The sequence below is a fragment of the Synechococcus sp. MIT S9451 genome (assembly GCF_047304725.1).
In the GTDB taxonomy this organism is placed as follows: Bacteria; Cyanobacteriota; Cyanobacteriia; order PCC-6307; family Cyanobiaceae; genus Synechococcus_C.
The window spans coordinates 2,410,579-2,466,977 of sequence record NZ_CP138971.1 but is presented as its reverse complement, the minus strand read 5'-3'; the positions used below and the strand labels follow the sequence as shown (position 1 = coordinate 2,466,977).

The window sequence follows — 56,399 nt, the reverse complement described above, 5'->3', positions numbered from 1 at the left end:
CGTTGATCGACGGCCACGGCAACTTTGGTTCGGTTGATAACGACCCGCCTGCGGCGATGCGGTACACCGAATCGCGTCTGCGGGCTCTCACCACCGACAGCCTTCTCGAAGATATCGAGGCTGAGACCGTTGATTTCGCTGACAACTTCGATGGGTCTCAACAGGAGCCCACGGTGCTGCCTGCACGGATCCCCCAGCTGCTTCTGAATGGATCGGCGGGGATTGCCGTCGGCATGGCGACCAATATCCCTCCCCACAACCTCACTGAGCTGATTGATGGCCTTCTCGCTCTGATCGAGGACTCTGAAATCGATGACAGCGCCTTGATGCGCATCATCCCTGGCCCCGACTTCCCCACTGGAGGCCAGATTCTCGGCCGCACCGGCATCCGTGAGACCTATCTCAGTGGCCGCGGCTCGGTGACGATGCGAGGCGTGGCTGAAATCGAGACCATCGAAGCCCCCGGCCGGCCAGACCGCGATGCCGTGATCATCACGGAGCTTCCCTATCAGACCAACAAGGCGGCTCTGATCGAGCGCATCGCCGAAATGGTCAACGACAAGAAGCTGGAGGGCATTTCCGATATTCGCGACGAAAGTGATCGCGACGGCATGCGCATCGTGGTGGAGCTGCGCCGCGACGCTTATCCGCAGGTTGTGCTCAACAACCTGTTCAAGCTCACACCGCTGCAGAGCAATTTCAGCGCCCATATGTTGGCGCTGGTGAACGGTGAACCGATCCTGCTCACCCTGCGCAAAATGCTGCAGGTGTTTCTCGACTTCCGCGTCGAGACGATCGAGCGACGGACTCGCTACTTGCTGCGGAAAGCAGAGGAACGTGACCACATCCTCCTCGGTTTGTTGCTGGCACTCGACCAGCTCGATCCGATCATTGCCCTGATCCGGGCAGCGTCCGACACGGCCACGGCCCGTCAGCAGCTGCAGGAACGTCATGGCCTCACCGATGTGCAGGCGGACGCGATTCTGCAAATGCAACTGCGTCGCCTCACAGCTCTGGAAGCCGACAAGATCCGGCTTGAGCATGAAGATCTTGTGACCAAGATCGCTGATTACAAAGACATTCTTGGTCGCCGCGAGAGGGTTTTCGGGATCATTCAGGACGAGCTCAGGCAGCTGCGTGAGCGCCACCAAGTGGAGCGCCGCACTGAAATTCTCGATGTGGCCGGTGGCTTGGACGACATCGATCTGATCGCTAACGAGCGCTCAGTGGTGCTTGTGACGGAAACGGGCTACCTCAAACGGATGCCGGTGAGCGAGTTCGAGGCCACCAGCCGAGGCACGCGGGGCAGAGCCGGAACCCGCAGTCAGGGTGAAGAGGCGGTGAAGCTATTCATCAGCTGCAACGACCACGACACTCTGCTGCTCTTCAGTGACCGGGGTGTGTCGTATGCCCTGCCGGCCTATCGCGTGCCTCAGTGCAGCCGCACCGCCAAGGGCACTCCCGTGGTGCAGTTGCTGCCGATCCCGAGAGAAGAAGCGATCACCTCGCTATTGGCCGTGTCGGAGTTCAACGACGACACCGATCTGCTGATGCTCACCCAGGGGGGCTTTATCAAGCGCACCCGCCTGTCGGCTTTCAGCAACATCCGTTCCAATGGATTGATTGCCATTGGCCTGGAGGAAGGGGATGCCCTCACCTGGGTGCGACTTGCGGTGCCCGGAGACAGCGTTTTGATCGGCTCTCAGGCCGGGATGACCATCCACTTCCGCCTCAGCGATGAGGAGTTGCGGCCGCTGGGCCGCACGGCACGGGGGGTGCGCTCCATGAATCTGCGCGACGGAGATGCGCTGGTCAGCATGGATGTGCTGCCTGTTGAGCTTGCCGATCAGGTGGCTGAGAGTCATGAGGATGGCGCAGATGAGGACGAGGGATCCACTGCTTCGGATGGCCCCTGGGTGCTGGTGGCCTCGGCCGGTGGTCTTGGTAAGCGGGTGCCAGTGACGCAGTTCCGACTCCAGAAACGGGCCGGTATGGGCCTTCGCGGTATGAAATTCCGCAAGGAAGGTGATGCGCTGGTCGCCCTGCGGGTGCTAGGTGCCGGAGAAGAGCTGCTGCTGGTGAGTGAAAAAGGTGTGATCGTGCGAACCAGTGCGGATGCCATTCCCCAGCAGTCCCGAGCTGCCACTGGAGTGCGACTCCAGAAGCTGGATAAAGGTGATCATCTGCTCAAGGTGGTGCTGGTCCCACCGGAGGCGGAATCCGATGCTGATGAGTCCAGCGATGAGACTTCCGACCGTCCTGATGGGGCTGAGGCAGATGCAGTCGATGCTGAAGCAAGCCAGGCAGATGCAAGCCGTGCAGATGCGGCCAAGGCCGAGCCCCCTGAACCTTCCTCTGATCAGGACAGCTGACCTTGGCTGAAGGCCCGGATGTTCTGGTGCTGGGCGGTGGACCCGCCGCCCTTTGCATCGCCTCTGAATTGGTGCTTCGTGGAGTGCACGTCGAGGGGATCAGCCCTGAGTCAGTGCAGGAACCATGGCCAAACACCTACGGCATCTGGGCGAATGAACTCAAGCAGCTGGGGTTGGAACACCTGCTTGAGCATCGCTGGAGTGACACCGTCAGCTTTTTTGGCATGGGCGGTTCGCCGGATCAGGATCAGCCCATGGCTCATGGCATCGATTACGGCCTCTTTGATCGAGCCTGCTTGCAACAGCATTGGCTCACGCGTTGCGGAGCGATGCGCTGGCATCAAGACACGGCCGAGCGGGTGGAGGCCGGGCATCAGTGCACCACAGTGACGTGCGGATCCGGCCAGATCTTGCAGGCTCGATTGGTGATCGATGCCACCGGGTCGCGCACGCCACACATCAAACGGCCGGATCATGGCCCGGTGGCGGGGCAAGCCGCCTACGGCCTGGTTGGGCGCTTCTCGAAGGATCCGACCCCTTCGGGGCGGTTTGTGCTGATGGATTACCGCTGCGATCACCTCAGCGCTGAACAACGCACACAACCGCCGACCTTTCTCTACGCGATGGATCTGGGTGACGGTGTGTTTTTTGTGGAGGAAACCTCCTTGGCCCTTGCACCGGCCGTTCCCTTCGACGTGTTGAAACTGAGGCTTCAGCAGCGCCTGGATCAGTGCGGTGTTCAGATCAAGGAGGTGCTGCACGAGGAGTTGTGCCTGTTCCCGATGAACCTCCCGTTGCCAGATCTGCTTCAGCCAGTGCTCGCATTCGGAGGGGCGGCAAGCATGGTGCACCCCGCTTCCGGGTACATGGTGGGCTCGTTGCTGCGCCGTGCCCCCGCTCTGGCCCAGGCTGTGGCCGATGCGCTGACAGAGCATCCCGGGCTGGGTTCGGCGTCTTTGGCGCGTCGAGGATGGCAAGCACTTTGGCCCCTGCAATTGGTGTTGCGCCATCGCCTCTATCAGTTCGGGCTAGGCCGTTTGATGGGCTTCAACGAAGTGTTGCTGCGCCGTCATTTCGCCACCTTTTTCTCACTGCCACGAGACGAGTGGTTTGGCTTTTTGACCAATACCCTGCCGCTACCGCGGCTGATGGTAGTGATGTTGCGCCTGTTCGCGCTCTCCCCTTGGCAGCTGCGAAGGGGTTTGGTGCTGGGGGCAGATCCAAGCCAGCGTCCGAGCTGGGGAGCAGCGGATTCAATGGCTCCTCGGCAGAACTAAGCGGTTCCCCGCATCGAGCTCAGGCATTCGCAGGAAGCTGCCGCCAATCCGCCGGTTGGATCAATGGGAAGAGGGCGTCTTCTGCTTCCACCTCCTCCAGCCAGTGTTCGGGAAGCTCCTGGCGTCTCTCGATTGCCGCCATCAGTTGCCAGAAGCGATACAGATGGCGTTCCACGCGCTCCCTTGCCAGGTCGGTGGTGGTGCCCGAGCGCAGGATGAAACTCCAGTCAGATGACTGGGCTAGCAGGAGTTCCCGGCCTGCTTGGTGGAGCAGGCGCAGGTCGGCTTCGCTGCCAACGCCTCGGCTGCTGCGCTCCACCATTGCCTGGCCGGCTTTGCTCCACTCGGGCACGATCCAGGCGTTGGTGTCGTTCAGCCAGTAGTCGTGAAAGCCTCCACGCCCCCAGCTGGAGGGGCATGGATCGCAGATCTGCAGGTTGGGAGTGTCGCTGAGGGTCGCTCGCAAGCTGGTGAAGCCCACACCTTCTGATGGACCTTGCCGAAACAGTTCACGCAGGAAATTGGGCCCTTCAAACCACCAGTGGCCGAACAGTTCTGCGTCAAATGGGGCCACCAGCAACGGTGGAATCCCCATGCCGGTTTCTAGCCTTTCCAGTTGATGGCGCCGACCTTGTAGGAAGTGGCGGGCATGTTGCTGGGTTTTGGCTAGGGCTTCTTGAGGTTGATAGGGCTGTTTGGCATCAAGCGGAGCATTTTGGTCGCTGACCCGATGCAGCTTCAGGCCCAAGGGCCGCTGCCCCGGCAGGCCATGGGCAGCAATCCTTTCCGGCGGTAGGTCCCAGCCGAGATCGCGATGGAACTCCCGATAAGCAGGGTCACCGGGGTAGCCGTCTCTGGCCGACCACACCGGCAGGGTGGCGTCGCTGTCACGCCCGAAGAAGGCCACACCCTGGCGGCTGCAGATCGGTGCATAAACGCCATAGCGAGGTCGGGGTTTGGCATGCAGGAGCCCATGGCCGTCGAGCACGGCGTAACGCAGCCCGGCATCGCGCATCCAACGATCGAGCCCTTCGTAGTACGCGCATTCCGGAAGCCAGATGCCCAGAGGACGCTCCCCGATCAGGCGGTGGTGTTCGCGAACTGCTGTACGCAGCTGGGCGCGTACAGCTTCCGGATGCTCCCGCAATAGCGGTAGATAGCCGTGGGTAGCGCCGCAGGTCAGTAGGTCCAGCACCCCCTGCTGCTGCAGAGCGGCGAAGCGCGCGATCAGATCTCCACTGCAGTCCTGCCAGCGTCCTCGGTGACGGGTGATGGTGGCTTCCAGATGCTCAGCGGCTTCTCGACGATCGGCTGGAGCCTCCTTGAGCAGGCCAAGACGGGCATCAATCCAGGCGGGGAAGCGCTGTCGCAGCGTGGCGTCCGCCAGCAGCGACAGCAGGGTGGGAGACACCCCCATGGTCAGTTGCGGATGCTGGAGCGGATCAGCTGCCGCAGCCTCAAGCGTTTCCAGCAGCGGTAAGTAACACTCGATCAGAGCCTGAAAGAACCAGTCCTCTTCCAGGGAGTTGGGCTCGGAACCCCGCACATAGGGGAGATGGGCGTGGAGAACTAGAGCCAGTGCTCCGTGAGCCACGTTCCAGTCCCAGTAATCGAATGAATGTACCGGTAATTGCTGCAGTCTCTGCGGGATTTGACACGTCCACTCGCCTAGACTGAGCTAACTCATAGTCATTCCGACTAGCACTGCTCTCGAGGCTGTTGCCATGGCCAAGGATCCCGGCCGCGTTCTGATCTTCGACACCACCCTTAGGGATGGTGAGCAATCGCCTGGTGCCAGCCTCAACCTTGAGGAGAAGCTTGCGATCGCTCAGCAGTTGGCACGCCTTGGCGTGGATGTGATCGAGGCTGGGTTTCCCTTTGCTAGCCCAGGAGATTTCGCTGCTGTGCAGCGCATCGCCCAGCAGGTGGGTGGTGAACAGGGGCCGATCATCTGCGGCTTAGCCCGTGCCTCCCGTGGCGATATCAAGGCCTGTGCAGAGGCGGTGGCGCCCGCACCGAAGCGGCGGATTCATACCTTTATCGCCACCAGTGATATCCACCTCGAGCACAAGCTGCGCAAAAGCCGCAAGGAGGTCTTGGCGATCGTGCCTGAGATGGTGGCCTACGCCCGCTCCTTAGTTGAGGATGTGGAGTTCTCTTGTGAAGACGCTGGCCGCAGTGATCCGGAGTTCCTCTATGAGGTGATCGAAGCGGCGATTGCTGCCGGGGCGAGCACGATCAATATTCCCGACACCGTGGGCTACACCACCCCTTCCGAATTCGGTGCCTTGATTGCCGGTATCGATCAACAGGTTCCCAACATTGATGAGGCTGTGCTGTCCGTGCATGGCCATAACGACCTTGGTCTGGCGGTGGCCAACTTCCTTGAAGCGGTGCGCTATGGCGCTCGACAGTTGGAATGCACGATCAATGGAATCGGCGAGAGAGCTGGCAACGCCGCCCTGGAGGAGCTCGTGATGGCGCTGCATGTGCGTCGTCGCTTCTACAACCCCTTTTTCGGACGTCCTGAGGATTCACCGACACCACTGACAGCGGTGCGCACCGAAGAGATCACGAAGACCTCCCGGCTGGTGTCGAACCTCACCGGCATGGTTGTGCAACCCAACAAGGCGATTGTGGGAGCGAATGCCTTTGCTCATGAGTCGGGCATTCACCAAGATGGTGTGCTCAAGAACAGGCTCACCTACGAGATCGTTGACGCCCGCACGGTCGGACTCACCGACAACCGTATTTCCCTTGGCAAACTCAGCGGCCGCAGTGCTGTGCGTGCTCGCCTGGAGGAGCTCGGTTATGACCTCAGTCGCGAGGATCTGGATGAAGCCTTCTCACGCTTCAAAGATCTGGCCGATCGCAAGCGAGAGATCACCGATCGTGATCTTGAGGCGATCGTCAGTGAGCAAGTGCAGCAGCCTGAGGCCCGCTACCAGCTCAAGCTGGTGCAGGTGAGCTGCGGCAGCAGCCTTCAGCCCACCGCCACGGTCACCCTTGCGAATGAGGACGGCCAGGAGCAAACCTCCGCTGCAATCGGCACCGGTCCGGTGGATGCGGTGTGTCGTGCCCTTAATGCTCTGGCGGGCGAACCGAATGAACTGGTTGAGTTCTCGGTGAAGTCGGTCACCGAAGGCATTGATGCCATGGGAGAGGTGACCATCCGCTTGCGTCGCGAGGGGCAGCTGTTTTCTGGACACTCCGCCGATACCGATGTGGTGGTCGCGGCTGCCCAGGCGTTTGTGAATGCCCTCAATCGCCTCGTGGCCGGCAGCCTTCATCAACCGATCCATCCCCAGCGGGATGCTGCTGAAGTGGCGTCACGTCCCAGTCTGTGAGGCGTCATGGCCACCTCAGCAAAGACTCGCGCCGGAGCCCTGTTGCAGCTACTGCTGCTGATCCTGTTGGCCCTGGTGGTGCTCGTTCCCTTGCTCTGGTTAGTGAGCACCTCCCTGAAGGGACCAGCCGAAGACATCTTCAGTTCACCACCGGCACTGTTGCCGGCCCAACCCAGCCTCGCGGCCTATGGCCGCCTATTCCGGGATAACCCCCTCGGCCTCTATCTGCTCAACAGCACGATCGTGAGTGTGCTGGCCGTCGTCGCCAACTTGCTGTTCTGTTCCCTCGCGGCTTATCCACTGGCGCGGATGCGTTTCGCTGGTCGGGGATTTGTGCTGGCCCTCGTTGTGGCCACGATCCTGATCCCCTTCCAGGTGGTGATGATTCCGCTCTACCTGTTGATGGTGCAACTGGGCTTGAGGAACACCCTGATGGCACTGGTGATCCCCCAGGCTGCCACTGCCTTCGGTCTCTACTTGTTGCGTCAGAGCTTTCTGGCGGTGCCAGTCGAGCTTGAGGAGGCGGCCCGAATCGATGGCTGCAGCAAGCTTGGCGAATGGTGGAACGTGATGATCCCAGCCGCCCGTGCCGATCTGATCACCCTGGGCATGTTCGTGTTCATCGGCACCTGGAGCGATTTTCTGTGGCCGCTGGTGATCCTTGATGACCCTGGGTTGTACACCCTTCCACTTGGTCTCCAACAGCTGGCCAGCAGTTTCTCCCTGGATTGGCGCATCGTCGCCGCTGGTTCTGTGGTTTCGATCCTGCCGGTGCTGATCTTGTTTGTCTTGCTCCAGCGTTTCATTCTGCCTAGCGCGAGCAGCGACGCGGTCAAAGGTTGATCAGCGGCTTGGTTCAAGTCTGAAGGACTGGAAGGGATCAAAGTCCTCTGCAGGTCTGGCTTGCTGGCGCAGCGATTGGTTCCGTTCGATCCGTTCAGCCTGCTGTTGAGCCATCCGGCCGATGCGATCGTCCAAGTCCCGCTGATTGGCTTGGAGCTGCTGGAGCTGTTGCTCCAGCAGCTGGCTGCTCACTGCGGGGTTCTCCTCCAGACGTTGCTCCAGATCGGCGATCCGTTGTTGGATCCGGTTGATGGTGGTGGTGTGCTGTCCGAGGGCCTGCCAGAGCACCATGAACAGCACCGCGAGCATGCTCATCCCCGCAATCGGGATCAGCATCCAGACCATTTGTCTCCCTTGCATCTGCGCCGATTGCGCCTCTTGAGACAGTGCTAGCAGTCCTGACGTCAGGATGGGTTTGCGGTTGGAATGTGTTGATGGCTTTGAACGATCTGGATCAGTTGCTGGCGTTGCGCAGTGAGGACCCTTCGCTTGCCGAGCGGATGGCAGGCCCCCTCGATCTCGAGGCCTTGATTGCGCTGGCGGCCGAGCACGGACTCACCGTTACAGAAGCCGATGTTTTCGCTGCCCAGCAACGGGAGAATTCAGATCGGTCCTCCGCTCAGCTTCAGCAGGAGGCTGCCCAGGAGTCCCGGCGTCTCCGCCATTTCATTCAGGGTTAGCGAGGGCTGGTGTTGCAGGACACCGCATGCTCAGGCCCTTTTGCGGAATCTTGGGGAGGACGATTCCTTCGCTTTGACGTGGATTCCAGCAATCGGTCCATTGAGCGCATCGGCTCTGAAGGCTCTCGAGCTGTCTGTGACCATGCAGACCTTCTGCTGCTGCGTTGTGACGACAGCCAGGATCTGATCGATCAGGATCATTTCCTGGCCTGGGATGAACTGTTGGGCTTGCGCTGAGCTCCCAGCATTGAGCTGTCAGCGCAGCATCACCACGTCTGGGGTCACCCCAAGAATCTGGCCGATCCAGAGCGCATGGGTGACAGCTCCTTCATGGGTGTGAAACGCCCAGGCATTGTCTGGGGAACTGACGTTCTCAATGTGTTCATCGTGGGCGTTCACCCTCAGGTAGGTCCCAGCGCGGGGGCAGCGGAGCACGAAGCGCTCGATCGAGAAGTCCGTCATCTTCATCAACGATCTCGTTGAGACTCAATATTTCGATAGCGATGGCGGCCCCTTTGAAGGCCCCGATCCTTTGTTTTCTTGCGGTTTTCATCAACGGTTTGTGACAGCTCTGTTGACGCTGGCCTATCCCTCTTCGCTTGATTGCTCCTTTGGCATCGGGGAGCTACGGAGCCAATGCAGTCCTTTCGGCGCAGTGAACAGGCTCTGATGACCGCCGTCGCGAAACCAAGTCTGGTCTTGGGGTTGAAGTGCCGGCAGGGCAAGGTCCCATTGCTGCTCGAAGTAGGTGGCCGCTTCCTGCTCAGGGGCTGGGTCGGGCTGTTCCCAGTGCACCAGCGCGAGTTTGACGGGGTGGATCGACAGCACAGCCAGTCGCTCGCCTTCGTCTGGGGCCGGCACGATTCGTTCCTCGATCGATTCTTGGCTCACGAACAGGCGAAGGCTGCCGTTGCAGTCGCGTCCGTCCAGTGGGTATTTGCACAAGTACAGCGCCCTTGCCTTCTTAAACAGGGGTGAAGGCGCTCGCTGCATCAGGGATTCGTAAGCCTGCTGGAGCCTTGCGTTCGGCATCGGAGCGTGATGTTTGAACTTTCCGGCCTCGCAGTGGCGCCAACACCGACACCGAGGCGAGACTGGTGACAGTTTGCAGTCTGGACCAGTGGGAGAGCGTTGCCGGCCGCAGTACCGACTCGTTGCTCTTGATGGCAGTCCGCATCCGGTTCTTGATGCCCCGTACGACTCCATGGAGGCGGCTGAGGCTGCTGCTCAGCGATGGTGCACTGGTCAGGGTCGCGCCTTTGCGATGGGGCAGAGCGGGATTGGCGTCGAAGTTCAGACCAGTTGTGGGGAGTGGCGCACCGTTGGCTATCCGCTCAGTTGCCTGCGCTCTCGCTAGACCGGGGTGAGGTGATCTTCTGCTGTGATGTGGGTCAGTGTGGACCTCTGTGTTGTGCCTCTCGGTGTCGGGGTCTCCTTGGCGCCTTATGTCGCCGCCTGCCAGCGGGTGATTGAGCAAGCGGGGCTCGACCACGAGCTAGGTCCGAATGGAACTGCGATTGAAGGTGAGTGGGACGCGGTTTTTGCTTGCGTGAGGGACTGTCATGACGCCGTGCACGCTTTGGGTGCTCCTCGCGTTTACACCACCTTGAAGGTCAATACCCGCACGGATCGGCAGCAGAGCTTTCGCGACAAGGTCGCCAGTGTCCAGGCGTCGACGGGCGACGGTGCCTGAGGGCTGAAAACCGGAGAACTTCTGTGCAAAACAACAACGCTTGGGAAGTCCTGAGTCCAATGAGACCAGGGATGCGATTGGCTTGTTTTGCGGATGCGTGCTCTGGGCTGTGCTCTTCTGTTCGGCTTGGCGATCGGTGCAGGTTCCGGTCTGTCGGCCCGGGCTGAAACCTGGGACAGGATTGGTCGTTTTGCTGCGACGCTCCGTAAAGCGGGTACGTCCACGCTGGTGGCCAGAGATTGTCCGAACACCTTGCTCGGTGCTTTCCATTCCCAACGCAATGCCCTGCTGATCTGTGCCAATAACCTGCCCAACGATCCCGCGGAGATCTGGGAGGTCTTGGCCCATGAGGCGGCTCATGTGATGCAGCATTGCCGCGGTGGCCCGCTGCTGGTGGAGGGTCAGATGGACGATGCGATTGCCCGGGTGCGCTCCCGTTCCCCGCGTCTGTTTAAGGAGCTGAGTCTCTATCACAGCAGTCAGCACCGTGACGAGGTCGAAGCTCGGCTGGTGCAGACGCTGCCCCCCGATCAGGTGGAAGCCTTGTTTCAGAGGTTCTGCGCGATGCGACTGACTGGAACGAGCTCGGAATCGTGATTGTTCGGGAGGTGAGTGCCATGGATGAGCAGCAGCCGATCACGCCACTCACCGGCCCAGTGTTCGATGACGAGGGCCGACTCACGTACATGGGGGTGGATGGACGCCGTTATGTCGTGGTCGATGGCGTCGATTTTGATGAGCAGGATGCCGCCAAGGTGATGAAGGTCCTGCAGTTGGCAGGCGGCGTGTTTGAAGAGATCGAGCAGCATTGCCACCATTGGTTGCAAATGGTGGAGGACTCGCCCCTGAGCGAGGAAGAGGCCTTGTCGTTGTTGCTGGCCACTCTTGAAACCGTGTTGGAACGAAAGCACGATGACCAGCAGGACCCTGGACAAGGGAGCTGAGGGTGCGCCCGTACGGTGTGACTGTTAACGCAATCGGCCGGCGATGAATTCCAGCGTGCGGGGCTATTGGCTGATGACCTGGCTGGGGTTGGTGGGCAATGTGATCGCCTTGCCGCTGATCGGTTGGATCGCTTTTCAGGCCCCCACGCTGCGGGTAACCCATATCAGCCTCGCCTTTGGCCTTGCTTGGCCGGCTGCGGTTGTTGGCATCGTGGCCTGTGGCGGCCTGCTGGCAGAACGGCGTTGGGGGGGGATTGTGGCGATCGTGGCCTTGTCGATGGCTTTGGCTGCTTCCTTGCCTTACGGCATCGTGCGCTTCGCCCTGCTTCCTCTGGAGCAGTCCCTGAACCTCGGCCTTGTGTCCATGCTTCTGGCTCTGGTGAACTTGTTGGCGCTTCTCTATTGGTGCCAACCTGCGCTTCGCCGCGGTGGTCCGCTCTGAATGCAGGCGATGGCCGATCTGCCGGTCTTGTATCGAGATCGATGGGTTGTGGTGGTGGACAAACCTGCTGGCCTTCTTTGCCAGCCCGGTCTGGGCCCGGCGCAGCTGGATTCTTTGATCAGACGCGTCCAGCGATGTGAACCAGGTTTGGCCCTGGTGCATCGCCTTGATCGCGACACATCCGGCTTGTTGTTGTTGGCTCGCAATCCCGAGGCTTTGGCGGCCTTCAGTGGTTTGTTCGCGCATCGCCGGGTCCGCAAGCTCTATGTCGCGGACATCTGCACGGACCCTCCAGCTTTTGCCGGCCTGATCGATCTTCCCCTCGCCCGTTTGCAGCGTCACCCCCCTCGCTATGGCGAGCATCCTCAAGGACGGGCCAGTCGGACCCGATGGCGAGTTGCTGCATCGGCAGGGTCGCTTCGTCGCTTGTGGTTACAGCCCATCACGGGGCGATCTCATCAGCTCCGCGCCCATCTGGCCGCCCTTGGCTGTCCGATCCAGGGGGATCCGATTTATGCCGCAGATCAAGGCCGGTCGATGACAGGGCGCATGCATCTTCACGCCACCGCCCTCAGCCTTCCCCACCCTTTCATGGGCAAACGCTTGCGCTGCCGCAGTGCCGTGCCCTTTGCTTCTTCGCTGGATTAGGCCGGGAATCCTTTCTTGTAGGCGGGAATCGGATAGGGGATGCGGCGATGGCGCATCCGCCGCCACACGCGGACGAAAGCGCGTATGACAAGTTCCACCTCGGAACGACTGAGGCTGCTCAGCCGCAGTTGGCCATCGCGCTGTCTGGCTTCCACAATCCTTCGCACCGTGAGTTTTGCTTGCGCATCACTGGTGTCGGGTGGGAGGGATCGAAGTGCGGCTTCGCAGCCATCGGCAAGCATCAAAATTGCCGTTTCGCGTGAGCGAGGACGCGGACCCTTGTAGCGGAAGCGGGCTTCCGGGATCGAGGCATCCTGTTCGCGTGCCTTATGCAGGAAGTAGCCCATCTTCAGCGTGCCTTGATGCTCCGGGATGAAGTCGGCCACCGGTCTTGGCAGGCGGTGACGACGCGCCAGTTTCAGACCCTCATCGACGTGGGCCTGCAGAACTCCGGCACTGGCGAGGGGATCATTGAGTCGGTCGTGGGGATTCTCAATGTCTCCGACCTGGTTCTCGATGAACCACTCAGGCGCATGCAATTTGCCAACGTCGTGATAGAGCGAACCGGTACGGATTAGGTCGATATCGGCACCGATGGCCCGGGCGCCTTCCTCGGCAAGCCCGCAGATCATCAGGGTGTGTTCAAAGGTGCCTGGCGCTTCCGATGACAAGCGGCGCAGCAGAGGCCGTTCTTGGTCCGCCAGTTCCATCAGTCTTGCTCGGGTGAGCAATCCAAAGGATCCCTCGAGAATCGGGATCAGCAGGATCGCAACCATCAGCAGGATGCCCATGAGCAGGGCTTCAGAGGCCAGCTCTCCCGCATCAGGGGCCAGCCTGGTCCAGGCGCTGGCTCCGGTATTGATCTGGCTGCGGAGCAGCAGCATCTCCACGAAGAGTGCTGCCAGGGGCAGCAAGACGGTGAGCTGAAGCAGCTGGGCACGGCTGCGTAGACGTCCTGCCTGTAGTGCTGCCACCACGGCAATGGCCGCTGCAATCATCAGTCGCCCCTCTCCCAGTCCATTCACCGGCATGGGCCAAAGCAGGCTGGCGATGGCCAGCCAGGCCAGCCCGCAACTGGTGCCCAGCCCCTGGGCGAGCAGCAGCGTCGGCGGCACCAGCACTGCTAAAGGGCTCACGGCAGCACCAAAATGGAGCTTGCTGTACTGCACGAGTAGGAGGAGGCCCAGGCTCAGAAAGCTATGGGAGGCTTCCAGCTGGGGCCGTTCTCGCCGCATCAGCAACAGCAGCACGGCGCATCCGGCTAGAGCCTCTGTGAAGCGCATCGCCCATTGGCCCCAACGCGGCGTGCGTTTCACCTCGCCGAAATAATCAAGAACGTCATAGGCCTGGGGGCTGATCGGTTCTCCCTTGCGGGTGATCAGGCTGCCCTTCGTGACCTTGATTTCGGGTTTTCCCTGTTTGGTGATTAGTGCCTCGAGCTTGCGCTGGCTCAGCACAGGATCGGTGCGCAGGTTGCTGGACCCTTGAAAACTGGCGGCCAGCAGTTTGCTGCCAATGCTGCGGGCGGGATCACCCTTTGCACCAAGATCTTCCAGCTGAAGAGCTGCAGCCTGGCGGAGCTGATCCACCGCCAGGCTGTTCACCAACCCCTGGCTGAGCATGCGAGAGGCGGCATCCCGCACGGCCTCCCTCCAGAGCTGGGTGGTTTGTGGGGTCTGAGTGGTGAGCCAGAGCTGTTCCTCGGGGCTGAGGTTCACGGGACCTACCCGCTCGGCGGCATCGCTGAGGGCCACCCGCTGCAGTTCCTCCAGCTGCCGCTCTAGCCGTTCGCGCAGGCGTTGACTTTCCTGTCGGTCGATGACCTGCACGTAGGTGCTCGGCCCCAAACTGCTGCGTCGCTGTTCCAGCGCCTCACGGTCCACCACAAGGGCATCTTTGGGCGCGACGGCGTCAAAGGGAGCTGGAACGCCCGGACGCAGATTCGGTTCCCCTAGCGATGGCCAGCTTGAAACAAGTGCCACCAGCAGGCACATCATCAGCAGACCTGCCTGCTGAATCCGCCGCCAGCGCAGGATGGGCCGTCTGGGGGATTCGTTGCGCAGCCAGCTGTGCCAAAGCCGGCGGAGGCGTTGGAATCGAATCACAGCGGACGGCATTGAACACAAACGCTAGCTCCACCGAGCGGGCATGCTGGAGGGAACTACGGCGTCGGCAATGGCCCTGAGGCTGGATGGCAAGCAGCTCGCCTCTGAGCTGGAAACGCGACTGCGCCAGGAGATCGAGTCTGGGATCTCACAGGCGGGCCGTCCGCCAGGCCTCGCTGTCCTGCGGGTGGGCGACGACCCCGCCAGTGGGGTGTACGTGGCCAACAAAGAAAAGGCCTGTGCCCGGATCGGTGTTGCCAGCTATGGATCCCACTTGCCAGCAAGCAGTTCTCAGGCTGAGGTGGCTGCGGCGATTGCAGCCCTCAACGCCGATGATCGGGTCGACGGCATCTTGTTGCAGCTTCCATTGCCGGGAGGGCTGGAAGAGGGACCGCTGTTAGAGCAGATTGATCCTGACAAGGATGCCGACGGTCTCCATACGCTGAATCTCGGCCGTCTGCTCAAAGGACAGACGGGCCCGCGCAGCTGCACACCTGCCGGGGTGATGGCCCTTTTGGCTCGACATCAGTTCTCGTTAGAAGGCAAACGGGCCGTGGTGGTGGGTCGCAGCATCCTGGTGGGTCAGCCCATGGCTCTAATGCTGCAGGCCGCCAATGCCACCGTGAGCGTGGCCCACTCCCGCACCAAGGATTTGGAGGCGATGACCAGGCAGGCCGATGTGCTGGTTGTGGCGGCCGGCAAACCACGCATGATCGGGGCTGAGCATGTGCGTCCAGGCGCGGTGGTGGTGGATGTGGGTATCCATCGCCTGCCAAGGGCGGCTGATGCCCCTGAAGGCACCAAGGCCAAGCTCTGTGGCGATGTGCGTGCTGAGGAACTGGAGGAGATTGCATTGGCGCTCTCGCCGGTGCCTGGAGGTGTCGGCCCGATGACCGTGACCATGCTGCTGGTGAACACGGTGGTGGCTTGGTGCCGTCGTCATGGCCTTGACCACGGCCTGGAGGATCTGGTGGTCTGATCCGATCTGTGTCCAGACCTGGTGAGTTGGCGCTTGGCCTGAGAGAATCCGGCCAGCTTTGTTCTCCCCATGACCGCCGCGGCGACCAGTCCCGAGAGCGCCCGGTCAGGGTCTGATCAGAAGGCTTTTGATTTCAAGGCCTACCTCGCGGCTCAGAAGCAGACGGTGGAGGCTGCCCTTGACGACTCTCTTGGCCCGGAAAAGCCTGAGTCCCTTCGGGAAGCCATGCGCTACTCGCTATTGGCCGGAGGAAAGCGCCTGAGGCCGATTCTCTGCTTGGCGGCATGCGAGCTGGCAGGCGGTGATCCGCAGTTGGCGATGCCAACCGCGGTGGCACTGGAGATGATCCACACCATGTCGTTGATCCATGACGATCTTCCGGCGATGGACAACGATGACCTCCGGCGAGGCCGGCCGACCAATCACAAGGTCTATGGCGATGCTGTGGCGATTCTTGCCGGTGATGCCTTGCTCACCCGCGCTTTCGAGATGGTCTCCCTGCGCAGTCCAGGGGTGCCTTCCGACCGTCTCCTCAAGGTGGTGGGTGAGCTCTCCTTGGTGGCTGGTGCCCCAGGCTTGGTGGGCGGGCAAGTGGTCGATCTGGAATGCGAGGGCAAACAGGTTGACCTTGAAACTCTGGAATACATCCATCTGCATAAGACCGGCGCCTTGCTCAAGGCCTGTGTGATTACCGGTGCACTGATTGGTGGTGCAGATGATGCACAGTTGGATGGCCTGCGGACCTATGCCCGGGGCATCGGCTTGGCTTTCCAGATCGTTGACGACATCCTTGACGTAACGGCCAGCAGCGATGTGCTCGGGAAAACCGCCGGCAAGGACTTGATTGCGGACAAGACCACCTATCCCAAGCTGCTGGGTCTCGAGGAGTCTCGACAGCGTGCCAAGACCCTGATCCAGGAGGCCAAGGGGTCGTTGGCAGCCTTTACGCACTCCGGTGCGGGAGCGGGACAGGAAGCTCCCCTGCTGGCGCTTGCCGATTATGTGATCGGGCGCGACCGTTAACCATGGCAATCCCGCTCTTGGTCACCCTTTCCAGTTCGGCGCAGTTGCTCGATAACGGTGTTTTGGTCTGGGGCCTTGTCGCCTGTGGTCTGGCCCAGCTCTCCAAGCTTCTGATCGAACTTGTCGTGCATCGCCGCTGGCGACCTGCTGTCTTGATCGAAACCGGTGGCATGCCTTCCAGTCACTCCGCTTTAGTCACAGGAACCGCAGCCGGGGTGGGATGGCAGAACGGGTTCAATGACCCTGTGTTTGCCTTGGCTGTCACGGTCGCGTTCGTGGTGATGTACGACGCCAGCGGAATCCGTCGTGCGGCCGGGTTCACAGCGGCACGCGTCAATGCCTTGCCAGACAGCAGCTGGGACACTCTCCCCGAGAAACCCCTCAAGGAGACTCTTGGCCATTCCCGCCTCGAGGTGCTGGTGGGCAGCCTGTTCGGACCGCTCATCGCGCTGCCAGGTCTGGCCTTGGCAGGTTCGCCTCTGGAGTTGGCCCAACGGATCGGCCAGGCGCTCGGGTGAGTGCTCCTCAGGACTTTGCTGGTGATCTGACGGCCGATCAGTGTGAGGCTGCGGCTGCATTCGAGCGATGGCTCAAGCAGTCTGATCACGGTGTTCCCTTCGTGCTCAGTGGTTTCGCCGGTAGCGGCAAGACCTTCCTGTCCATGCGATTGCTGCGCATGGTGGAAGCCACAGGGCTGTGTTGGACGGTCGTGGCCCCGACGCATAAGGCGGTGGGGGTTCTTCGTCAGGCCCTGGCCTTGGAGGGCTTGCAACCCACCTGGTATCCCTCCACGATTCACCGGCTACTGCGACTGAAGCTCAAACGCCAGGGAGATCGGGAGCTGTGCGAATCCACCGAGCAGACCGCTTTTGCCCTGGAGCACCTTGGCCTTGTGCTCATCGATGAAGCTTCGATGATCGACAGCTCACTCTTGTCGATCGCTCTCCAGTGCGCCCATCCCTTTCGCACCCGGCTGGTGTTTGTCGGAGATCCGGCTCAGTTGCCTCCTGTAGGAGAAGCGGAGAGCCCGGTGTTTGGGATCGATCGGGCCGAGAAGGCCTGCCTGACTGAAGTGGTGCGTCATCAGGGACCGGTGCTGCAGCTGGCGAGCTGTCTCCGCGATGGTCGCTTGGCCTGCGAACGGCCGCCGTTCTTCGCCGACGTCAGCTCTGATGTTGGCAGTGTGTCCAGCCTGGATCGGGCTGATTGGTTGGCGCGGGCTCAGGCGGCCCTGAAGCAAGCCTCAGTCTGCGACAACCCCGATGCGGCACGCATCCTCTGCTGGACGAACCGCAGCCTGGAGCAGTTGGTCCCCCATGCCCGCAGGGCGATCCATGGCGCCATGGCAGAACAGATGCCGGTGCTTCCTGGCGAGGTCCTGATCACTCGCACCGCCGTGATGGCGCCGGCCTCCCGGGATGGTGCTGAAACCGGGGAGGAACCTGATCTGGTTTTGGGATCCAACCGCGAGCTGGTGGTTGAGGATGTCACTCCCGACCCTTGTGATCTGAGCGAATTTGGCCTCAGCGATGCCGATCTCAATGCAGGCGGGCAGCTCTCACTCGATGGCCTAGGGACTCCTGTCATCGACACTCTCAATGCCCGTGTGCGTTGCGGTGAGCTCGAGCTCAGCTTGAGGTTGCTGCCGCCGGTGGGTAGTGAGGGCCGCCATCAGTTGGATCGGGTGCTGCAGCGGCTTCGCTCCCAGGCCAGGGATGCCGGCAAACGTGATGGTCGTCTTCTTTGGCGTCGCTTCTTCTTAATTCGAGATGCCTTTGCGTCGCTCGGACCCGCCGCCGTGCTGACCGTTCACCGCAGTCAGGGCAGCAGCTTCGGCAACGTCTTCGTCGCTGATGATGTGTTCTGGCCCAAGGATCTGGCCCTACGCCGCCAACTTGTCTATGTGGCGGTGAGCCGCGCTCGCCATGGGGTCTGGATGGTGGGGCGGAGCAGTTCAGCTCCTGTGGTGGATCGCTGGCAGCAGGCGCTCAGTGCAGCATGAGGCCGCTGAGACCTTGCCAGACCAGATAGCCACCCAGGGCCAGGCTGACGCCACTTACGACGAATTCACCTCGGGCAAACAGCAGCTGTTTGCCCTTCTCGAGAAGGGGCAGCACCTTCTGGCGACTCACCACCACAGCCATCAGCGGCAGCATCAGCATCAGGCTGGCCCCGGTGGTGAATGCAATCAGCCCAATAACCTCTTGCCAGGTGGGTAGTTGCGCCGCAAGCACCACAGCGGCTGATTTGGCAAACAGGAACAGATCATCGGGGCTGGCAACCTCGGTGAGTGCTCCCAGCCCGATCAAGAGGGGCAGGGGCATCGCCACAAAGCGGTCGATGCTGCGTGTCCAGGTGGGTGGATTATCACCATCGGCAAGGCTGCGCAGCAGCTCCTTCACGCCGATGGCGATCAGGGCACCGCCGGCCAGAAGGTCCAGTCCTGTGCGGTGCTGGGATCCTTGCGTCATGTCAAGAACCAGGGTGTGTCCAACTGTGAGCAGAAGGCTCACTGTGGCCAGTGTTGTGACCACCCAGCCGGCGACAAACCATCCGCCTCGCTTTAGCGGGTTCGGTCCCAACAGCAGCAGCAGCAGCACTGACACATGAATGGGTGAGAGGCTGATTCCCGTGCCGTAGGCGAGTAGCTCAGCCCAGAGGGTGGTGTCGCTCATCGCCTGGGAAACGCTCTGATGACGCTGATGCTGACGCATCAGCGTCTTTGAAATCGTTGGTCTGCTCAGAAACAGCCATCAGCGGGGGCATTCCAACGGCTCACGGCTCGGTGATGGTGCTCATACCCCAGCACGCAGATTGAACCGGTGGCGAGGCGGAAGAGCCCACCCCCGCTCGCACCGAGTCCTAACCAGCAGCCTGTTAGGGCCCTGAGCAGATGGCCATGGGCGAAAAGGGCTACATCACCGTCCCCTTTCTCGGCCATCGCTTGGTCAATCACCTGCTCGCATCGTGTTTGCACACCTGCTGCATCCTCTCCGCCTGGGCAGCCATGGCTCCAGATTGACCAATCGGGGACTGACCGCTGGATTTGCGTCGTTGTCAGGCCCTCATAGTCGCCGTAGTTCCACTCAACCAGCCCTTGCAACACTTGCGCTCGGGAGCTCAAGCCAGCGATTTCGCAGGTGCGCTGTGCCCGTTGCAGCGGTGAGGTGAACACCGCCGCGAAGGTCACGTTCGGCAAGACCCTGGCCAGTTTCCTGGCCTCAGCTTCTCCTTCAGGCAACAGCGGTAGATCGGTCTTGCCGGTGTGTCGGCCGTTGAGGGCCCACTCGGTTGCCCCATGACGCAGCAACCAGAGCTGGCGTTCCTGCATGCTGCGTCTCAGTATTTGATCTCGAACCAGTCATCGCCGGTGACGGGCAGCTGGCTTAGGCGCACCATCCGCACCTGAGCGGTGCAAGTGCCGCGCTCACACCAGAGGCGCAGTTCATTCAGTTTGTAGCTGGATCCCTCAGCCTGCACTTCCACTCTGCCGTCATTGAGATTGCGCACCCAACCGCAAAGACTCAGCTCTGTGGCCCGGCGACAACAAGCACTTCGGAAGCCGACGCCCTGGACGTCCCCTTCCACCATTAGTCGCCAGCGTTCTCTGAGCTCCTGCGATCGGGGCTTCTGCCGGGAGATGAAGCGACTTTGCTCCTCGCCGTTGCGGTTTCGACTGCGGCGCGCCATCGGCATGAGATCGTCCAGCATCCGCCCCAGTGGAGGTGTACCCAGCTGGCGTGAAGTCTTGGGTGATTCCATCCCTCTCTCCGTCGAGGCACTTGCCACCCTTCAACCTGCCAAAGGGACTCCAGATTGCCAACAGATCCTGCAGACAGTTTGCTGTCGATGGCATCCGGACTGTCTGCAGTCAGCTTCCAGCGATGGAATTCATGCCCGGTCAGGACATCACCGCGGCGAAGAAGCAATCCATCTTGATCGGCCTGGAGCTTGCGGTATCCCACCTGAAGTTGCCCCTTCTGGGCATGAAAGGGCAGCACTCCTGCCATCGCGTGGGCCTCACCCTCCTCATCAGTCAGGCTCTGTCCCATCAAAAGCATGCCACCGCATTCGGCGTAGATCGGCTTCTGCCCAACCCATTGCCGCAAGCCCTCGAGACTGTGTTTGCACTGGCTCAGATCTCTGGCATGCAGTTCGGGGAATCCTCCAGGCAGGATCAAGCCCTGAGCTTCAGCAGGTGGTGGTTCGTCTGCGAGTGGTTGCCAAGGCAGAACAGGCATTGCTAGGGCATCTAACCAGTCCTGCATCTCCGGGTAGCGGAAATGAAAGGCTTGGTCCATGGCCACAGCCACTGGGATCGGTTCCAGGGCTGCGCTCTGGGGCTGGCGTTCCATCTGCTGGTGCACCGGGTCGGGCCCGAGCACAGGGGCTTGAAGCAGCGGCAGCAGCGCGTTGAGGTCGAGGTGATCCTCTGCCAGCTTTGCCCAGGCGCCTAGCCGTTGCCGGAAGGTTTCGATCTCATGGGCGGGAGCGAGGCCAAGGTGCCGGCTGGGCAGGCTGAGCTCCACAGTGCGTGGCAGGCATCCCAGCAGCGGGACGCCGATGCCATCGAGCACGTCTTGCATCAGCTGCCTGTGCCGGGGGGTGCTCACGCGATTGAGCACCACCCCGGCCAGGTTCAGCTTGGGGTCATGAAGCTGAAAGCCTCGCACCAGTGCCGCTAGGGATTGGGCCTGGCCACCCGCATCCACGACCAGCACCACGGGGAGTTCCAGAAGCCTGGCCACGGCAGCACTGCTGCCCTCACTGGTGGGGCCGATGCCGTCGTAGAGGCCCATCACCCCTTCCACGAGGCAAAGCTCTGCGCGCCCGCCATGACCATGGAAGCTGTCACGGACCCAGGCTTCTCCGCAGAGGGGCAGATCCAGGTTTCGGCAGGGACGTTCAGCTGCCGCCGTCAGCAACTGCGGATCGAGATAGTCGGGGCCAACCTTGAACGGCTGCAGACTTTTGCCGCGACTTCGGGCGTAGGCGATCAGGCTCAGGCTGAGCAGTGTTTTGCCGCTGCCACTGGCTGGAGCAGCGATCAGACAGGCCATGGATGGCAGGGGGCATTGAGCGGCATCCCGCCGAAGGCGGATCAGTGAAGCAGCTTGGCAGCTAGCGGTGCGGCCGCTGCCAGCAATGGGGTGGTGGTGTCATGACCACCCTCGAGAAGCCTGGCGACATCCGCTTCCACAGGGCTGTGCTGAACCGGTACCACCTCCTCAATCAATTCCATGCTGGCCATGCCGCCAGCTTCAAGGCGCATGCATCCTCCGGATTCAGCACAGAGGATCACACAGGCGGCGGGTTGATGATCCGGCTGGCAGATCAGACGCATGCCCACGATCTGACCGGGGTGGATGCTGGGTTGCCCCATGGATACCGGTGCAACCCGCATCTTCACGGATGCACCATCGCTACGGCTAAAGGCGGCGGTAATGACTCCATTGCTTTCAGGCTCGCTACTGCCGAGCTCCCAGCCGAGTCGATCGGCGATCCATGCAGCCAGTAGCAGCCCTTGTACGGGATGCTCTCCTTCCACATCGATGTCGAGCTGCACCACATGGCCGAGGGCATTGCGCCGCTGCGGAGGGTCAAACACCATCGCCAAGGTTTCCCTCCACCCCCGCAGGCGCAGCCAATTGAGGTCATTCACTGATTGCCCAGCCTCGATGCGCTCCCGCAGCAGATTGAGGCAGTGGTGAGGTTGGCCCAGGGCTGAATCAAAAATCAATCTCCGGGGTGCGATGGCGAGACGCTCCAGCAGCTCTGGGGCTTCATCGAGGCTGCCGTTCCACCACACCCAGGAGGGCAGGTCTTCAGGCAGGAGGGGCTGAAGGATCGTGAGCCCTTGGGTGAGAGCGGCGTGGCCACCGCGGAGCACCACAACATCGCCGCAAGCTGCCGTGCCGCCGCCCTCTTCGGGAAGGGGACAGTAGGCGGCGACAAGCGTTTCAAGGGGGTGGCTCTCATCCAGACTTGGCGCCAGGGTGATCAGCCGACGCGGACGCAGGGTGCTGACGGAGGCATCCACATGTTGGCCGCGCAAATCTTCGGCCTGTTCGTCCCCGTTCAGATTGCCAAGGGCTTGCCCCACGCTGGCGGTGAGTGGGGGTGTGGTCAGGGGCAGATCGCTGTCGCTCACCACCTGGCGTGCCGCTGTGATCACCTCGTCGCGTTGCACACCTGTGATCGGACCGTTGATCCGTCCGGTGCGGACCAATTGCTGCTCAACCCAGGCCGGTTGCCATACCAGTAGGCAGAAGGTATGGGCCCCCTGGCTAGTGGGCTGATCCTTTGCCCAGAGCTGCTCGAGGTAGGCGGGAATCTCTGAGGGGGGAAGCTCCAGGGGGGTTTGGAGGGTGAGCTGGGGAGACATGGGAGCCGAAAAGAAGGGGGCGGCGGAAACAGAGACTGGGGTGCTGAGAGTGCGAGGAGTGCCTTAGGGACGTCGCCACAGCAGGCCATCGCGGGCCAGCATTGAATCGGCAGCAGCCGGCCCCCATGTGCGCGATTCATAGGGGTGGATCGGCAGTCGCCAGGGGCTGTCTTCGATCAGTTCCAGGAGAGGGGTGTAGAGGCGCCAGGCGGCTTCTACTTCGTCACTGCGGGTGAACAGAGTGGGATCGCTGAGCATGGCGTCGGCGAGGAGGCGCACATAGCCCTCATCGGAGGGCTCCCCAAACGATTCGTCGTAGGAGAATTCCATCTCCACCGGTCGACTGCGCATCCCAGACCCCGGCGATTTCACCTCGAAGCGAAATTCAGCGCCTTCATCTGGTTGGATGCGCAGGATGAGTTGGTTGGCTGTGGGGCTGCCGCCAGCGGCATCAAAGAGATGCACCGGTGCTTCGCGAAAGGTGAGGACAACCTCGCTTAGACGCTTCGCTAGCCGCTTGCCGGTGCGGACATAGAAGGGAACCCCCTGCCATCGCCAGTTGTCGATGAACAGCTTCATCGCGACGTAGGTCTCGGTGGTGCTGTTTGGATCCACTCCCGGTTCTTGGCGGTAGCCCTTCAGTGGTGCCGACTCACTACCCCCTGGGCCGTACTGGCCGCGGATGCAGCAGTTCCAGGGTTCAAGTTCATCCGCCAGGCGGGCCGCTTGCAGCACCTTGGCCTTTTCGCTGCGGATCGCCTCAGGGTCGAATCGTCCAGGGGTCTCCATCGCGGTGATCGCCAGCATTTGCGTGAGATGGTTTTGCACCATGTCTCTCAGGGCCCCGGAGCTCTCGTAATACCCAGCCCGTTCCTCAACGCCGACCGTTTCTGCTGCGGTGATCTGAACATTTGATATGTAGTTGCGGTTCCAGATCGGTTCAAAGATCGTGTTAGCGAAGCGCAGAACCATGATGTTCTGCACAGTTTCCTTGCCGAGGTAGTGGTCAATCCGGAAGATCTGGTTCTCTTGACCACAGGATTGGACAACTTTGTTGAGTGCTTGGGCACTGCTGTAGTCCCGACCAAAAGGTTTTTCGATCACCACCCTGCTGCGCTCAGGATCGCGGAGTAGGCCGGCATCGGCGAGGGCGCGGCAGCCGCTTCCGTAGAACTTGGGAGAGACGGAAAGATAGAAGGTGCGGTTGTTTCGGGTCGCCCGGAGCCTGTCAATCGTCTCCAGCCGTCCGCCCAGTTTCACCAGGTCCTCTGGCTTTTGAAGGTCGACAGGTTCATAGAACATCCCTGCCGAGAACTGCTCCCAGGCCTTCGGGTTGTCTGTGATCTTGTCCGCCATGGCCTCGGCCATCTTGGAGCGGAATTCCTCGTCACTCCAGGGGCGGCGTGCACAGCCGAGCACGGCGAACTCGCTGGGGAGCCTGCGCTGCATGAACAGTTCAAACAGTGCCGGCACGAGCTTGCGGTGCGTGAGATCTCCGCTTGCTCCAAAGATCACAAGGCATTGGGGTGCGATCACCCGCTCCTGACGCAGTCCGACCCTCAAGGGGTTTGTCGTCATCGTGGTGCTCATGGATCACCAGGCTCTGACGCAGGTTTAACCAGGATTCATCGAATGCACAGCGCCCTGGATCATCCCAGCCACGTTTTGTCGTTGTCTGCACAAAAACGGACAAAAAAAACCCGCCTCTGAGGCGGGTTCGAAGTGGCCGGTCAATCCTGCTCAATCAATAGGTTTCCACGTGCCAGCGATCAGCTTTCTTGAGCTGAGGACGCAATTTGCTCCAGTCGATATCTTTGGCGGACGCCGCAGCAGTCATGGCCTCATCGATCCCTGGCTCCATGCCTCGCAGGCCACACATATAAACGTGTGTCTTGGGATCTTCGATCATCGTGAAGATCTCGTCGGCGTGCTCCAGAACGCGGTCTTGGATATACATCCGTCCACCTTTGGTGTTCTTCTGTTCACGACTGATCGCCTTGGTGTAGCGGAAGTTGTCGGGGAATTGGCTCTGATAATGCTCAAAGTCGGCGTCGTAGAGCAGGTTCGGGGTCTTGGGTGCACCCATGAACAGCCATGCCTTGCCCCGGAAGTTCCAACCGTTCTTTTCTCTCTCAGCTGGTTCGAACATGCGCCGCAGGTAGGTGCGCATCGGGGCGATACCGGTGCCCGTGGCAAACATGATCACGTTGGCGTCTTCCTCTTCAGGAAGGAGCATCTCTTTGCCCACTGGACCGGTGATTTTCACCTTGTCGCCAGGCTTGATATCGCAGAGGAATGTGGAGCAGACACCGTTGATGGTTTCACCGTCTTTCTCGTACTGGAGCTGGCGCACGCAGAGGGAAACGGTATGGCCGGCCATGTTGTCGCCATGGCGTGTGCTCGCAATCGAATAGAGGCGGAGCTTGTGGGCCTTGCCTTTGGCATCTTCGCCATCGGGAATGATGCCGATGGATTGCCCCTCGACGTAGTTGAGATGAGGATCACCACCATTGAGGTCGAAGGTGATGTGATTCACCCGGCCGATGGCGCCTTCGCTGAGAAGGCTGTAATTCTCAGTCACCGTGCCGATGAAAGGCGACCTCGGCTTGTAAAGGTTGACGGGAACGGACTTGTGGTCGGGCTTTTTGGTCACAGGAGCGGATGCCTTGGTCTTGGCAGGGGTCGCCTTAGCAGGAGCTGCCTTCGCTGGAGCGGCCTTGGCGGGAGCGGCCTTAGCGGGAGCTGCCGTTTGGGACACATCAGTGGCGGCGACCACTGCGCTGATCTTGCCCCCCGTGGAGATGATCAGGCGAATCGTGTGTTGAAGTCGTGAATAGGGAACGGTGTAGCGGCGCTCTGCTTTGAGTTGGCGACCTGCTTGAAGTCCATGGACGATCACCGTGAACATCCGTTCGTTGGAATCGGAGGAACCAACAGTGCTGACGCGCATGGGCTTTGCCTAACCACTAAACCGCGCGATCATAGTCGTGAAGCTTCGCCTGCAGCGATTCGTCTGTGCGTTTGCTGCATTGCTTGCTTCGTCTCTGGACCATTTATGTCCGGAGCGAGCTTAAAGTTGTTCGATTCCACTTCTCCGTATTCGCTGCGACCTCCCTTTGCCGTCCTCTGATCCCACTGCTGTCAAACCCCGCACTCTCTTTGCAGGTGTGCCTGGATTTGGTGTGCGTCGTCAGACCATTGAGCAGACCATGGAACGGTTGCCGCATGGGACCCGGCGTCTGGCCGTGCAGCTGCGGACACCCTTAGATCTGGATCTGCTCTGGCAGGTTCTGACCGATTACGACCAGCTGAGCAGCTTTATCCCCAACCTCGCCAGCAGTGCAGTGTTGTCGCGAGAGCACAATTGCATTCATCTTGCCCAAGTTGGCAGTCAGCAGCTTCTCGGCCTCACCTTTACGGCGCAGGTGGAACTGGCCTTGACGGAGTATCGACCTGAGGGGTTGCTCCAGTTCCGGATGATCAAGGGCGATTTTCGTCGGTTCGAGGGCTCTTGGCGGCTTCAGTCGTTGCCTGATGGAACGTCTCTGCTGTACGACCTCACTGTGCAAGGTTGCATGGGAATGCCTGTTGGCTTGATTGAGCAGCGTCTCCGAAGCGACCTCACTGCCAATCTCCTGGCGGTTGAGCAGGAAGCTCTCCGTCGGCAGGCATCACCTGAATTGGCATAGGTCAACAGCTTGCCGCTCAGATCGCGTTTGATGTTGCGCGCGTCGCTCTAGGGATCAAGGGAATGAATGGATTCCCTTAGAAAAGATCAGCATCTCGGTCAGGCATGATTGATGCACTGACGTGAAAATTTCCAGTTATTAGATTTCTTGTTAGTGAATATGATCGACTTCGATGAATTCTTTTGCCTTTGACTTAAGGCGATTTTGATACCCCCAAGGGGATTCGAACCCCTGTCGCCTCCGTGAAAGGGAGGTGTCCTAGGCCTCTAGACGATGGGGGCGAGGCCGTGTTCGGAACGTTGTGTTCCCGAGCACCAAAAGAAATTACGGTTCAGACGGACCCTCCGTCAAGAAACTGGTCGCATCATTCTCTGACTTGGCCTGATCCTGTCCCTGCCAGACCGGAACCGTGAAGAAGAAGCAGGCACCCTCTCCCGGTGCTGAGACCACCCAGATCTTTCCTCCGTGCACTTCAACGATGCGCCTGCAGACCGATAGTCCCACTCCGAAGCCTGAGGTTTCGCTAGAGGTTTGCGGCAGGCGCACACGGTCCAGGAAGATCCGCTGCTGCTCCGCGATCGGAATTCCTGGCCCGCTATCGCACACGCTCACCTGAAGCCACTGACTGGTGCGGTGCAGCATGCTGAGTGACACCTTGCCGCCATCTTGGGTGTATTTCAATGCGTTCTCCAGCAGGTTGAGAAGCACCTGACGCATCCGTCTCTGGTCGGCATAGACCTTGGGAAGATCGGAAGGGATATCGGTGTGGATGCCCACATCACGGCCCAGCCACTGTTTCTCCAGCTCGAGAATGGCCTCGGCTGCAACGCTGGCGAGATCGAGTCGCTGGGGATTAAACATGGCTTCCCAGCGCGTGCTGCCAACCTCGAGCAGATCTTTTGACAGCAGGGCAATTTCCTCAAGTCGTCGTTTCAGGACGTCCTGGAAGCGGTTGTGATCGATCTGGCCGAGTTGCAAGCTCTGGAGCGCCAAGGTGGCTGCGGTGAGGGGTGTTCGCAGTTCATGGGCGACCATTCGTAAGAGGCGTTCCTGCGCCTGAAGTCGGTCGATCAGGGTTTCGTTCTCCTGGCGCAGTACCAGAAGCTGGTCTTCCAGTTGCAGCTCCCGCTGAGTGCGGCTTCCGTCCAGTTCTGTGGGTTGGAGGCTGAGCCCGAGGCCGCTGACCACTTCATCCTGTTGCCAGCGTGGCACCCATCCCCGTAATTGTTGGAAGATGCTGGTTCCGGCAAAGACCTGCTTGGGGGCGGGCTGCAGCTTGATCAGTGCAGGTGTCACCACCAGCCGATGCAATTCCAGGAGTTCAGGGTGGCTGGTTGGATCTGCCACCTGCAGGGTGACTTCAAATCCGCAGTCCTCACTCTCAAGGAACTGAATCAGGGATCGGATGTCTCCGCTGGACAGATGGTGCCTGCTGGCAACCAGCAAGAGCTTCAGAGGCTGACGCGGATTGGGAGCACTCCCATCCACAGGACGGAGATTGTCAAAGATGACGCTTACCTTATGGGTTTTTGCAGCGTCGGAGAGATTCGCTATGATGATCTTGTACAGACTGTTGTCTTGCAGGGCCTGTTATGCCGTTACTCCCTCTCGAGCGACGGGGCGCCCAGACTCCCCCTGATGGCCCACCCCCGAGTGAGCGATTCAATCTGGACAGCAATCTGAGGCGTTGGTTCGCTCGCAACTTGGGGTTGTGGCGTTCAAGGCGGCAATACATTTTTCAGCACGATGAAGTTCTCTATCTCGACATGGTGATCCGCGTCGAGATCTTTGCGGAATCTGCCGTTGGAGTGCCTCGCTACCGCTTCACTTGGTGGCCGGAGAAGGAGACTGAGACCTTCGAACGCAAGCTCCCTTATCGAAAAGAAGGCCAGATGGAGGCCACCCTGCTTGGCCATCAGCTCCAAAGGGATAGGGCCTACTTAGAAGACATGCCCGTTCGCACTCAGATCCGTCAGGTGGATGAGCATGAAGTGGTGTTCGAATCGGATTATGCCGATTGGCACATCCTTGAACACACCCGTCTGATCGACCAGGACCGCTATCGTTCCCGAGCGATTTACAGCTGGCAGAACGGCGAACTGGCGATCGTGGAGCACCACCATGAAACCCGGATGGAGGATGCCACTGAGCCCATCTCGGCCTGATCGCCCAAAAGCTCAGATGGGGGAGTTTTGCCGATTCAATCAGATTTAGTCATCGATTGACTGGTCGATCACCCCTTATATGGGGCACGATGGCTCGGAGATCCGATTCCGTCAGTTGTTTAACTTTTCCCGCAGCATTCGAGTTCTGTTGTCGGCTTCACTGGCCGCAGCACCCCTAAGCCTGGTCAATCCAGCTGCTCATGCCCAGCAGCTTGAAAGCTCCACCCCCGCGGCTCAAGAGGACATTTTCCTCTACCGGGGGATGGGCTCGTCATACGTTTGTAACGCTAGTGCGGCCAAGGTGGAATTCCCTAAGGCGGTGGGCATTGCCTCAGCGACCTATGTGCAGATCCTCAACGGTCGTCATGGCGGCATGGTTGCGTCGGCCGGCAGCAACAAACTCACGAACGAGCAGTTGTTTGCAGGTGCTGAATTCCAGATCATTACCGGTGCCATTCAGTATTGCCCTGATGTTGTTCCTGCCGATGTGAAGGCAAAGGTCCAAGAGGCGATCAAGAAGCAGAGCGCCTCTGCTGGCAACTGATCCAGTTCAGTTCCTTCACGCCTAAATCCAAGCCCACAGTTGCATCGCGATGCAACTGTGGGCTTTTTCGATGGTCTCTTGATCGGTGGTTCCGATTGGCTGAGGCCAACATCCGGCCCAATGCGTGCGCGCTTTTCGCGTCGGTGGTTTTCAGCCCCTGTGAGCGCCTGACGTCACCCAAGGCCAGTGGACACGCCAGGATCAGGTGACTGAGCGATCCCTATGGCCCCAGCTTCCACTGTGCGTCTCCTCGATTATCGGCCGTATCCATTCGCGATCCCTAGCATCAGTCTGGATGTGGTGATTCAGGACAGGCTGGTTCAGGTCACCAGCACGATGGCGGTGGAGCCGCGCGCATCAAGTGCTGACTCAGAAGCGATGCATTTGTGCGGCGTGGAGCTTGAGCTCCTCGAAATCCGCATCAATGATCGGCTGCTCGCTTCCGTCGATTACAGCGTCGAGAGCGGCCGATTGGTGCTGCATCATCCGCCTTCAGAGCCTTTTTCCTTGACCACGGTCTGCCGGATTGATCCGTGCTCGAACGCATCGCTGGAAGGTCTCTATGCCAGTGGGGGCATGCTCACCACCCAGTGCGAGGCAGAAGGGTTCCGCCGCATTGCCTTCCATCCGGATCGTCCGGATGTGCTGAGTCGCTACCGGGTTCGCATTGAAGCGGACCGGCAGATCTATCCAGTGCTCCTTTCCAACGGCAATCTGATTCGTTCCGGGGAGGTGGCCTCGGCCTCCGGTCGTCACGAAGCGATTTGGGACGATCCCTTCCCGAAGCCGTCCTATCTCTTTGCTCTCGTGGCGGGTGATTTGCGCGAGGTTCGCGACAGCTTCAGAACCGCATCTGGCAGGGATGTGGCGCTGCGTTTGCATGTGGAACCCGGTGATGAGCCATTCACGGCGCATGCGATGGCATCGCTGAAGCGTTCGATGGCCTGGGATGAGAAGGTTTATGGCCTCGAATACGACCTTGACGAGTTCAATACTGTTGCCGTGCGCCATTTCAACATGGGCGCGATGGAGAACAAGAGTCTCAATATCTTCAATTCCAAGTTGGTGCTTGCGGATGCGGAAACGGCCACGGATGGCGAATTGGAACGGATCGAGAGCGTTGTTGCCCACGAGTACTTCCATAACTGGTCCGGAAATCGCATTACCTGTCGTGATTGGTTCCAGTTGTCCCTCAAGGAGGGACTCACCGTCTTCCGTGATCAGTGCTTCACGGCTGATCTGCATTCACAGGCCTTGAAGCGCATCGAGGATGCCTCCATGCTGCGCAACACCCAGTTCCGGGAGGATGCTGGCCCTACGGCACACCCTGTGAAGCCAGATGCCTACCAAGCGATCGATAACTTCTATACAACGACGATCTACGAGAAAGGGGCAGAGTTGATTCGCATGCTCCAGACCCTTCTCGGCAAGGAGCGTTTCATGCGGGGGATGGGGCTTTATTTCCGTCGGCATGACGGTGAAGCGGCCACAACCAACGACTTTGTCGCAGCGATCCTGCAGGGAGCGCTCCAGGACGGCGAGCCCTTGGGGTTTGATCCGGAACAATTTGAACGTTGGTACGTCCAGGCCGGCACCCCCGAGGTGCAGATTGCGCGTGGTTGGGATCCACAGCATGGGCGCCTGACTCTCACCATCCGTCAGACCACGGCAGCTACCCCCGGGCAGCCTGATAAGCAGCCGCTGGTCATTCCTCTCCTGTGGTCTCTGGTTGCTGCCGATGGTGAACCAGGGGAGGAGCAGCTGTTGGTGTTGGATCAGCCGGAGCAGACCCTTGTTCTGGAGGGGCTTGCTCCAGCTGAACAACCACCAGCCTTGTCACTGTTTCGCCAGTTCTCCGCACCAGTGCGTTGGCAGGCGGATCAGTCGATGAAGGAGTTGTTCCATCTCTTTGCTTATGACAACGATCCCTTCGCCCGTTGGGATGCAGGCCAACAGCTCTGGCAGCGTTTGCTCTTGGCCCGGGCCGCAGGTGCCGTTGATAGTGCCTTGGAGAAACAGATGCAGGCCTCCTTGGAGGTTCTGCTGGCCGCTGATGGTGAGCAGGATCCCGCTGTTCTCGTCACTCTGCTGAGTTTTCCTGGCGGAGCCGAGCTTGAGGCTCTGCAGGAGGTGGCTGAACCTCTTGACCTTTATCTGGCCGGTTGTGCCTTGCGAGAACAGCTGGGCACAGCCTTGGCCATTCCTTTGCAGGCCCGGTTGGAGAAGATGGGGCCACAGCTCGATCAGGTCTGGCCTGAAGGTCAGGGTGAACGGCAGCTCACTGGTTTGATCTGGAGCTGGCTTGCTGCCGCGGGTGATCAACAGGTGAGGGATCAGGCACTAGATGCGGTCACTGGCCCCTCGATGACCATGGCCCGTTATGGCCTTCGTGTCCTCCAGCCCTTCGATTGTGTTCAGAGAGAGAAGGCTTTGCAGCGTTTTCACGATCGTTGGCAGCAGCGTCCTGTGATCTTCGACACTTGGTTCGCCCTGGAGGCTTCCACTCCACGAGCCGATGGTCTTGAGCGGATTCAGACCTTGCTCGACCATCCTCGTTTCGATCCGATGGCCCCCAATGCTGTGCGGGCGGTTCTTGGAGGCCTGGCTGGAAATCCTGTGGTCTTCCATGCTGCGGACGGCAGCGGCTATCGCTTCATGGCACAGCAGATCATCGAAGTGGATCAGCGCAACGCGATCACGGCATCCCGACTGGCGAAGGTGTTTAGCCGTTGGCGCTTTTACAGCAAGGAGCGTCAGCGTCAGGTGCTTGAGGGGCTGGCCCTGCTGGAGTCAGCAGAGTTGTCCGCCAATACCCGGGAGGTGGTGGACATGATGATGGCCTGATTGTGAGCTCTTCAACCCATCAATGTCGTCGGCCTCTGTTCGAGCCGACTGCTGCCATTGTTTTTTTCCACAAAAAAGCCGGTCAGGAGACCGGCAGGGTGATGGGGTTTCCACAGTTTATCGGCTTTTGGGCTGTTTTGGCGCTTTTTACGCTTGGTTGGACGCAAAAATAGGCCTCTTTTTTCCACAGCTTCTGCTGCTTCGCTGGCTTGCCACGGCCAGGTCTGGCGGCTCTGTTGATGGCGGGGATGCCCAGCGACTGCTGATGGTGGGCGATTCAGGGGCTCAAGCAGGTGGCAAGAGCTTGCTCAAGGCCGAATCGGCCTGTTCCCCTTTGGTTGTTGGTTGCCCTGAGAATCGCAATCGAGACTGTCTGTTGGTAGGAAGAGAAGTTTGATCGATTCACTGATGGGTTGGGCTTTTGTACTCACTCAATTGCTCAATGGTCTTTCATGTTTTGAGACAAGTCTTTCTTGAACGATCTCTGTCTTGCCTGATTAAGTGATGGGTGTGTATGTTTCTAGTAATTCATTTCAATAATGGAAATGCTCACTGGATCTGAACTGCTGGCCAAAGTCAAGGAATTGGGTGATGTCTCCAAAACTGATCTGGCCACGGCCTGTGGGTACGTTTCTGATAAGAAAGACGGTGGTCAACGGGTTAACTTCACCAGCTTCTATGAGGCTCTTCTCAATGCCAAGGGCATTGACCTGGGAAGCGGCACAAAGGGAATCGGCAAGGGTGGCCGCAAGCTCTCTTATGTGGCCACCGTTCAGGGCAATGGCAACCTTCTGATCGGTAAGGCCTATACAGCAATGCTCAATCTTGAGCCTGGCGATGAATTCGAAATTAAGCTTGGGAAGAAGGCGATCCGTCTGATCCCAACAGGTGCAGCAGCCACTCACAGCGACAGCGCAGCCATGGAAGACGGCGAAGACTGAACCTCCGCATTGTTAGGTCGCGTTCCTGCCCCGCCCTAGAGCGGGGCTTTTTGATGGAATTATTTCGATCGCTCGAGGATTGACTCCCCAGGAGTGGTTCCAAGCTGCTGGAAGACTTTGCGCCTGAAGGTCGCCCCTTCACGACCCGAATGTGCACCCCAAAGTCCTTCCCAGTAAAAGAAAATCACTCCGTAGCCTCGTTCATGGCTGAGACGCATTTTTTCCGCAAGAACTGGCATCGGAGTCGTTCGTTTTCCGAAGCCTGCAAGCACTCCGATCTGCACAGGCATTCCCCATTGCCGCGCTTTGCGCAGCGCGGGTTGATCCAGATCTTTCGCGAAACCTTTGAGGGAATAGGCATAGTTCTGCACCACAAGATCTTCGATCAGCTCACCGACTGCCCACAGCTCCCAGTCCTGCAACCAATGGTTGTAGGCAAAACGGAAGGGGCCTGGTGACAGTGAAATACGTTTTGGCAGGGCTTCACGGCCGAGGCGCTCGCGTAACTCCCTGAGCAAGCCTGTGAGCTTGCGACGTCGCCAGGTCATCCAGATGCGGTTGGTGTGATCACGCGGAGGTTCCACACCGGTTTCCTGCCGATAGAGGGCCACGGTGTAGGGGTCGTAGCCCAGTTCCACCGGCCAGGCGAAATGGTCGTCGAGCTGGAGGCCATGCATGCGGCAGCGCTTAAGGACCTCCACCACCAAGCCGATGAAGCGTTCCCGCACCTCTGGGTGGGCGGGATTGAGCCAGACCATCTCCTTGCCGTGCATTCTCATGATCGTGTTGCCATTGGCCTTCGCAAGCACCCATTCGGGATGGTCCTGCACTACCGCCGCTGTGGCGGGCTCCATCAGGCCGTATTCAAACCAGGGGATCACCTTCATTCCCCGTTTGCGGGCTTCTGCACTGAGGGTGCAGATCGGGTCCAGTTCCAGTCCGGCAGCGGCGAGATGTGGTTCTACGGGGACGAATTGACTGCGGTGAAAGGTCGTGCCCCTGCTCCAGACATTCGGATAGATCGCGTTAAAACCGGCCGCCTGGAGCTCCTTCACTGCCTGGCGGATGCGTGCATGGCTGTAATAAACAGGACTCGGACTGTTTGTGATCCACACCCCCAGCGTTCTGGGTGGCGGCCCGTTGATCGGAAGTTGGCTGAGGTTGGCAGTCGAAGCTGGAGGAGGCGCGGCTTCGGCGTTTGCCCGTTGAGCGATCGCCAAACTCAGAATCGCGGCGAGCCCTGCACCGAAAGGAGTGAACAAGCGTCGCCCGGTCTGTGGACCGATCCCGGGCCGCTTGCCCTGAAATGCAAAAGCTTTCACGACTTCAGCGGAACATCGAGCTCACAGAGCTTTCTTCGTGAATGCGCCAGATCGCTTCACCAAGCATGTTGGCTACCGAGAGAACCTTGAGCTGGGGGAATGTTCGGTCGGGTGCAATCGGGATGCTGTTGGTGACCACCACCTGCTCGAACAAACCATCCGCGGAGAGGCGCTCACAGGCTGGCGGGGAGAAGACAGCGTGTGTTGCGCAGGCCAGCACTCGCTGGGCACCCTGCTGGCGAAGCAGACGTGCACCGGAACAGATCGTGCCGCCTGTGTCGATCATGTCGTCGATCAAAATTGCGGTCTTGTCCTTCACATCACCAATCACGGTGAGGCTTTCCGCCTTGTTATGACCAGTTCGGCGTTTGTCGATGATCGCCAGCGGTGCATCGTTCATCTGTTTGGCGAATGCCCTGGCCCGGGCTACACCACCGACATCCGGTGACACCACCACCACCTCGCCAAGCTCCTGGGCGGAGAGGTAGTCAACCAGGACTGGGGAGCCGTAGATGTGATCGCAAGGGATATCGAAATAACCCTGGATCTGAGCAGAGTGAAGATCCATCGCAAGCACTCTGTCCACTCCTGATTTGGCTAGGAGGTTGGCGGTGAGTTTGGCCGTAATTGATTCGCGTCCAGCTGTTTTGCGATCGGCTCGCGCATAGCCGTAATACGGCACCACCGCTGTGATTTGACGTGCTGAGGCCCGACGGCAGGCATCGACCATGATCAGCAGCTCCATCAGGTGGTCGTTCACCGGAGCACAGGTCGGCTGGATCAGGAAAACGTCGCAGCCACGGATCGATTCTTGAATTTGGACGTAAAGCTCGCCGTCGGCGAAGCGCTTGCAAACCCTCGGGCCGTCTGGAACGCCCAGATAGGCTGAGATCTCCTGGGAGAGAGCCGGATTCGCCGTACCGCTGAACAGGCGAAGCCGGCGATTGTCCTGGTGGATCTTCTCCTGCTCTGCACGGGCTGCAGTGAGAAAACTGGTCACGACACCCGCAAACGAGAACAGCTGTCACCCGATGGTAGTGCCGAGCCTGACGGCCTTCATCACAGGTCGGTGGTTCAAGCTCGTTAAGGTCTGCTGATGCTCGATCAGTCCATGGTGGTGATTGGCGCCGGGCCCCTGCCCGAGCTGCTGATGCGCGGGGCCTGCACAACCCTCGCAGAAGCCTTTGGGGTCCCGTTGAGCACCATTGCAGTCGGCGAGTCTCCCCAGTCGTTCTTGGCTGACCTGCATCGGGATTGTCCCCGTCTGGTGCGGTTGGCCGGTGATTCCGGTCGAGTCGCTGTTGATGGCAGTTGCTGGATCGATGCCCTTGGCGCTTGGCGGGCTCCCACCTTGTTGTTGGCAACACCTCTGGCTGATGGGGCAATCCCTGGCGTGGTTCCGGCTTATCTCGCTCTTTGTCAAAGCCGCCGTGTTCCTCTGATCGGCCTGATCCAGATTGGAGGTGCCTGGCGCTTGAGCGAACGGCGCCGGGATGGATTGCCGTGGTCAGGTTGGATGGCCGATCAGGGTAATGAGGGCCTGGATGCCTTGGTGACGGTGTTGCAGCGTCAGCTCAGACGCTGAAGGGTTGTTTTCATTCCCTTAGTTTTTTGGCGGCCAGAGTGGGAAGGGGGCCCCGGCTTTGAGTTGCCGCAGGGGTTGCTCCCCTGCCCTGGGAGCCAGCGGCAAGGTGGAGATGACGGGGGGTTGTTTGCTGCTCAGAGCTGCTGCGGCGAGGCTCAGCCACTCCTGGCTGTTCATGTCGCTCTCCACCTGGCTGCTGAGATCATTCACTAATCCAGGCAAGACGAGAATGGCGTTGGGCTGGAGCATCTGATCGTGAATGGCACGAACCAGCCATTGCTGCCGCAGGCGCCGTTCATGGTCCTTGAGGGGATCAGGACGGAACCGGGCCAGCTGCTCAGCCTGGGCTGCATTGAGGGTCTGGCGTCCGGCCTGCAGATTGACGCTGTAGTTCTGGCGTTGATCGGTGTGGCTGAGGGTCTGATTGAGACGCACGTCGAGGTCACCGAGACCGTTCACGAGGGTGCGTAGTGCCCTGCGAGGCATCACCACATAGCGGCTTGGCTCACCTTCTTTCAGTCCGACCACGTCTGCGACCACATCGGCGGTCAGCGCCACACCACCCTCGCGGTAGCTCCTGGCCAGGGGTTGCATCGCGGCGGCCCCCGGCAGGTTCACCCCCAGTTCTGTTGGAAGCTGAAGAATTTGAAGTGGCCTCTCTGGCTGCACCCGGATCAACATCAGGCTGTCGGCATTGGCTGGCCCTTGCGGTGCCGCTCTGTTGATCGAATCGTTGATGCCATTCGCATCCACACCCACCACCATCACCGTGACCGGTGTGCTGGGGAAGGGCGCCAAGCTGGAGGGGTCATCGGCTGAAGGCAGCGTCGGTGCGACGCGGTCGGCCTTCGGCCACAGCGTTGTCAGGGCTGTTCCCACCACCCAGACACTGCCAATTGTGGCTGCAATCCGAAGCACTGTCCTTAGGGGATGCTGACCAAGCCAACGGCGCTGTTTGCCCTTTTGGGTGTCCTGTTCCTGTGCCGGGGCAGCCATCAGCCGTGCTGATTTCAAAGGGTGCCCAGTCTTGCTCAACTTCAGCTGTTTAGCGTTGGAAGCGTCAAGGCCCGCCCGATCTGTGACGCAAGCCCCTGCTTCCCCCGCTCCCCATGAACGGGCCAGGCCCATTCCACGGGATGTGGTGCGGCCAGCCAAGGACCTCTGCAGCGACTGTGGTCTTTGTGATTCACGTTGGGTTGCCTACGTGCGTCAGGCCTGCGCGTTTCTCCATCAGGATTTCGAGGGGATGGAGAAGCGCCACCACGGCCGCAGTCGTGACCTCGACAATGACGATGAGCTTTATTTCGGTGTGCAGCAGCGCATGCTCACCGCCCGCATGCGTCAGCCAATCGATGGTGCGCAGTGGACCGGGATCGTCAGCCACCTTGGTGTTCAAGCTCTCAAGAGTGGTCTGGTCGATGCCGTGCTCTGTGTCCAGCAGAGCCCTGATGACCGCTTCACACCGATGCCGGTTCTGGCCCGCACGCCTGAAGAGGTGCTTGCAGCACGGGTGAATAAACCGACCCTCTCCAACAATCTGTCTGTGCTTGAGCAGTTGCCGGGCAGCGGCATCCGTCGCTTGCTGGCCATTGGTGTTGGCTGTCAGATCCAAGCCTTGAGGGCTGTGCAGAACACCTTGCCGCTGGAACAGCTCTATGTGCTCGGTCTGCCCTGTGTGGACAATGTCTCCCGTGAGGGTTTGAACACCTTTCTGCACAGCGCCAGTGCTTCCCCGGACACGGTGGTGCACTACGAGTTCATGCAGGATTTCCGAATTCACTTCCGCCACAAGGACGGTCACCAGGAAACAGTTCCCTTCTTTGGTCTCGATACACCCCGCCTCAAGGATGTCTTTGCTCCGAGCTGTCTGAGCTGTTTCGACTACACCAATGCTGGGGCTGATTTAGTGGTGGGCTACATGGGTGCTGAATTTGGCCGCCAATGGCTGGTGGTGCGCAATCAGCTCGGAGCTGAGTTGCTGGATTTAATCGAAGCGGATCTCGATATCGCCCCTGTCACCAGCCGGGGGGATCGGCGGGCGGCAGTGCAACAGGGCATCGATGCCTATGACAAGGCCATCAAGCTGCCGATGTGGTTGGCTGAGGTCGTTGGCTGGGTTGTGCAGCGCATCGGTCCGAAGGGGCTGGAGTACGGACGCTTTTCAATTGACTCCCACTTCACGCGCAATGCCCTTTGGGTACGGCGGAACCATCCCAAGCAGTACGGTCGCCATCTACCAGCCTTCGCGCGGAAGATCATCGAGCGCTACGAGTTGCCCAAGTTGTGATCCTGGCGATGGTGTTGTCTTCCACTACAGAGGTCACTGCCCCTGCACCTGCAGGAGCCATTGGGGTTCTGCTGCACCCCTCTGCCCTACCGGGAAGTCCTGTCTGTGGTGGGTTCGGAGCTGCGGCGCGTGATTGGTTGCAGTCTCTGTCTCGTCACGGCATCGGTGTCTGGCAGGTGTTGCCGTTGGCGCCGACTGACGGCACTGGATCCCCCTACAGCTCCCCGTCCAGTTTTGCGATCAACCCTTGGTTTCTGGATGGCCAGGATCTGGTCGATCAGGGCTTTCTGTCAGAGCAGGCCCTGAACGCTCTGCCTGGACAATCAGCCGATTCCGGCCCTCTGCAAGCTTTGGACTGCCAGCTTGCTGATGAGCGGGCCGAGGCTCTCGCGCGGGAGCTGGAGAAGGCCTGGAAGGAACAGTCTTCTGAACGACACCGCTGTTTCGAACGCTGGTGTTTAGCCCAGGGGGATTGGCTGGAAGAGCATGTCTGTTTTGTGGAGCTGCGCAGGCAGCACAAGGGCCTGCCCTGGTGGGAGTGGCCTCGCCCGTTTGCTCGACATCGAGCCAGAGCTCTGCGGGCCTGGAAAGCAGACCATCAACGGGCCTTGCAGGCTCAGCGATTGCTCCAGTGGCAGCTTGATCAGCAGTGGCGAGGTCTGCGAGCGTTCGCGGATGAGCTTGGAGTTCGTATTTTCGGCGATCTCCCTTTCTATGTCGCCCGTGATAGTGCCGATGTTTGGAGTCATCGTCGCTTGTTCTCGATCGAGGCAGACGGCACGTTGACCACCCAGAGCGGTGTGCCCCCTGATTACTTCTCCGCCACCGGTCAGCTCTGGGGCACTCCGGTGTATCGCTGGTGGCGGCATCGCCTCACCCGGTTCCAATGGTGGCGGCAGCGCTTGCGCCGTCAGTGGCAGCTTCTGGATTTGCTGCGGCTGGATCATTTCCGTGCTTTGGCGTCGTACTGGGCCGTACCTGGTGGCGATGACACCGCCGCTCGAGGGGTCTGGAAGCCGTCACCGGGCCATGCTTTATTGCGCTGTTTGAAAGCTGATGGTGATGGCCGCTTGCCCCTGGTCGCTGAGGATCTGGGGGTGGTCACCGATGATGTGGAAAACCTGCGTGATGGCTTCGACCTGCCGGGAATGAAGATCCTGCAGTTCGCCTTCGACGGCAATCCAGACAACCCCTACCTTCCGAACAACATCCACGGCAACCAGTGGGTTGTTTACACCGGTACCCATGACAACCCCACCACGATTGGTTGGTGGCAGGGACTGGATGCTGACGCCAGGGAGCGGGTGGCCCAGGCGGTGGGTCAAGAGGTCACAGCTCCGGGCTGGCAACTGCTTGAGCTCGGGCTGGCCTCTCCCGCAGGTCTGGTGGTGACGCCATTGCAGGATCTCTTGCATCTTGATGATGCTGCGCGCTTTAACACCCCCGGCACGGTTGGTGGTAACTGGATCTGGCGTCTTCCCTCCCTGGATCATGCGGTAGAAGACGCCCTCAAGGGTTACGGCGAGCGGGGGTCGCTTTGGGGTAGGCGATAGCGACCAGGTTGATCGCTAATGGGTTGTTGAGGCTGACCATTCCAAAGCACTTGATCCTCTGGCTGCGGAGGGGGCTGCAGATTCAGACTGATCGGTGCCAGCAGTTGCAGGGTTAACTGCCCCTGGCTGCCTTTCAGTTCACTACGGTCTCCACCCGCACTGGAAAAACGGATGGTGCTCGGCTGACTGAGCTTGAGCTGCAGTAGGCCGAGGGCCTGGCGATCCTCGGAGGTGATGGTCTCAGGATCATTGCTTGTGGCTGACGTTGGCGGTAACCACTGCACCAGTGGGCGTCTCAGGGCGTCCTCAAGCGGTCGCAGCCCAGGCAGTCCAGGTTCGCTCCCTTGCGTGCGGTTGCTGATCTGGAGGTCAGCCGCCGTCGGTGCGATCGGTTGTAGTTGCTGACTGTTGCGTTGGGTCAGGTGGCGCTGTTGCTGATTCAGCGCCATCAATGTCCCCAGCATCAGCACCCCATACACCACGCTTCCTTGCCAGGTGCTGACGATGTCAATACTGCCGATGGTGAAGCGGCTATTGCCAGTGGTTTTGCCCCGCAGCTTGCTGTTCGTCGTTGTGGGAAGGGCCCCTTGCAGGCTGTCGGGTGCCAGCTCAAGGTGGCGCTCCAGTTGGGCCAACATCGCGCCGAGGTAAGCGGCTTCGGGCAGGCGATCACTCCATCCTCTCTCCAGGGCTTCAAGCACGGGAGTGGTAATGCGCACCTCTCGTGAGAGGTCTCGCATGCTGAGCCCTCGCTGTTCCCGCCGTTCTTTGAGCAGCTGGCCTGCCTGCTGCAAGGGCGTGATCTGATCAGAACTCTCGCTTGTGAAACCGCTTGTCGCCTGGGACGATCTGCGCCGAGGCCAGAGCCTGGGAAATCTCATCGCGGCGTGCTGGTCAATGCACGCCATTCTCCCTTGTTTAAAGGGCGCCAGCGACCCTCCGCCAAGGATCCGAGAGCGACGGTTGCGATTGCAATCCGTTGAAGATCGATCACCGGGTGGCCCAGCTGTTCCGCGACCCGCCTGATTTGGCGATTTCGGCCCTCTCGCAACACCACCTCCAGCAAGGTCTCTCCACGTTCGTGCTCCAGAGCACGAACCGTTGCGGGCTGGGTGATGCGGTCATCCAAGGGCAGTCCCTGGCGCCATGCCTCCAGGGTGCTGTGTTTTGGCTTGCCCCGGACCCAGACCCGGTACGTTTTTGGGTGGGAGTAGCGGGGGTGAGTGAGATGAAGGGTCAGCTCTCCTTGGTTTGTGAGCAGCAGTGCTCCGCGGCTGTCTGCGTCAAGACGGCCGACGGGGTGTAGGCCGTCTTGACGGAGTTCGATCGGCAGCATGTCCAGCACGATTGGGCGTCCTTGCGGGTCATGACAGCTGCTGATGACCCCTTTGGGCTTGTTCAGTAGCAACAGCCTCGGTTGGGGTGCGCTTGGGATCGGTGCCCCATCCACGCAGATGTGGTCTTGGCTTGGGTCGGCTCGGTCCCCTAGCTGAGCCACCCTGCCATTGATGCTGATGCGTCCGGCTCGAATCCAATCCTCTGCATGGCGTCTGGAACAGATCCCGGCGGCAGAGATCAGTTTTTGCAGGCGGTCGCCGCGGGGGGCTCCAGCCGGAGAACTTGTTTCAGGCTTGTGATTGTTGCTCAAGGGCCTTGACCGGGACGAACCACACTTCAGACGTTGTCGGTGTTTCGAGGTAACAGCAGTTCCATGCTGGCGCCACCACCGGGGTGGTTGCGGGCCTGCACCCTGCCTCCGTGGTTGACAGCGATTTGCTGCACAATCGCTAGACCCAGCCCGCTGCCGCTTTGATTGGATCGAGTCCTGGAGGGATCTCCTCGGTAGAACCTCTGGAACATTTTTTCGAGGTCTGGCTCGCTGAGTCCCTGGCCGTGGTCGCGAACAGCCAGCAACCACCAGCCGCCGCTGGGCTGGATCTCCACCTCCACCTGGCTGCAGTCGGGTGAGTACCGCAGTGCATTGTCGAGCAGATTGAGGATGGCGCGATGCAGTCGTGGCTGGTCTCCTCGGAGCGGTGCCGTGATCTGATCCCGGATTGCCAGGCTGACGCCCCTTTGTTCGGCTAGGGGCCGGATGCTGCCCCAGGCACTGGCCACCAGTTCATTCAGCATCAGCGGCGAATAGCTGTCGTTGTCCATGGGCAGGCTGTTCTCCAGCCGCGATAGCTCCAGCAGGTCTTCGACCAGGAGTTGCAGGCGTCGCAATTCCTTTTGCAAACGTTGAACCAGTACGGCGTCGCCCTCCCCGACGGCCGTTTCGAGTCTGTCGCTCACGAGCATTAAGGCTGTGAGAGGCGTCTTGAGCTCATGGGCGACATCACTCACCCACCGCTCTTGCTGCTGTTGTTGGGCCTCTAGGGACTGACGACTCTGCAGCAAGAGCAGGAGCCATTCGTCTGATCCAGGTAGCACGATCGTCTCGAGCGGCTCGCCACGCATGTCCCATTCGATTCTTTGAGGGCGTTGCTGGTGACGCACGCTCACAATCGCCTCATTGATTGGGTCGACATGGAGCACTTCGTCGAGTCTTTGGCCTCGAACCAGGGTTTGATGGGAGATGCGCAATAGGCGTTCGGCCTTGCCGTTGATGTAGGCGATGCTCAAATCCGGTTTCAGGATTAACCAGCCTTGAGTGGCTTCATCGATCCAGGCCAGCAGCTGGGGAGTGCTGAGGGGCTTGCGCTCTTTCGCGCGGGCGTCAGCCCTTTGGCGAGTTCGTCTTTGTTGGCGTTGGATCAGCCAGGTCAAGCCACTCCCGATCACGAGGCCGGTCGCAAGTCCAAGCGTCCATTCCGTTGACATCGTCGTTAACCGAAGCGATATCCGAATCCGCGCACTGTGCGGATGTGTTTTGGCGAGGAGGGCTGGTCTTCGATTTTTTCCCGAAGCCAGCGGATGTGCACGTCAACGGTTTTGGTGTCGCCGACAAAATCGATGCCCCAGACCTTCTCAAGCAGCTGATCCCGACTCCAGACTCTTTTGGGGTTCTTGATGAATAACTCAAGGATGCGGTATTCCTTCGGCGAGAGATTGAGATCTTGTTCGTCACGTGTGACCCGGCACTCTTGGGCATACAGGCAGAGATTGGCGTGTCGCTGCATTTCATTGGTGCAGTCTTCCACGACGTTCGGTGGCTGTGAACGACGCAGCAAAGCGCGGCAGCGCGCCACGAGTTCGCGGATCCCAAAAGGTTTGACAAGGTAATCGTCCGCTCCGACCTCAAGGCCGAGCACCCGGTCGGTTTCACTATCCCTGGCGCTGATCACCAGGATGGGTGTGTTGTTGTTCTGGCTGCGCAGCTGGCGGCAGAGATCCAGGCCTCCAAGCCCAGGCAGCATCAGATCGAGAACGATCAGATCCACAGCTTCGCGGCTGGAGCTGGTGAGGGTCGACAGAGCCTCAGCCCCGTTGGCGCAGGATTGCACCACAAAGCCTTCGGCTCTGAGGGCTTCGTCCACGGTCTCCCGGATTGAGTCGTCGTCCTCGATTACGAGAAGACTTGCGGCGGTCACGAGCGGTGCAGAAAGCGTGTTTGTCACCGGGTGATCGGATTGAGCCTCATCATTGTGGCGAATCTTCCCAGCAGAGTCCAATCGGGTGTGGGGTTAGAAATCCCGGCAACGGTGGTAAATTACGAAACCAGTCGGTTTCGTAATTGATCGATGGCGCCCCTGTCCCTTCTGCCTGATGCAGATCTGGTGCGTTCGTATCTGCGCGATATCGGTCGAGTGCCGCTGCTGAGCCACCAGCAGGAGATCACGCTGGGCCGTCAGGTGCAGGAGCTGATGGAACTGGAGGTGCTGGAAGCAGAGCTGAGGAGTGAGCGTGGTGAGGAGGATGTGCCGCGTGAGGAGCTCGCCAAGAAGGCTGGATTAAGTGCAGTGCAGCTAAAGCGCAAGTTTCAAGCGGGGAGACGGGCAAAGGAGCGGATGGTGGCGGCGAACCTGCGGCTGGTGGTGAGCGTGGCCAAGAAATACACCAAGCGGAATATGGAGCTTCTGGATTTGATCCAGGAGGGAACGATCGGCCTGGTGCGGGGAGTGGAGAAGTTCGACCCAACGCGGGGCTACAAGTTCAGTACGTATGCGTATTGGTGGATCCGTCAGGGGATCACGCGGGCGATTGCGGAGAAGAGCCGAACGATCCGTCTGCCGATCCACATCACGGAGATGCTGAACAAGCTGAAGAAAGGGCAACGCGAGTTGAGCCAAGAGCTGGGACGGACGCCGACGGTGTCGGAGCTGGCTGGATTTGTGGAGCTGCCGGAGGAGGAGGTGAAGGAGCTGATGTGCCGTGCCCGTCAGCCGGTGAGTTTGGAGATGAAGGTGGGCGACGGAGATGACACGGAACTGCTGGATTTGCTCTCAGGTGATGGAGAGCTGCTGTCCGAGCAGGTGGAAGGCGAGTGCTTGAAGGGAGATCTGCGCGATCTGTTGGAGCAACTGCCAGAACTGCAAAGGAAGGTGTTGCGGATGCGCTATGGGATGACGGGGGAGGATCCGATGAGCCTCACCGGCATCGCTAAGTCCCTGAAGATGAGTCGAGATCGCACCCGGCGTCTCGAGCGCGAGGGTCTTGAAATGCTGCGTCATCGGGATGCACAGCTTGAGGCCTATGTGGCCATCTGAGCCATGCGCCCAACCTGCAGTTTCGAGAGATTTTGGGCTTGATTTGTAAGCGTTTTGTTTGAGGCCTTTGTTGGATCTCTTGTTAAACGCTGGTTCAGATTTCGGCAATCGCAGCAGCTGTTGCTTTGACGATCACCGGCTCACGGCATCTGAATCACTCAGCGCCACACCTCTCGCTGGTTTCAGAAGAACTCGTCAAAATTGTCGAAGTCAACAGCCTTGAAGGTTCCAGCCTCCACCTGCTTCATCAGGCCTTCAAGCTGAGTCCAAAGGGCTCCTCCTGTTAGCAGAGATAACAATAATGCGACCAGAAATGCGGCGCCGGAAGCAAATCCGAACACCTGCAGAGAGCCGCCGATGAACAGCGTCACTCCGATCACGATGCCTGCATAGCTGCTGGTGGTTTCGAATCGGCCGAGAGGGAGTAAGGGCAGTCGGTCGTTTTTCCAACCATTGAGCCGATCTTTGATCAGTTGCGCGAAGGTGAGACCACACACCACCCCAATCGCAAGCCCCAGGCCTGCTAGCAAATACGGGGGCTGACTGATCCTGGCGTATTCGAGAAGGATCTCGTCAGCATTGAGATCTCCGAACAAGCCGGAGTAGCTATCAAGATCAGCTTGCTGGAGGTCAACGGGCGCGAAATCTGGCGCGAGTGCCATGGCTAGAAGGCTCCGTTGAACGGCAGAACAACGATCGACCTTAAAGGACTCATGCCGCCGCCAGAGGGTTCAGACGCTGCAGCATGGTCTCGGCCATCTTGACTGGTGCGAAGGTTCTGCCAAGCATCGATCCCAGGGCGCGCAGATCACTGGTACTGAGGCGATCGTCCTTAATCAGGGTGAGCAGGAGGCGCCGGCGCAGATCGCTGCCATCTTTGCCAAGCAGCAGTTTGAGTCCCGCCCCAGCGACTGGGATGAGCTCTAGCCCAGGTGAGGTTCCACTGTCGCCAACCACCTGAAGCAGGCTCTCCAAGCGTTCGATCCGCAGTTGGCCCTGTTGATCGAAGATCACCTCCAGGAGCTTCTCTCGCATTTCTCGGGTGTCTCCCGCTAAGAGCCGCTTGGCCACATAGGGATAGGCCACTGCAATGATCCTGAAGTCAGGGTCCAGCCGCAGGGCAAGACCCTCCTGGCTCACGACGGCACGGATGATGAGGGCGAAGCGAGCTGGCACCCGGAAGGGGTAGTCGTACATCAGCTCTGAGAAGCGGTCGGTGATCGCCTTGAAGTTGAACGAACCGACGGAATCACCAAGGCTGCCGCCTAAAACCTCCTCAAGCGCCGGCACAATCGGTGCGAGGTCGGCATGGGGCAGAAGGAATCCCAGTTGTTGGAAGTCTCGGGCAAGGGCTTCAAATTCTCTGTTGATCAGATGCACGACAGCCCCGGTGAGCGTGAGCCTGTCGGTATCGCTGATGGAGTCCATCATTCCGAAATCCACATAGGCCACGTGGCCTAGTTCGCCGGTCCGACCGCTGAGTGCGAACAGATTGCCGGGGTGGGGATCGGCATGGAAATAGCCGAACTCCAGCAACTGCTGCAGTCCACTAATCACGCCAGTGCGGATCAGAGCACTTGGGTCCAGGCGTTGAGCACGTAGTTCCTGGCGATCGCGCAGTTTGGTGCCGTGAATCCAGCTTGTGGTCAGCACCCGTCGTGAGGTGAGCATCCTCTCCACCCGCGGGATCGTTACTGCAGGGTTGTCGGCAAACAGACCAGCGAATCGCTCGGCATTGGCTGCTTCACGTTCGTAGTCGATCTCCTCGAAAAGACTGCGACCAAATTCATCGATAATCTCCCCGAGCCCAAAGCCGAGGTTGAGCGGCAGGAAGGGGGCAGTGAGGACGGCGAGACTGCGGATTAGCACCATGTCGCGCCGAAGGATGAAGGCGAGATTCGGTCGTTGGACCTTCACAGCTACCCAGTGCTGGCCGTGGAGTCGAGCCCGGTACACCTGGCCAAGACTGGCTGCGGCCATGGGCTGATCAGGGAACTGTTCGAACAGTTGCTCCACAGGAGCGCCGAGTTCCTCCTGAATGGTGGCAAGCGCCACGGCATGGTCGAAGGCGGGCAGATCGTCCTGCAGGCGGGTGAGTTCCTCCAGCCAGTCCCTCCGGATCAGATCCGGTCGAGTCGAGAGAGCCTGCCCGACCTTGATGAAGCATGGCCCCAGGTTGGTCAGGGTGCGCAGCAGCGTTCGCGCCAGTTTTCGCTGCACTTCAGGATCTTTGCTGTTCCCTCGGATCAGCAGGCTCAGCATCAGCCCAAGCAATGCCCAGATGATGTGCAGAATCCTGGGGAGTGCAACCCAGGGCCTGAACAGCAGCCATCGACTGTCGCGTCCGGGTTGGTAGCGCAGTGAAGCACTCTGCTGGTCGGCGCTGCCTGCCATGCCGTTGGGGAGTGAAGGCCACGAATCTAGGCAGCAGTTGAGAAGCACTGGTCGTGCTGATCAATGATGGAACGAACCGGCGAACCGGCTTTGGATACGCCTTTGATGCCGCTGTTGCGTCCACGCCGGGGGTTGTTGCGTCCAGGTCGGGGACGGTGGCTGCATTTGCCCGCCCACGGAGGTGGGCCTGGATTGCCTGCTGCGATGCGGCGTTTGCTCTCTGGTCGCCCTGGCGTTTGGGATTTGCCTGAGCTTCCCGCAATTGGTGGTCCTTTATTAGAGAACGGCGCCGTAGCCGCCAGCCAGCACGCGGCGGCGGCGGCTTACGGCGTTGACAGGTGTTGGTATGGAGTGAACGGCGCCACTGGCATGCTCCAGGCCGCGGTGTTGGCGATGGCCCAGCCTGGTCAGGCGCTTTTGATGCCACGCAACAGTCATCGCAGCTTGATCCAGGCGTGCGCTCTGGGGGGCATCACCCCGGTGTTGTTTGACCTGCCATTCCTTGTCGATCGCGGTCATGTGGCCGCTGTCGATGCCGTTTGGCTGGAACGTGTGCTCGCTGTCGTCGAGGCCGAAGGGCACCAGGTTTCCGGTGCCGTTCTGGTGCAACCCACTTATCACGGCTATGCCGTCGATCCCGGCCCGCTGGTGGCTCTTCTCCATCAACGTCAGTTGCCGGTGTTGGTGGATGAAGCGCACGGAGCCCATTTCCTGCCCGGGATTGACCCGCACCTTCCTGGTTCTGCCGTCCACGCTGGCGCTGATCTGGTGGTGCATTCCCTGCACAAATCCTCGACTGGCCTCGGTCAGACGGCCGTGCTCTGGCATCAGGGCGGACGCATCCCAATCGAGGCCCTGCAGCGCAGCCTCAGTTGGTTGCAGACCACCAGCCCTAGTGCTTTGTTGCTGGCCTCCTGTGAAGCGGCTCTTGCTGATTGGCAGACCCTGGATGGACGTCGACGGTTGAAGCATTTGCTCCATCAGGCCAGAGGCCTGCACGCGCGCCTGCGTCAGCAGCAGCTTCCTCTGCTCGCCACCACAGATCCCCTGAGGCTGATCTGGCATACCGGCGCTGCAGGCATCAGTGGCCTTGACGCTGACGCCTGGTTGATGCCGAGAGGGCTGGTGGCGGAGTTGCCGGAACCAGGCTGCCTCACCTTCTGTCTCGGGATGACCACCCGGCCCCGCCTTGCAGCTGAGATGCTGCGTCAATGGCGCGCATTGAAGGCCTCGCAGCCTTTTGAGAAAGCCCTGCCTCCTTTCACACCGCCACCCTTACCCCTGGTGGCGTCACCTCACATGGCCTGCGGCAAAGCCTGGTGTGCTCCTTGTCAGCAGCTTCCTTGGGCTGATGCTGTGGGCGCGATCGCTGCTGAGATGGTTTGCCCTTATCCCCCGGGCATTCCTCTGCTTGTTCCGGGCGAGCGGCTTGATGTGTCCCGCGTGAACTGGATCGAGCAGCAGCGTCGCTTTTGGCCGGATCAGATCAGCAGTAGGGTAAGGATTGTGGCCTGAAGGTCAGGCGATGCAGAGCGTTTCCCGGCAGCGCCTGGTCAGCGGTCTTGCAGCCGGCCTGTTCGGATTGGTGGTTGTAGGCCTTGGCGGCTGGTGGTTCACCGTGGCCCTTGGCGTGATCGTGCATCTTGGCTTGCTGGAATTCTTCCGCATGGCTCAGTGCACGGGCATTCGGCCTGCCACCAAAACCACTTTGGTGGCCTGTCAGCTGCTGCTGATCAGCACCCAGTGGGATCTCACCGGCGGCCTGCCCTCCCATCTGGCGTCAGCCGTGCTGCCGCTATCAGGCGCTGCGATCTGCGGTTGGTTGTTGTTGCAGCCGGTCACCGGTTCGATTGCCGACATCGCGGCATCGATCTTCGGCCTGTTCTATCTGGGATACCTGCCCAGTCACTGGCTTCGTTTGCGTCAGCTCGGTAGCCCTGAGCTCCTTCCTCATGGTCCTGCCTGGTTGTCAGCCGGTCTTGTCATCACCCTGATGGCCTGCTTGATGATCGTTGCTAGCGACATCGGGTCCTATTTGATCGGTCGGCGCTTTGGTCGGCTGCCCCTGTCTCCGATTTCGCCTGGCAAAACAGTGGAAGGAGCTCTTGGCGGGATGCTGGCAGCAGTGGCTGTGGGCATCACCTTTGCCCTCTGGATGCACTGGCCATGGGCTGTCTTCTCCGGTGGCTTGCTTGGTGCGCTTGTGGCGTTGTTCGCCCTAGTGGGTGATCTCACTGAGTCGATGATGAAACGAGATGCTGGGCTGAAGGATTCAGGCGATGCTCTACCGGGTCATGGCGGCATCCTTGATCGGATCGATAGCTATCTGTTCACGCCCGCCGTGGTGTACTACGCGGTCACGTTGTTGTTACCGCAGTTGCCTTACGGATAAGGCCATGTTCAGGGTGTGACGGTGGCCCCGCCATTGAGGTGAAGCTGGCCTGCTTTGAGATCTGCCGCTTCGATCGTGATCTTTTGATCCATCGGCAGTAGCACCTCTCCTTCCGCCTCAATCCTGCAGATGCGCACTGTGCCGTTGGCGGCATCGAGCCGAAAGCGCTTGCTCACCACTTCCCCCGCATTGCTAACCGGGGCGGTGAGCACCAGGATGTCATTGTCGATCTCCAGGCCGCCCAGGGTGGAGAGCCCCATTAACTGCTCCGCGAGCCAGTCCCCAAGCCAGCGCCAGCGTTCGGTGAGCAAGGCACGGTTGAGATCAACGCCGCGCATGGTCACGGCACCCGTCAGCTGAAAATCGTGTTTCAGTTGGAGGATTTGACCGGGTTGGGCGGGGTTGAGGTTGAGGCTCAGTGGTCCGCTCCGTAGTTCAGCGTGATGGATCGGAAGCCCCTGAAAGGTCACCAGACGCCCTTCCAGTTCTACGCCGTTCAACTTGCCCTTCAGCAGCTGAAGAGCGGACCCGTTGAGCAACAGATTGAGATCCCCGACCTCGTCACACTGGCTGCGGATCCATAGGTTCAGGCCATTGGCCAGAAACTGCAGGATGGGCCCTGAGCTGGAAGCCTTTTCGCTCATGCTGACTGTTCCATCACGTTCCAGCGCTGGGCCACCAATTCAGCTTGATCGAGATGGGGCAGATGTCCACAGGCTGCAACCTCTTCAAGCCGTGTCCCCAGCAGCTCTTGCGCCGCCTGCTTTTGTGGTGCTCTCAAGATGCGATCCTGCTGGCCCCAGAGCACATGCAGCGGCTGGGAAGGTAGCGGCTGACCACAACCGGCGAAGCCACCACTACGGGCGAATGCCGCTAAGGAACGCCCCCAGCCGGGCACCTGGAGGTGAAGGGAAGCGATCTGCACTTCCGGAGCGCCAACACTGCTGGCGGGGTCGGCGAAGGCCTGACGGCATAGCCCCTTACGGACTCCCTGGCGGCCAAGGAACCACACTCCGAGTTGATCAAGACCAGGTGGCAATGGCCTTGGTGTTCCGTCTAGGCCTGCAGGAGAGAGCAGGAGCAATCGGCCAATCCGCTCAGGATGGCGTCGCGCCAGTTCCATCGCGACTGCTCCTCCCATCGAGGCGCCGATGATGCCGATCGGGTCACTGCTGGGAAGCTTTTCGAGCAGATGGCCCAGATGGTCGAGCACCTCTTCTGGTCCAACGGCTGCGTGGTCGTGCCTCGGGCAGAAGCCAAAGCCATAGAGATCGGGAATGATCAGGCTGTAGCGATCGCGCAGCAGGGGCACCAGACGCCGGAATTCAAGATGGCTGCTGTCAAATCCATGCAGGAGCAGAACCGGCATGCCGCTGCCGAGTCGCACCACTGGATACTGATCGGGGATCGGACCTCTTAGCTCCCACCACTCCAAACCGTCCAGCAGTGCTCGAGCCTGGGGATCTAGCAATGTGGTGGCGGCGTCTTTGAGAAGCTGCCGGTTGCTCAAGCCTGACTCTCCATTGGCTGACGATGCGTGTCGTGGGCTTCAGTTTCCATGCTCACCAAGGCCTCGAGCAAGTCGCTGTCGCTGACAGTGAAGGGCAGGTGGTGGAGGTCCGATCCGGGTCGGCAGGCAAAGCAACAGGCCGCTTGCAGTTGGTCCAGACCAGCCTTGCCGAGCCCGAGATCCTTCAGAGTGACCGGAAGCTGAAGCGTTTGGAGGAGCGGCAGCAACTGTCTTCGCGCTTGGGCTGCGAGTTGATTACCGCCCAAGCGTTCCTCCAGACGAAGTTGCACCAGGATTCCGAAGCCCACCTTTTCGCCGTGGAGCACGCCATGACAGGCCATCAGTTGGGTGAGACCGTTATGGACAGCGTGGGCAGCAACCGTGCGGCATTGGGCTCCACCTAGACCGCCGATCAGACCAGCGGTGAGGGCGCAGGCTTCGGCGACACGGACCCATGCCTCACTTCCAGGGTTCTTGAGGGCGTCCTCGGCATCCAGTAGCAGCTGATCGCGCAGCACTCTGGCCATCTGTACCGCCTGTTGGATCATGCCGTCACTGCTGGACCCACTGCTAACAGAGGCCTCATACCACTTGGCCAGGGCATCGGCGACCCCGCTAGCAAGGGTTCGGCTCGGGGCCTGTCGCACCAGGTTGTGGTCAAAAATGAGTAGATCCGGGCAGCGATGAAGGCTGACATCGCCGCGGAAGGCTCCCTCTCTGGAATAGAGATTGGCAAGGGCGGTCCAACCGGCACAGGTGGCAGCGCTCAGCGGCACGGTGATACAGACGATGCCGAGGCGATCGGCCAGAAGCTTGCCGGCGTCGAGAACTTTGCCTCCTCCTGCTGCGATCACCGCGTCGCAGCGATTGATCGTGAGCTGCTCCTGAAGCTGCTTCAGATCCTCTTCGCAGCAGTCGTGTTCGAGGGTCAACTCGACCGGCTCAAGCCCCTGCGAGCGCAAATCAAGATTGAGTTCTTGGCGCAGATGTTGTGTGGCTTGACTGCGACCGAGCAGGGCCGGATGCTTGCAGAGATCAGAAATCAGCGGCAAACCTTCCTGCCAGGCGGATTGTCCGCGGATCACCTGGGCAGGAGCGATGGCCTGCATGGAGCAGGCTGATGGTTGGAGCTGCATCGTTGGCTCAGAGGCCGGCGCTGGCCAGTTCAGGGGTGACTGGTGTTGCTGCATTGCGGTGACGCACGACCACCTTCTTGTCGGCATCGACATCGACTTCGACGCAGTCTCCATCCTTGATGCGTCCAGAAAGCACCTCTTCGGCAAGGCTGTCTTCCAGAAGGCGCATCACAGCACGGCGTAGGGGACGGGCTCCATAGGCGGGGTTGAAGCCCTCCTCAACGAGACGTTCCTTGAAGGCGTCGGACACCGTGAGCGTGATGCCTTTTTCGCCAATGCGTGAGAACACCTCCCGCAGCATAATTTCGGCGATCTGCTTCACCTCTTCACGGTTGAGCTGACGGAAGACGATGATCTCGTCGAGACGGTTGAGGAATTCGGGACGGAAGTACTGCTTGAGTTCTTCATTCACCAGTGAGCGGATGCGGTTGTACTGGTTCTCTTCGGCGTTTTCACCTGAGAACTCGAAGCCAAGACCGCCGCCGCCTTTCTCAATCACTTTCGAACCGATGTTCGACGTCATGATCACAAGCGTGTTCTTGAAATCGACTGTGCGGCCTTTGGAATCGGTCAGTCGGCCGTCTTCCAGAAGCTGCAGCAGCAGGTTGAACACGTCAGGATGGGCTTTCTCGATTTCATCGAAGAGAACAACGGTGTAAGGCCGGCGACGCACGGCCTCAGTGAGTTGTCCACCTTCGTTGAATCCGACGTAGCCAGGAGGGGATCCAATCAGCTTGCTAACGGTGTGGCGCTCCATGAATTCGGACATGTCGAGGCGGATCATTGCCTCCTCGCTGCCAAAGAAGTAGGTGGCCAGCGCCTTGGTGAGTTCAGTTTTTCCGACCCCCGTGGGTCCGGAGAAAATGAAACTTGCAATGGGGCGATTGGGATTTTTGAGGCCTACCCGGGCCCGACGGATCGCTTTCGACACCGCTTTGACGGCTTCGTCTTGGCCGATCAGACGCTTGTGGAGTGTGTCCTCCATGTTGAGCAGCTTCACCGATTCACTTTCGGTGAGTTTCTGCACAGGGACACCGGTCCAGGACGCCACGATTTGGGCAATATCCTCCTCATCCACCACTGGGGTGGTCAGTTCCGTTGCCTGAGCTTCAGTGCTGTCGACCGGGGCGAGTGGCTCTGCCGTCACAACACCAGTCGTGCTCGCTGAGGTCTCTACGGCTGTGCCAGAGGGTTCGCCTTCACTGCTGACGTTCTCCGCTGCATCGCGGTTGGTTTGCAGCAGGCTGCGGATCTGTTCGCGCAGTTCAACTTCCTTATCTCTCAGTTCACCGGCACGGGTGAAATCCTGTTCACGCACCGCTTGTTCTTTGTCCTTTTGCACAGCGCGGAGTTCCTTGTCCACCTCTTTGGCTGCGGGGGGCAGCTTGGAATTGAGCAGGCGTACACGGCTTCCAGCTTCATCGATCAAGTCGATGGCCTTGTCGGGAAGGAAACGGTCGGAGATGTACCGGTCGCCCAACGTGGCGGCTGCCTCCAGGGCTTCATCTGTGATCTTCAGACGGTGATGTTGTTCATATCGCTCCCGCAGGCCGCGCAAGATCTCGATCGTGTCTTCGATCGAAGGCTCTCCCACATTCACAGGCTGGAAGCGTCGTTCCAGGGCAGCATCCCGTTCAATGTGCTTGCGGTATTCATCCAGTGTGGTGGCACCGATGCATTGCAGTTCACCTCGGGCCAGAGCCGGTTTGAGGATGTTGGCAGCATCGATCGCCCCCTCGGCGGCACCGGCGCCAATCAGGGTGTGAACCTCATCGATCACCAGGATCACGTTCCCGGCAGACTTGATCTCCTCCATGATCTTTTTGAGACGCTCTTCGAACTCGCCGCGATATTTGGTGCCGGCCACCAGCAAGCCAATATCGAGAGTGAGAACACGTTTCTCTTCAAGAATGTCAGGAATGTCGCCCTGTTGAATCCGTTGGGCTAATCCTTCTGCGATGGCTGTCTTGCCTACGCCGGGCTCGCCAATCAACACAGGATTGTTTTTGGTGCGACGGCCCAGGATTTGAATCACCCGGTCAATTTCATTCTGACGACCAACGACAGGGTCAAGCTTGCCCTCTCCAGCTAATTGGGTGAGGTTGCTGCCGAATTCATCAAGAGTTGGAGTTTTTGTCGAACCTTTACTGCCACTGCTGCCCGTCCCAGCACCCACTTCGGCGGTTTCGCCGAGCATGCGGATGACCTGAGTGCGCACCTTGGCGAGGTCGACACCAAGATTTTCGAGCACCCTTGCCGCGACACCCTCACCTTCTCGAATCAGGCCAAGCAGCAGATGCTCGGTACCGATGTAGTTGTGGCCCAGCTGACGTGCTTCTTCGAGTGACAGCTCAAGGACCCGCTTCGCTCTGGGTGTGAAGGGGATCTCAACGGCCACAAAGCCGGAACCGCGACCGATGATTTTCTCGACTTCGACCCGGGCATCCTTGAGATTGACGCCCATTGACTTGAGCACCTTGGCGGCAACACCAGTGCCTTCACCAATCAGGCCGAGCAGAATTTGCTCTGTTCCAACAAAATTGTGCCCCAGGCGGCGGGCCTCCTCTTGGGCCAGCATGATCACCTTGATGGCCTTCTCGGTAAACCGCTCGAACATCGTCCAGGCCGGAAGTAGATAGAACTAACTTATCAGGACCGGAGCAGGATTGTGGCAAATGGCTTCGCTTGACCACATCCCTTGCTGGTAGCGGGGTTGGCTCAGGCAAAAGTATTAATCAAGCCATTCAAATTGACGGCGATTTCTATCGCTCAGGCCGGTTATCCGCACCGAAAATCAGCGGTCACTTGCCGCGTGCCTTTCAGGTCAGACTTCTCCACTGAATCAGGGCATCACGTCCGTCGCTGTAGTAGCCGCGACGGCTTCCGCAGCTCAAGAAGCCGCAGCGTTGATAAAGCGCCAGAGCTGCCAAGTTGCAGCTGGCGACCTCCAGCGTTGCACTGACTGCACCGGCCCTGCGTGCCTGATCAAGCAAAGCACTGAGAACAGTTCTTCCCAACCCACGTTTGCGTTGGCTGGGTGTCACGGCCAAGGCGGTGATCTGTAGTTCATCCACCACCAGCCAACCGCAGGCGAGGGCCGCTAGCCGCCCCCCTGCCCGGATGCCGAGACAGAGGCGATCACTGGATTCCAGTTCACGTTGCCACTGGCGTTCTGTCCACAGTCCATCCAGGGCCTCGCTATCGAGCAGTAGGCAAGCCTCCAGATCCTCAGGCCCCAACGCAAAGGGTGCAGCGTTCAACTCCATAGACATGGCGCGGCGTCCAGCTCGTTGTGGGATTGATCGCGTCGCTTCCTACATTGACCTTCAAGCCTGCCCATGTCTGAGCTCCATGCCCCAACCTTTCGAGTCCGGCTGTGATCCGCTCAGTCCAAATCGCAACCTGGCCCCGGTGACTGCCAGGATTGATGACCAGGGCTGCATGACGGTGGGTGGCTGTCGCCTCAGCGACCTGGCTCAGCGGTATGGAACACCTCTGTATGTGCTTGATGAAGAGGGGATTCGGGCCGCGTGTTGCGCGTATCGCACCGCCCTTGAACGTCATTACCCTGGCCCATCCTTGGCTGTGTATGCATCCAAAGCCAACAGCTCCTTGGCGATGACGGCAATCGCTGCTTCGGAGGGCCTTGGGCTGGATGCTGTCTCTGCCGGCGAGCTGCTTACCGCCCTTCAGGGGGGCATGCCCGCTGAGCGGATCGTGCTGCACGGCAATAACAAATCCGATGACGAACTTCTGCTGGCCTACCGGAGCGGAGTCACGATCGTGGCGGACAACCAGCACGATCTCGACCGATTGGAGGCGCTGATCCCGGCTGGTTCCCCCCCCGCGCAGCTGATGCTGCGTTTCACTCCAGGGATCGAATGCCATACCCACGAGTACATCCGAACCGGGCATCTCGATAGCAAGTTCGGCTTTGATCCGGATCAGCTTGAGCCAGTGCTGCGTCGGCTCAAGACCTGTGCCTGGGCATGCGTCACCGGTTTGCATGCCCACATCGGCTCTCAGATTTTTGAGTTGAATCCCCATCGTGATCTTGCGGCAGTGATGGCGGATGCCCTGCAGCTTGCTCTTGAGCTGGGTCATCCCATTCGAGACCTCAATGTCGGCGGTGGACTGGGCATCCGTTATGTGCAGTCAGACGACCCCCCGACGATTGATGCCTGGATTCAGGTTGTGGCTGAGGCTGTGGTGAAGGCCTGCCGTGAGCGTGACCTTGCCCTACCCCGTCTCCTCTGTGAGCCGGGTCGATCGTTGGTGGCGAGCTCAGGTGTCACCCTCTACAAGCTCGGCTCTCGTAAGGAGGTGCCGGGAGTACGCACCTACATCTCCGTAGATGGCGGCATGAGCGACAACCCTAGGCCGATCACGTATCAGTCTCTCTATACAGCCTTCCTGGCGGATCGCCCCCAGGCGGAGGCCACCGAATCAATCACCCTGGCCGGCAAGCATTGTGAATCTGGCGACGTGTTGCTCAAAGATTTGCCCCTCCCCCCCAGCGTCAGTGGCGACGTGCTTGTGGTGCTGGCCACCGGCGCCTACAACGCTTCGATGAGCTCCAACTACAACCGTATTCCCCGTCCTGCTGCAGTGCTCGTCCATGACGGCATCGCCGATGTGATTCAGCGAAGG

At 59.9% G+C, this 56,399-nt stretch carries 55 protein-coding genes and 1 tRNA gene (2 of these 56 only partly in view); 28 read left to right on the top strand and 28 right to left on the bottom strand.

Features of this window, described 5'->3' with window-relative positions:
- Both gyrA and crtL read left to right on the top strand, forming a co-directional pair.
- A protein-coding gene (gene gyrA, locus SIB72_RS12820; RefSeq protein WP_413744104.1) for a DNA gyrase subunit A crosses the window boundary here: on the top strand, positions 1-2,372 show its 3' portion. It extends 334 nt beyond the left edge of the window; the window shows 2,372 of its 2,706 coding nt (coding positions 335-2,706); its start codon lies beyond the left edge, outside the window; its stop codon occupies positions 2,370-2,372.
- Between the two features lie 2 nt (positions 2,373-2,374).
- Positions 2,375-3,649 carry a lycopene beta cyclase gene (gene crtL, locus SIB72_RS12815; protein WP_413744103.1) on the top strand — a complete coding sequence of 425 codons (1,275 nt, stop codon included), beginning with the start codon at positions 2,375-2,377 and terminating at the stop codon, positions 3,647-3,649.
- Positions 3,650-3,668: 19 nt separating this feature from the next.
- Here the strand turns inward: crtL and SIB72_RS12810 are convergent, their stop codons facing one another.
- Positions 3,669-5,243: a glycoside hydrolase family 57 protein gene (locus tag SIB72_RS12810; RefSeq protein WP_413744102.1), complete on the bottom strand. Its 1,575-nt coding sequence runs from the start codon at positions 5,241-5,243 to the stop codon at positions 3,669-3,671.
- A 130-nt stretch (positions 5,244-5,373) separates the two neighbouring features.
- Here SIB72_RS12810 and SIB72_RS12805 point away from each other — a divergent pair, with 130 nt between their 5' ends.
- Entirely contained in the window at positions 5,374-6,996 is a 1,623-nt protein-coding gene (locus tag SIB72_RS12805) for a 2-isopropylmalate synthase (RefSeq protein ID WP_115119827.1), read from the top strand.
- Positions 6,997-7,002: 6 nt separating this feature from the next.
- Positions 7,003-7,839 carry a carbohydrate ABC transporter permease gene (locus SIB72_RS12800; RefSeq protein ID WP_115019876.1) on the top strand — a complete coding sequence of 279 codons (837 nt, stop codon included), beginning with the start codon at positions 7,003-7,005 and terminating at the stop codon, positions 7,837-7,839.
- On the opposite strand, the gene SIB72_RS12795 is transcribed toward SIB72_RS12800, so the two are convergent.
- A complete protein-coding gene (locus tag SIB72_RS12795; RefSeq protein WP_413744101.1) occupies positions 7,840-8,154 on the bottom strand; it encodes a hypothetical protein in 315 nt (104 codons plus the stop codon). It lies immediately after the preceding gene.
- Between the two features lie 119 nt (positions 8,155-8,273).
- Here SIB72_RS12795 and SIB72_RS12790 point away from each other — a divergent pair, with 119 nt between their 5' ends.
- Together SIB72_RS12790 and SIB72_RS12785 are read left to right on the top strand one after the other, a co-directional pair.
- Complete coding sequence (locus SIB72_RS12790; RefSeq protein ID WP_115119831.1) at positions 8,274-8,519, top strand: Nif11-like leader peptide family natural product precursor; 246 nt, start codon at positions 8,274-8,276, stop codon at positions 8,517-8,519.
- 78 nt (positions 8,520-8,597) lie between these two features.
- Positions 8,598-8,756 carry a hypothetical protein gene (locus SIB72_RS12785; RefSeq protein WP_170953840.1) on the top strand — a complete coding sequence of 53 codons (159 nt, stop codon included), beginning with the start codon at positions 8,598-8,600 and terminating at the stop codon, positions 8,754-8,756.
- Positions 8,757-8,774: 18 nt separating this feature from the next.
- On the opposite strand, the gene SIB72_RS12780 is transcribed toward SIB72_RS12785, so the two are convergent.
- A complete protein-coding gene (locus SIB72_RS12780) occupies positions 8,775-8,987 on the bottom strand; it encodes a hypothetical protein (RefSeq protein ID WP_115119833.1) in 213 nt (70 codons plus the stop codon).
- Between the two features lie 117 nt (positions 8,988-9,104).
- The gene (locus SIB72_RS12775) at positions 9,105-9,551 is read right to left on the bottom strand and encodes a hypothetical protein (RefSeq protein WP_413744100.1); all 447 of its coding nucleotides are present in this window, start codon (positions 9,549-9,551) and stop codon (positions 9,105-9,107) included.
- A gap of 88 nt (positions 9,552-9,639) precedes the next feature.
- Between SIB72_RS12775 and SIB72_RS12770 the strand changes: the two genes are divergently transcribed.
- The 6 genes from SIB72_RS12770 (at position 9,640) to SIB72_RS12745 (ending at position 12,246) form a co-directional block, all read left to right on the top strand.
- Positions 9,640-9,876, top strand: a complete 237-nt coding sequence (locus SIB72_RS12770) for a hypothetical protein (RefSeq protein ID WP_115019882.1) — start codon at positions 9,640-9,642, stop codon at positions 9,874-9,876.
- 27 nt (positions 9,877-9,903) lie between these two features.
- On the top strand, positions 9,904-10,212 hold the full coding sequence (locus SIB72_RS12765; RefSeq protein WP_115119837.1) for an MTH1187 family thiamine-binding protein: 309 nt from the start codon (positions 9,904-9,906) through the stop codon (positions 10,210-10,212).
- Between the two features lie 93 nt (positions 10,213-10,305).
- Positions 10,306-10,809: a hypothetical protein gene (locus SIB72_RS12760; RefSeq protein ID WP_115119839.1), complete on the top strand. Its 504-nt coding sequence runs from the start codon at positions 10,306-10,308 to the stop codon at positions 10,807-10,809.
- On the top strand, positions 10,806-11,156 hold the full coding sequence (locus tag SIB72_RS12755; protein WP_413744099.1) for a hypothetical protein: 351 nt from the start codon (positions 10,806-10,808) through the stop codon (positions 11,154-11,156). The genes SIB72_RS12760 and SIB72_RS12755 overlap by 4 nt, the downstream gene beginning before the upstream one ends.
- A 43-nt stretch (positions 11,157-11,199) precedes the next feature.
- Complete coding sequence (locus SIB72_RS12750) at positions 11,200-11,598, top strand: hypothetical protein (RefSeq protein ID WP_115119841.1); 399 nt, start codon at positions 11,200-11,202, stop codon at positions 11,596-11,598.
- A 9-nt stretch (positions 11,599-11,607) separates the two neighbouring features.
- Positions 11,608-12,246 (top strand): RluA family pseudouridine synthase, encoded by a 639-nt coding sequence (locus SIB72_RS12745; RefSeq protein WP_413744098.1) that lies wholly within the window; start codon positions 11,608-11,610, stop codon positions 12,244-12,246.
- Here the strand turns inward: SIB72_RS12745 and SIB72_RS12740 are convergent.
- Positions 12,243-14,363 carry an HDIG domain-containing metalloprotein gene (locus SIB72_RS12740; protein ID WP_413744097.1) on the bottom strand — a complete coding sequence of 707 codons (2,121 nt, stop codon included), beginning with the start codon at positions 14,361-14,363 and terminating at the stop codon, positions 12,243-12,245. The genes SIB72_RS12745 and SIB72_RS12740 overlap by 4 nt on opposite strands.
- Positions 14,364-14,421: 58 nt before the next feature.
- Here SIB72_RS12740 and folD point away from each other — a divergent pair, with 58 nt between their 5' ends.
- From folD to SIB72_RS12720, 4 genes are all read left to right on the top strand, one after another.
- Positions 14,422-15,330 carry a bifunctional methylenetetrahydrofolate dehydrogenase/methenyltetrahydrofolate cyclohydrolase FolD gene (gene folD / locus SIB72_RS12735; protein ID WP_413745131.1) on the top strand — a complete coding sequence of 303 codons (909 nt, stop codon included), beginning with the start codon at positions 14,422-14,424 and terminating at the stop codon, positions 15,328-15,330.
- A gap of 69 nt (positions 15,331-15,399) precedes the next feature.
- The gene (crtE, locus tag SIB72_RS12730) at positions 15,400-16,353 is read left to right on the top strand and encodes a geranylgeranyl diphosphate synthase CrtE (protein WP_413744096.1); all 954 of its coding nucleotides are present in this window, start codon (positions 15,400-15,402) and stop codon (positions 16,351-16,353) included.
- 2 nt (positions 16,354-16,355) lie between these two features.
- Positions 16,356-16,871, top strand: coding sequence for a divergent PAP2 family protein (locus SIB72_RS12725; protein WP_413744095.1), 516 nt, complete (start codon positions 16,356-16,358; stop codon positions 16,869-16,871).
- Positions 16,868-18,355 carry an ATP-dependent DNA helicase gene (locus SIB72_RS12720; protein WP_413744094.1) on the top strand — a complete coding sequence of 496 codons (1,488 nt, stop codon included), beginning with the start codon at positions 16,868-16,870 and terminating at the stop codon, positions 18,353-18,355. The genes SIB72_RS12725 and SIB72_RS12720 overlap by 4 nt, the downstream gene beginning before the upstream one ends.
- Here the strand turns inward: SIB72_RS12720 and SIB72_RS12715 are convergent.
- The 7 genes from SIB72_RS12715 to SIB72_RS12685 form a co-directional block, all read right to left on the bottom strand.
- A complete protein-coding gene (locus SIB72_RS12715) occupies positions 18,342-19,028 on the bottom strand; it encodes a GAP family protein (RefSeq protein ID WP_413745130.1) in 687 nt (228 codons plus the stop codon). The two genes, SIB72_RS12720 and SIB72_RS12715, sit on opposite strands and share 14 nt — an antisense overlap.
- A gap of 65 nt (positions 19,029-19,093) precedes the next feature.
- Positions 19,094-19,684, bottom strand: a complete 591-nt coding sequence (locus SIB72_RS12710; RefSeq protein ID WP_115119853.1) for a histidine phosphatase family protein — start codon at positions 19,682-19,684, stop codon at positions 19,094-19,096.
- An 8-nt stretch (positions 19,685-19,692) separates the two neighbouring features.
- The gene (locus SIB72_RS12705; RefSeq protein WP_371410863.1) at positions 19,693-19,944 is read right to left on the bottom strand and encodes an acylphosphatase; all 252 of its coding nucleotides are present in this window, start codon (positions 19,942-19,944) and stop codon (positions 19,693-19,695) included.
- A complete protein-coding gene (locus SIB72_RS12700; protein ID WP_413744093.1) occupies positions 19,944-21,413 on the bottom strand; it encodes a cobyrinate a,c-diamide synthase in 1,470 nt (489 codons plus the stop codon). The genes SIB72_RS12705 and SIB72_RS12700 overlap by 1 nt, the downstream gene beginning before the upstream one ends.
- Positions 21,414-21,454: 41 nt before the next feature.
- On the bottom strand, positions 21,455-22,738 hold the full coding sequence (locus SIB72_RS12695) for a glucose-6-phosphate dehydrogenase assembly protein OpcA (RefSeq protein WP_413744092.1): 1,284 nt from the start codon (positions 22,736-22,738) through the stop codon (positions 21,455-21,457).
- Positions 22,739-22,801: 63 nt separating this feature from the next.
- The gene (gene zwf / locus SIB72_RS12690) at positions 22,802-24,328 is read right to left on the bottom strand and encodes a glucose-6-phosphate dehydrogenase (RefSeq protein WP_413744091.1); all 1,527 of its coding nucleotides are present in this window, start codon (positions 24,326-24,328) and stop codon (positions 22,802-22,804) included.
- Between the two features lie 154 nt (positions 24,329-24,482).
- Positions 24,483-25,688 carry an FAD-binding oxidoreductase gene (locus SIB72_RS12685; RefSeq protein ID WP_413744090.1) on the bottom strand — a complete coding sequence of 402 codons (1,206 nt, stop codon included), beginning with the start codon at positions 25,686-25,688 and terminating at the stop codon, positions 24,483-24,485.
- A 166-nt stretch (positions 25,689-25,854) separates the two neighbouring features.
- Between SIB72_RS12685 and SIB72_RS12680 the strand changes: the two genes are divergently transcribed.
- A complete protein-coding gene (locus SIB72_RS12680) occupies positions 25,855-26,427 on the top strand; it encodes an SRPBCC family protein (protein ID WP_371410864.1) in 573 nt (190 codons plus the stop codon).
- A 208-nt stretch (positions 26,428-26,635) separates the two neighbouring features.
- Here the strand turns inward: SIB72_RS12680 and SIB72_RS12675 are convergent.
- Both SIB72_RS12675 and SIB72_RS12670 read right to left on the bottom strand, forming a co-directional pair.
- Positions 26,636-26,708 (bottom strand) — tRNA-Glu (locus SIB72_RS12675).
- Positions 26,709-26,751: 43 nt separating this feature from the next.
- On the bottom strand, positions 26,752-27,915 hold the full coding sequence (locus SIB72_RS12670; protein WP_115119865.1) for a histidine kinase: 1,164 nt from the start codon (positions 27,913-27,915) through the stop codon (positions 26,752-26,754).
- A 104-nt stretch (positions 27,916-28,019) separates the two neighbouring features.
- Between SIB72_RS12670 and SIB72_RS12665 the strand changes: the two genes are divergently transcribed.
- The 4 genes from SIB72_RS12665 (at position 28,020) to SIB72_RS12650 (ending at position 32,921) form a co-directional block, all read left to right on the top strand.
- Positions 28,020-28,592: a hypothetical protein gene (locus SIB72_RS12665; RefSeq protein ID WP_115119872.1), complete on the top strand. Its 573-nt coding sequence runs from the start codon at positions 28,020-28,022 to the stop codon at positions 28,590-28,592.
- Between the two features lie 148 nt (positions 28,593-28,740).
- Positions 28,741-29,136, top strand: coding sequence for a cAMP phosphodiesterase (locus tag SIB72_RS12660; RefSeq protein WP_413744089.1), 396 nt, complete (start codon positions 28,741-28,743; stop codon positions 29,134-29,136).
- Between the two features lie 222 nt (positions 29,137-29,358).
- Positions 29,359-31,980, top strand: a complete 2,622-nt coding sequence (pepN, locus tag SIB72_RS12655; protein WP_413744088.1) for an aminopeptidase N — start codon at positions 29,359-29,361, stop codon at positions 31,978-31,980.
- Positions 31,981-32,525: 545 nt separating this feature from the next.
- A complete protein-coding gene (locus tag SIB72_RS12650; protein WP_115119896.1) occupies positions 32,526-32,921 on the top strand; it encodes an AbrB family transcriptional regulator in 396 nt (131 codons plus the stop codon).
- Between the two features lie 59 nt (positions 32,922-32,980).
- Here SIB72_RS12650 and SIB72_RS12645 read toward each other — a convergent pair whose 3' ends face one another.
- Together SIB72_RS12645 and SIB72_RS12640 are read right to left on the bottom strand one after the other, a co-directional pair.
- Positions 32,981-34,066, bottom strand: a complete 1,086-nt coding sequence (locus tag SIB72_RS12645; protein WP_413745129.1) for a glycoside hydrolase family 10 protein — start codon at positions 34,064-34,066, stop codon at positions 32,981-32,983.
- A 181-nt stretch (positions 34,067-34,247) separates the two neighbouring features.
- Positions 34,248-35,243 (bottom strand): ribose-phosphate pyrophosphokinase, encoded by a 996-nt coding sequence (locus SIB72_RS12640; protein ID WP_115019902.1) that lies wholly within the window; start codon positions 35,241-35,243, stop codon positions 34,248-34,250.
- A gap of 96 nt (positions 35,244-35,339) precedes the next feature.
- Here SIB72_RS12640 and SIB72_RS12635 point away from each other — a divergent pair, with 96 nt between their 5' ends.
- Complete coding sequence (locus SIB72_RS12635) at positions 35,340-35,828, top strand: hypothetical protein (protein ID WP_413744087.1); 489 nt, start codon at positions 35,340-35,342, stop codon at positions 35,826-35,828.
- An 18-nt stretch (positions 35,829-35,846) separates the two neighbouring features.
- Here the strand turns inward: SIB72_RS12635 and SIB72_RS12630 are convergent, their stop codons facing one another.
- Entirely contained in the window at positions 35,847-36,824 is a 978-nt protein-coding gene (locus SIB72_RS12630; RefSeq protein WP_413744086.1) for an LCP family protein, read from the bottom strand.
- Positions 36,825-36,906: 82 nt separating this feature from the next.
- Between SIB72_RS12630 and SIB72_RS12625 the strand changes: the two genes are divergently transcribed.
- Together SIB72_RS12625 and malQ are read left to right on the top strand one after the other, a co-directional pair.
- Positions 36,907-38,115 (top strand): Coenzyme F420 hydrogenase/dehydrogenase, beta subunit C-terminal domain, encoded by a 1,209-nt coding sequence (locus SIB72_RS12625; protein ID WP_413744085.1) that lies wholly within the window; start codon positions 36,907-36,909, stop codon positions 38,113-38,115.
- Between the two features lie 8 nt (positions 38,116-38,123).
- On the top strand, positions 38,124-39,668 hold the full coding sequence (gene malQ, locus SIB72_RS12620) for a 4-alpha-glucanotransferase (RefSeq protein ID WP_170953842.1): 1,545 nt from the start codon (positions 38,124-38,126) through the stop codon (positions 39,666-39,668).
- On the opposite strand, the gene SIB72_RS12615 is transcribed toward malQ, so the two are convergent.
- The 4 genes from SIB72_RS12615 to SIB72_RS12600 all read right to left on the bottom strand — a co-directional run bounded on the left by SIB72_RS12615 (position 39,632) and on the right by SIB72_RS12600 (position 43,228).
- Complete coding sequence (locus SIB72_RS12615) at positions 39,632-40,462, bottom strand: helix-turn-helix domain-containing protein (RefSeq protein ID WP_413744084.1); 831 nt, start codon at positions 40,460-40,462, stop codon at positions 39,632-39,634. The two genes, malQ and SIB72_RS12615, sit on opposite strands and share 37 nt — an antisense overlap.
- 83 nt (positions 40,463-40,545) lie before the next feature.
- Complete coding sequence (locus SIB72_RS12610; protein ID WP_115119887.1) at positions 40,546-41,316, bottom strand: pseudouridine synthase; 771 nt, start codon at positions 41,314-41,316, stop codon at positions 40,546-40,548.
- A 26-nt stretch (positions 41,317-41,342) separates the two neighbouring features.
- Positions 41,343-42,491 (bottom strand): sensor histidine kinase, encoded by a 1,149-nt coding sequence (locus SIB72_RS12605; protein ID WP_413744083.1) that lies wholly within the window; start codon positions 42,489-42,491, stop codon positions 41,343-41,345.
- Positions 42,492-42,496: 5 nt separating this feature from the next.
- Positions 42,497-43,228: a response regulator transcription factor gene (locus tag SIB72_RS12600; protein ID WP_115119900.1), complete on the bottom strand. Its 732-nt coding sequence runs from the start codon at positions 43,226-43,228 to the stop codon at positions 42,497-42,499.
- Positions 43,229-43,351: 123 nt separating this feature from the next.
- Here SIB72_RS12600 and SIB72_RS12595 point away from each other — a divergent pair, with 123 nt between their 5' ends.
- Positions 43,352-44,317: an RpoD/SigA family RNA polymerase sigma factor gene (locus SIB72_RS12595; RefSeq protein ID WP_413744082.1), complete on the top strand. Its 966-nt coding sequence runs from the start codon at positions 43,352-43,354 to the stop codon at positions 44,315-44,317.
- Positions 44,318-44,499: 182 nt separating this feature from the next.
- On the opposite strand, the gene SIB72_RS12590 is transcribed toward SIB72_RS12595, so the two are convergent.
- Entirely contained in the window at positions 44,500-44,979 is a 480-nt protein-coding gene (locus SIB72_RS12590; RefSeq protein ID WP_413744081.1) for a hypothetical protein, read from the bottom strand.
- 49 nt (positions 44,980-45,028) lie between these two features.
- Entirely contained in the window at positions 45,029-46,711 is a 1,683-nt protein-coding gene (locus SIB72_RS12585) for an ABC1 kinase family protein (RefSeq protein ID WP_413744080.1), read from the bottom strand.
- Between the two features lie 105 nt (positions 46,712-46,816).
- Here SIB72_RS12585 and SIB72_RS12580 point away from each other — a divergent pair, with 105 nt between their 5' ends.
- Together SIB72_RS12580 and SIB72_RS12575 are read left to right on the top strand one after the other, a co-directional pair.
- Positions 46,817-48,226: a lysine decarboxylase gene (locus tag SIB72_RS12580; RefSeq protein ID WP_413745128.1), complete on the top strand. Its 1,410-nt coding sequence runs from the start codon at positions 46,817-46,819 to the stop codon at positions 48,224-48,226.
- Between the two features lie 10 nt (positions 48,227-48,236).
- On the top strand, positions 48,237-49,103 hold the full coding sequence (locus tag SIB72_RS12575) for a phosphatidate cytidylyltransferase (RefSeq protein ID WP_115119742.1): 867 nt from the start codon (positions 48,237-48,239) through the stop codon (positions 49,101-49,103).
- Positions 49,104-49,111: 8 nt separating this feature from the next.
- Here SIB72_RS12575 and SIB72_RS12570 read toward each other — a convergent pair whose 3' ends face one another.
- The 5 genes from SIB72_RS12570 to SIB72_RS12550 form a co-directional block, all read right to left on the bottom strand.
- Positions 49,112-49,747 (bottom strand): DUF2993 domain-containing protein, encoded by a 636-nt coding sequence (locus SIB72_RS12570; RefSeq protein WP_115119704.1) that lies wholly within the window; start codon positions 49,745-49,747, stop codon positions 49,112-49,114.
- Entirely contained in the window at positions 49,744-50,613 is an 870-nt protein-coding gene (locus SIB72_RS12565) for an alpha/beta fold hydrolase (protein WP_413744079.1), read from the bottom strand. Before SIB72_RS12565 ends, SIB72_RS12570 begins: the two co-directional genes overlap by 4 nt.
- Positions 50,610-51,749 carry an iron-containing alcohol dehydrogenase gene (locus tag SIB72_RS12560; protein ID WP_115119700.1) on the bottom strand — a complete coding sequence of 380 codons (1,140 nt, stop codon included), beginning with the start codon at positions 51,747-51,749 and terminating at the stop codon, positions 50,610-50,612. The genes SIB72_RS12565 and SIB72_RS12560 overlap by 4 nt, the downstream gene beginning before the upstream one ends.
- Before the next feature lie 7 nt (positions 51,750-51,756).
- On the bottom strand, positions 51,757-54,366 hold the full coding sequence (locus SIB72_RS12555; protein WP_115119698.1) for an ATP-dependent Clp protease ATP-binding subunit: 2,610 nt from the start codon (positions 54,364-54,366) through the stop codon (positions 51,757-51,759).
- Positions 54,367-54,568: 202 nt separating this feature from the next.
- Positions 54,569-55,021 (bottom strand): GNAT family N-acetyltransferase, encoded by a 453-nt coding sequence (locus SIB72_RS12550; protein ID WP_413744078.1) that lies wholly within the window; start codon positions 55,019-55,021, stop codon positions 54,569-54,571.
- A gap of 79 nt (positions 55,022-55,100) precedes the next feature.
- On the opposite strand from SIB72_RS12550, the gene lysA reads away from it, so the two are divergent.
- Positions 55,101-56,399, top strand: partial view of a diaminopimelate decarboxylase gene (lysA, locus tag SIB72_RS12545; RefSeq protein ID WP_413744077.1) — the 5' portion only. The gene runs 72 nt beyond the window's last position; only the first 1,299 of its 1,371 coding nucleotides appear in the window; it begins with the start codon at positions 55,101-55,103; its stop codon lies off the right edge, out of view.

Coding starts and splice junctions, on each gene's coding strand:
- malQ (WP_170953842.1), top strand. CDS start 38,124: ATGGTGTTGTCTTCCACTACAGAGGTCACTGCCCCTGCACCTGCAGGA.
- SIB72_RS12630 (WP_413744086.1), bottom strand. CDS start 36,824: ATGGCTGCCCCGGCACAGGAACAGGACACCCAAAAGGGCAAACAGCGC.
- SIB72_RS12775 (WP_413744100.1), bottom strand. CDS start 9,551: ATGCCGAACGCAAGGCTCCAGCAGGCTTACGAATCCCTGATGCAGCGA.
- SIB72_RS12585 (WP_413744080.1), bottom strand. CDS start 46,711: ATGGCAGGCAGCGCCGACCAGCAGAGTGCTTCACTGCGCTACCAACCC.
- SIB72_RS12800 (WP_115019876.1), top strand. CDS start 7,003: ATGGCCACCTCAGCAAAGACTCGCGCCGGAGCCCTGTTGCAGCTACTG.
- SIB72_RS12665 (WP_115119872.1), top strand. CDS start 28,020: ATGCCGTTACTCCCTCTCGAGCGACGGGGCGCCCAGACTCCCCCTGAT.
- SIB72_RS12805 (WP_115119827.1), top strand. CDS start 5,374: ATGGCCAAGGATCCCGGCCGCGTTCTGATCTTCGACACCACCCTTAGG.
- SIB72_RS12595 (WP_413744082.1), top strand. CDS start 43,352: ATGGCGCCCCTGTCCCTTCTGCCTGATGCAGATCTGGTGCGTTCGTAT.
- pepN (WP_413744088.1), top strand. CDS start 29,359: ATGGCCCCAGCTTCCACTGTGCGTCTCCTCGATTATCGGCCGTATCCA.
- SIB72_RS12725 (WP_413744095.1), top strand. CDS start 16,356: ATGGCAATCCCGCTCTTGGTCACCCTTTCCAGTTCGGCGCAGTTGCTC.
- SIB72_RS12575 (WP_115119742.1), top strand. CDS start 48,237: ATGCAGAGCGTTTCCCGGCAGCGCCTGGTCAGCGGTCTTGCAGCCGGC.
- SIB72_RS12590 (WP_413744081.1), bottom strand. CDS start 44,979: ATGGCACTCGCGCCAGATTTCGCGCCCGTTGACCTCCAGCAAGCTGAT.
- SIB72_RS12705 (WP_371410863.1), bottom strand. CDS start 19,944: ATGGTGGAAGGGGACGTCCAGGGCGTCGGCTTCCGAAGTGCTTGTTGT.
- zwf (WP_413744091.1), bottom strand. CDS start 24,328: ATGAGCACCACGATGACGACAAACCCCTTGAGGGTCGGACTGCGTCAG.
- SIB72_RS12765 (WP_115119837.1), top strand. CDS start 9,904: ATGTGGGTCAGTGTGGACCTCTGTGTTGTGCCTCTCGGTGTCGGGGTC.
- SIB72_RS12560 (WP_115119700.1), bottom strand. CDS start 51,749: ATGCAGCTCCAACCATCAGCCTGCTCCATGCAGGCCATCGCTCCTGCC.
- SIB72_RS12695 (WP_413744092.1), bottom strand. CDS start 22,738: ATGTCTCCCCAGCTCACCCTCCAAACCCCCCTGGAGCTTCCCCCCTCA.
- SIB72_RS12650 (WP_115119896.1), top strand. CDS start 32,526: ATGCTCACTGGATCTGAACTGCTGGCCAAAGTCAAGGAATTGGGTGAT.
- SIB72_RS12685 (WP_413744090.1), bottom strand. CDS start 25,688: ATGCGCGTCAGCACTGTTGGTTCCTCCGATTCCAACGAACGGATGTTC.
- SIB72_RS12555 (WP_115119698.1), bottom strand. CDS start 54,366: ATGTTCGAGCGGTTTACCGAGAAGGCCATCAAGGTGATCATGCTGGCC.
- SIB72_RS12700 (WP_413744093.1), bottom strand. CDS start 21,413: ATGGCCTGTCTGATCGCTGCTCCAGCCAGTGGCAGCGGCAAAACACTG.
- crtE (WP_413744096.1), top strand. CDS start 15,400: ATGACCGCCGCGGCGACCAGTCCCGAGAGCGCCCGGTCAGGGTCTGAT.
- SIB72_RS12790 (WP_115119831.1), top strand. CDS start 8,274: ATGGCTTTGAACGATCTGGATCAGTTGCTGGCGTTGCGCAGTGAGGAC.
- SIB72_RS12570 (WP_115119704.1), bottom strand. CDS start 49,747: ATGAGCGAAAAGGCTTCCAGCTCAGGGCCCATCCTGCAGTTTCTGGCC.
- SIB72_RS12605 (WP_413744083.1), bottom strand. CDS start 42,491: ATGTCAACGGAATGGACGCTTGGACTTGCGACCGGCCTCGTGATCGGG.
- SIB72_RS12760 (WP_115119839.1), top strand. CDS start 10,306: ATGCGTGCTCTGGGCTGTGCTCTTCTGTTCGGCTTGGCGATCGGTGCA.
- SIB72_RS12780 (WP_115119833.1), bottom strand. CDS start 8,987: ATGAAGATGACGGACTTCTCGATCGAGCGCTTCGTGCTCCGCTGCCCC.
- folD (WP_413745131.1), top strand. CDS start 14,422: ATGGCCCTGAGGCTGGATGGCAAGCAGCTCGCCTCTGAGCTGGAAACG.
- SIB72_RS12580 (WP_413745128.1), top strand. CDS start 46,817: ATGCCGCTGTTGCGTCCACGCCGGGGGTTGTTGCGTCCAGGTCGGGGA.
- SIB72_RS12740 (WP_413744097.1), bottom strand. CDS start 14,363: ATGCCGTCCGCTGTGATTCGATTCCAACGCCTCCGCCGGCTTTGGCAC.
- SIB72_RS12635 (WP_413744087.1), top strand. CDS start 35,340: ATGCTCGATCAGTCCATGGTGGTGATTGGCGCCGGGCCCCTGCCCGAG.
- SIB72_RS12795 (WP_413744101.1), bottom strand. CDS start 8,154: ATGAGCATGCTCGCGGTGCTGTTCATGGTGCTCTGGCAGGCCCTCGGA.
- SIB72_RS12715 (WP_413745130.1), bottom strand. CDS start 19,028: ATGAGCGACACCACCCTCTGGGCTGAGCTACTCGCCTACGGCACGGGA.
- SIB72_RS12710 (WP_115119853.1), bottom strand. CDS start 19,684: ATGCAGGAACGCCAGCTCTGGTTGCTGCGTCATGGGGCAACCGAGTGG.
- SIB72_RS12745 (WP_413744098.1), top strand. CDS start 11,608: ATGGCCGATCTGCCGGTCTTGTATCGAGATCGATGGGTTGTGGTGGTG.
- SIB72_RS12750 (WP_115119841.1), top strand. CDS start 11,200: ATGAATTCCAGCGTGCGGGGCTATTGGCTGATGACCTGGCTGGGGTTG.
- SIB72_RS12550 (WP_413744078.1), bottom strand. CDS start 55,021: ATGTCTATGGAGTTGAACGCTGCACCCTTTGCGTTGGGGCCTGAGGAT.